Below are 57,671 nucleotides of genomic sequence, written 5' to 3' on the forward strand. Positions count from 1 at the left end.
AATCATGCAGCAAAATCACTTGAAAAGTAAAAACCTGGTGGTTGGTCAAACCCTGCAATTTGAGCAGCAAGAGAGTATGACCAGCGTTTCAGGCAAAAAGAGCTCTGGTGCACATATTACAAAAGCCAGTTACAAGAAGGCTTCATCCGGCAGTAGCCATCGCTCTAAAAAATCGACCTCTTCGAATAAATCGTCCTCTTCATCGAAGAAGTCCTCAACATCCTCTACAAAAAAGAGCAAAACCAGTCATAAATAACAGAATTTGTATATGATGTGTGTTCTGCCTGACTATAAACTTGCCTAACACACAATATTGCACATGGCTCACCGTTATTTCCTGATTATTTCTTTGTGTGGCTTGTTGGCAGCCTGCAGCGCAGACGTTTCCGAGCAAAATAACGCTCCGTACAATCAATCCTTTCCCAGTCAATCTGGCGGTACATTCATTGATGCTATGCCATCAGACCCCAGCAGCCTGATTTTCATGGTGGCGGGAGAATCCGCTTCCAGCGCGATTACTGCCAATATATTCAACACATTGCTGAGATATAACAAGGATCTTGATCTGGCTGGTGAATTGGCTCAGTCATGGCAAGTAGCTGCTGACCAGAAAACGATTACCTTTCATCTGAAACCTGGTTTAGTTTGGGCGGACGGTCGTCCGCTCACCAGTGAAGATGTGTATTTCACCTGGCAATTGATTATTGATGAAAAAACCCGCAGCCCTTATGCATCCGATTTTCAGCTAGTCACCAAAGCCGAAACACCGGATAAACTGACTTTTGTAGTGCATTACGACCAGGCTTTTTCGCCTGCGCTGGATAGCTGGGCTGGCTTGCAAATTCTGCCCAAGCACAAACTAGCCGGGCAGGATATTCACACCACCAGCTTCACGCAAAAACCGTTGGGGAGCCATTATTACCAATTAAAAGAATGGCGGCATGGCGAATATCTGAAATTAGAACGTAACCCGAAGGCTGTTTTAGGACAAGCGCAAATCAACACTTTGATAGAGCGGATCATTCCGGATCCAGGCGCACAATTCCTGGAGTTGATGGCGGATCATATCGACAGCATGAATATGGACCCTATTACCTATGCCCGTATTATTCCATCGCGTCCTGAGTTACAAGCCAGGTTAAATCAATATAAAGCGCTAGGTAACAGTTATACCTATCTAGGCTTTAACCTGAAACGCCAACCGTTTAATGATGTGCGCATTCGCAAAGCAATTAATTACGCGATTGATAAGCAGGAAATCATCGATGGCGTTTATTTGGGATTGGGTGAACAGATTGCTTCGCCATATAAACCTGGCACGCGCTGGAGCAACCCTCAATTAAAACCCTATGCTTTTGATCCGCAAAAGGCACGCACTTTATTGGCTGAAGCTGGCTACAAGGATACTGATGGTGATGGCATTCTCGAACGTGACGGCAAAAAACTGTCATTCGAAGTCTTAACCAACCATGGCAATAAGGAACGCGAAAAAACTGTTGTCATTATTCAGCGCCGCTTAAAAGAAGTTGGTATTGATATTCGTATACGCTCTATTGAATGGGCGAGTTTTATTACCCGCTTTATCAAAACCGGTGATTTTGATGCAGTGGTGCTGGGCTGGCAATTAGGGCTTGAGCCGGACCAATATGGCATCTGGCATTCCAGCCAGCAAAAGCCAGGCCAGTTTAATTTTATTGGCTACAATAACCCTAAAGTCGATAAGCTGCTTGAGCAAGGACGTAGTGAATTCGACCCAGACAAGCGTATGCACGTTTACCACCAGTTTGCGGAAGCTTTGTACGAAGACAGCCCCATCGTTTACTTATCGGCAGGTTACGGCCTGACAGCTATCCATAAACGCGTGCAAGGCATTATGAATCCGGTGCCACCAGCCGGCGTTGGTTACGACTCTCAAAAATGGTATATCCCACTGCCCCTGAGACGAACACAGATACAGGCTGAATAACATGCTTAGTTACTTGATAAGACGATTGCTTTGGATGGTGCCGATGCTGATTGGCATCAGTCTGATTTCTTTTTTTATTATGCATTTGGCCCCTGGCGACATCACCAGCACCGAGACTGCTTTTGACCCAAAGTCATCTGAAGAATCCAGGCAAAAATTACGTGCTTTATATAATCTGGACAAGCCAGTCATCGTGCAATACGGCCTATGGATGGAACGTATGGTACGCCTGGACTTTGGCCATTCATTTGCCAGCCATCAGAAGCCGGTGTTCTGGTCGGAAAAAGACAAAGACGGCAATGTGACGCCAGGCATGATTGAGGAAGCCCTGCCTATCACCTTGCTCATGAATATTGCAGGTTTGTTAATTACCCTGTCGCTTGGCGTGCCTTTAGGTGTGTGGGCTGCCAAACGATATGGGCAATGGCCTGACAGGTCAATTACCCTATTCAACTTTATCGGTTTTTCTATTCCCGGTTTCTGGCTTTCTTTGCTATTGATGTACTGGCTGGGCGTGATCCATCCCTGGTTCCCCATTTCAGGAATGCACAGCTTGAATTACGATCAACTGGATTTCTGGCAAAAAAGCCAGGATTTGTTTATGCATTTGTTCCTGCCGGTGGTGATTCCCTCTATTACCGGCCTGGCAGGCATTACTTTATTCGTTAAAAATGGCATGCTGGATGTCCTCAGTCAGGATTATGTCACTACCGCACGTGCCAAAGGCCTAAGTGATCATACGATCACTTATCGGCATGCGCTGCGTAATGCGCTTTTACCGCTGATTACCCTTATTGGCCTATCTTTGCCTGGGTTGATTGGTGGATCGGTGATTGCCGAAACCATCTTTGCCATCCCGGGCATGGGCAAATTATTTTATGAGGCGGTAATGATGCGTGATTTCCCGGTGGTCATGGGCATATTGACCATAGGTTCCGCACTGACATTGCTGGGTAACTTACTGGCAGACCTTGCTTATGCCTGGGCGGACCCACGTTTGCGCAAAGGTGTGATGCCTGCCCGGTAATCGACAAGTCAATCATGAAAAAAATATTGCATAATCCATTGGCGCTTACCGGTCTATTACTGATCAGCATCATTCTATTGCTCGCCCTGCTCGCTCCCTGGCTGGCACCATATGACCCAGACGATATACACGTGAAGCAAATTCTGCTGGCGCCTTCTATGCAGCACTGGATGGGTACGGATGGTTTAGGGCGCGATGTATGGAGCCGCATGTTGTACGGTGGCAGGGTTTCGCTACTGGTTGGTCTTGTTGCAGTAGGTATTTCGACAGCGATTGGTGTGTTTCTGGGCGCCATTGCTGGCTATTATCGTGGCTGGGTTGATACTATCATCATGCGACTGGTCGATATCATGCTTTCCATCCCCAGCTTCTTCCTCATTCTTGCCGTGATCGCTTTCTTAAGTCCCTCAATCACCAATGTCATGATTGTGATTGGCCTGACTTCATGGATGAGTGTCACACGGCTGGTGCGGGCAGAGTTCCTCAGCCTCACCCAGCGTGAATTTGTGACTGCTTCGACTGCACTGGGTGCGCAAGATTGGCGCGTGATATTTAAGCATTGCCTGCCTAACAGCCTGACGCCAGTCTTGGTCAGCGTGGTATTGGGTATCGCCAGTGCGGTGCTGCTTGAATCCGGCCTCAGTTTTCTCGGGCTTGGAGTGCAAGCACCGCAAGCTTCCTGGGGCAATATCCTGACTGATGGCAAAGAGTATATCCAGTTTGCTTGGTGGTTATCGCTATATCCCGGGCTTGCGATCTTAATTACCGTGTTAGGGTATAATCTGCTTGGTGAAGGTTTGCGGGATGTGTTTGACCCAAGGTCACACACCGCACGCTAACCGTTAACCCTTAAAATCAATAAACAGGATCAAGCATGGCATTTCTTGCTGGAAAAAAAATTCTGATCGCCGGTTTGCTTAGCAACCGATCAATCGCATATGGCATCGCAGCGGCCATGAAACGTCAAGGCGCCGAACTGGCCTTTACTTATCAAGTGGATAAACACGAAACGCGCGTTCGTGATCTCGCAGCTGACTTTGAATCAACTTTGGTATTACCCTGTGATGTGGCTGAAGATGCCCAAATCGACAATTTATTTGTCGAGTTGGCAAAAGTATGGGATGGCTTGGACGGTTTAGTACACTCCATCGCTTTCGTTCCAAAAGTCGCACTGGCTGGTGATTATTTGGACAATATCAGCCGCGAATACTTCCATATTGCGCACGACATCAGCTCTTACAGTTTCTCGGCAATGGCCAAAGCAGCCTATCCGATGATGCAAGGCCGCAATGGCAGCTTGCTCACACTAAGTTATTTGGGCGCTGAACGTACTATGCCTAATTACAACGTGATGGGCGTAGCCAAAGCCAGCCTGGAAGCCAATGTACGTTACCTGGCACAAAGTCTTGGCCCACGCGGCATCCGCGTGAATGCGATTTCTGCTGGCCCCATCAAGACATTGGCAGCTTCAGGGATTGCTGATTTCGACAAAATGATTGGCTTTAATGAGAAACATGCGGCCTTACGCCGAAATGTGACGATTGAAGAAGTAGGTAATGTTGCCGCCTTCCTTTCCAGCGATCTGGCTTCAGGGGTGACTGGCGAAATCACCTATGTTGATGGTGGTATGAATATCACTGCTGCCGGTCAAATCGACTAAGGCTTTCAATAGTTAGCAAAAAACGCCTGCACTTTAAATGTCAGGCGTTTTTTTGTTGCAAAAGTTAAAGAATTTACTTTTGAATTAAAACATTATTAACACTAAAATAGTACTAATAAAACTATTAATTCTTGTTTAATTAGGTGTACTAAATAAAATCAAATATCTAATTTTTATTTATAAATAAAAATATTAAATAAATATATTACTCACTCAATAATAAATATTAAAAGTTCAATTTTCAGTTTACCGGGTCCTTGCGTGGGTTAAATTATGAGAAATGAAAAAATAGATATACTTAGATTTATCGGTCTATTCATGATTATTTTCGCTCATGTAGATCCGCCAGGAATTCTCTTTCAACTGCGAAACTTTGACGTCCCCTTAATGATATTAGTCTCAGCAATGTCATTTAGCCTGAGTTATAAAACCAATGAGCCATACCAGTCTTATGTATGGAAAAGAATTAAAAGACTGGTTTTCCCAGTCTGGATATTTTTAAGTTTTTATTTTCTGGCCTTAATGGTATTTGATCCTGGTAACCAAGAGCTTGAAACGCATACCATAGTCACCTCTTACGCGCTGCTCGAAGGCATAGGATATGTCTGGGTAATCAGGGTATTTTTATTGGTTGCACTGATCTCGCCTGTGATATATGCCTGGCATCAAAACACAGCGAGCAATAGCACATACTATGGCATGCTGGCAGCCACCCTTTTACTTTATGAATTGGTACGTTACTTTGCCATGCCATACATCTGGCAAGGTCCAGCAGAAATAGCGTCGGCCATCTTATTGTATGTTATTCCCTACGGGATTCTGTTCGCGATTGGCTTACGCATGGCTAATGCCGCCAAGCCTCAACTTTACGTAATTACTGGTATTAGTTTGGGGATATTTGCCATTGCGGGAATGGGACTATTTCTTTTCAATGGCGAGTTTATTCCAACCCAATCACTGAAATACCCTCCCTCGATTTACTATTTTTCATATGCGGTTTTTGTTTCAAGCTTGCTGTGGATTTACAGCGATAAGATTGAGTATTTTTTTGAGAAGATTAATATAAAAAATGTTGTGCTGTTTATTGCCAGTAATTCTATTTGGATTTACTTATGGCATATTCCCTTGATTAAGAATATCCATACACAATACGTGCTCAAATTTTTCATTGTTTTCTTCACAGCTGTTGTGATCACTTATTTACAAACTTTGCTGATAAGCCATTTGCTTGAGCGTATCGATCGTGTCGAGCTAAAGAAAAACATCAAAATTTTATTTACTGGCTAAATTCGGCTAGACACAGTATTTTGGATATTGTTAATTAAACGAAGAGTAATGCATCACTGCGGATTAAACCCAGTGATTAAAAATAAACGGTTTGAACTAGCCAATTAACAATCCACGCCTATTGTTTCATTACCATTTCTTATCTGCATTTTCAGCTTTTTTTTCAAAGAGCTCCCTGGTTATTATTTTTGCAGCTAGCTTTAAGCATAATCGCCTTCGTTAGCCATTAAACTCTATTGATTGTCACGCAACTGCGGAAATAAAACCTTTTATTAAAAGCTCTGATCAAGAGTACTTAAGATCAGACAAGAAGTCGAAAACAAAAAAGGAGGGCAACTGCCCTCCTTCTTCACTGGTATCCAATTAATTAATTGTTACTGTTAGACAACAATACTTTCGTGTTGTACTGAATATCTTTTTTAGCTTTCAGCGATGACACATAAGCATATGACATTTCAGACCCAAGTGCCGCTTGATACGCTTTATAAGCCTTGTCAGCGACCTCCGGGCTGTCTTTAAGCTTCTGGTTCACGGCGATCACTTTAATCACGGTATAACCCTTATTAGGCTCGTTAAAACCATAATAGGCTGGCAGAGTATGAGTATTCACTTTGAATACATTTCTCATCACTGCATCAGTTAAGCCCTGCGCATTTCTACGGTCAATGGTAACAGGCGGAATCCAGTCGGCATTCACTGCTTTGCCAGCTTTTAACTCGGCAAGAAGCGCCTCGCCTTTTTGCTTGGCCAATTTAGTCGCAGCTTCAGCTTTCAGTAAAGACTCAATACCGCTTTTGACTTCATCAAAAGTACGCGGTGCTTCTGGTGTGTACTCAACTGCCCTCGCGGCAACCAAGTTGTTTGGAGAAATTTCTACAGCTTCAGTATTACGTTTTTCTTTTAACACTTCGTCAGAAAACACCATAGAGGCCAGACGGTCACTCTTAAAGAATTTGGCAATTTCATCTTTAGTCATTGCCGGTGAAGTTTGTACTTGCAAATTAAACTTCTTGGCGACTGGCTCTAAACTGCCTGATTGCTCGTAAACAGTATTGCCGAAGTCATCTGCTAGTTCAGCATATTTAGCCTGTGCTTTCTGGAACAGTAATTCGGCTTTGATTTTGAGCTTCATAGAATCAAAATCTGAAGACTGGCCAGTAATACCGGTCAATTTGATAATGTGATAACCAAACTCTGATTCCACCAGGTCACTAATCTCGCCAACTTTCATTGAAAATGCAGCATTTTCAAATGGCTTCACCATGGCACCACGTCCAAAACTGCCCAGATCGCCGCCTTTACTGGCAGAACCCGTGTCTTGCGAAAATTCAATTGCCAGCTTCTCGAAGTTTTTAGGATTTTCTTTTACCTGCTTAAGAATGGACTCAGCTTTTTGCTTAGCGGCCGCTTTTTCTTCAGCGCTAGCTGTACTGTTAAACCCAATCAGGATATGGCTGGCCTGGCGCTGCTCATCCCCTTGGTATTTAGCAGCATTTTCTTCGTAATCTTGCTTTACTTCTTCATCACTAACGCTGGCATCACCAACTAAGCCGGCAGCAGATAACAACGTGAATTGCAGCTTCACCTTGGCTGGCGCGATAAATTTAGTTTTATGTTGATTGTAGTACGCTTGTACTTGTTCAGGCGTGACGGTCACTTGATTAATAAAATCAACGACCTTGATGTCTGCAACAGACACTTCACGCTGTTCGAACTCAGACATCAATGACTGCTCTGCAACTTTTTGCGGCATAAATACCAAGTTGGTTAAGCCATCACGCACTTGCTGTACGGTTAAGTCCTTGCGGATATTCTGCTCGAACTTTGCGGGAGTTAATTTATTCTGCGATAACAGTTGGTTATAAGTATCTTCAGAAAACTTACCATTGCTTTGAAATTCAGGCATACCCACCACATGCTGGCTCAATTGGTCATCACTGATTTTAAAACGGTAATCCTGAATGGCGCCCTCGACTAAACGGCGAGTAATAATGCTATCCAGTACGGATTGTTTAAACGCTGGGCTTTCCAACAAAGCAGCATCTACTTTTTGCCCTTGAGATTGCAGGTAATTACGCGCATTCTCCACAGCGTTTGAATACTCTTGCAGTGATATTTTCTGGCCATCTACTTTCGCAACCGCGACCTGGCCGCCTGCGTTGTTTAAATATGAATCAATACCGAACAATGCAAATGGTACAACAATCAGTGCCAAAATGATTTTTGCCATCCACCCTTGTGTATGTTTTCTTAATGCTTCTAACATTTTTTAATTTCCATTACCTGATTTTTTTGCAACAGCAAACTATACCATAAACCGATACAAATCGCCCCAATCCAGCAGTTGCAATCGCTTTAAAAGCATATGGTTAAGAAGCTTGCGGAGCCTAAACTAATGACGAAAGTATCGAACGTGAAATCACTCGCTAATACTTGAACACGGGCACAGAAAATAGATTAGCAAATGCCATGGAGCATTTGTTGTTGAGAACATGTTTGGTGGGAAACGCATGATGCTTATGAAAAAGATTTCTAAACACAGATCATGATTAAAATTTTGCAGACTCAAGCTCAATTGACTAACTTATACATTAAAAGTTAAGCAATAGATCAACACAACATAAAAAAAAATGTTTACAAAAGACGAAAAAAAACGAGTTAGGGATTAACCTAACTCGTTTTAATATTGGCGGAGCGGACGGGGCTCGAACCCGCGACCCCCGGCGTGACAGGCCGGTATTCTAACCAACTGAACTACCGCTCCAGTACTCGTCAAAAATGAAATTATAGCACGATATTTTTTATAATTTCAACAACTATTTTATAACTATTTACCGCCACTTATTGCTACTTATTAAAGTAACTTATTAAGTGTGGCAAGACTCAAAAAATTAAGAGCGCAGACATCGCACTCTTGATTTTTAAATTGTCTGGTGGGTGCTAACGGGGTCGAACCGCTGACATTCGCCTTGTAAGGGCGACGCTCTACCAACTGAGCTAAGCACCCGTAACAACCCAAGTGTTGCTACAGTTGGCCGAGCATGTTAGCGCTCAACCAAAGCACGCTAGTTTACAGCATCTTTCAGACCTTTACCAGCCCTAAATTTAGGAGATTTAGCAGCCTTGATGTTGATTGTCGCACCAGTACGAGGATTGCGGCCGGAACGGGCTGAACGCTCACCTACATAGAATGTACCAAAACCAATTAATGTTACCAAATCACCTTTTTTCAGTGCACCAGAGATTGCCTCTGTTGTTGCATCCAGAGCACGAGCGGCTGCGGCTTTAGAAATACCGGCTGCATTAGCAATATGATCTATCAATTCTGATTTATTCACGTGTTTCCCCTATCTAGTTAAAAAAACAGGTACATCCTGTATTGCCTTTATATCAAGCCGCAAAACGAGCTGTCAAGCGCTAATCCCGCGTTTTGACAATAATTCGCATCAATTTGCCTAATGCGTGACTGCTTGTTCTGGATTTGCGTCTCCAGCAGCAACAATTTCAACGGCTTCAGTATTTACCGCAAGTGGTTTTGGCGCGCTTTCCAATGCCAAATCCAGCACCTGATCTATCCATTTTACCGGGTGAATTTCCAGGTCTTTTTTGATATTTCCAGGAATATCTACCAGATCTTTTTCATTCGCTGAAGGAATCAATACGGTTTTAATACCACCACGATGCGCTGCCAATAATTTCTCTTTTAACCCACCAATCGGCAATACTTCACCGCGCAGGGTAATTTCACCAGTCATTGCCACATCAGCACGCGCAGGAATGCCCGTCAGAACCGATACAAGCGCAGTTGTTAATGCAATACCTGCACTTGGACCATCTTTTGGCGTAGCGCCCTCAGGAAGGTGGATATGAATGTCCTTTTTCTCATAGAAATCAGGACTGATGCCCAGTCCTTCGGCACGGCTACGCACGACGCTCATTGCAGCAGCTACAGACTCTTGCATCACATCGCCCAATTTACCGGTCGTAATGGTTTTACCTTTGCCTAGCAAGGTTACAGCTTCAATCGTCAGCAATTCACCGCCCACTGAGGTCCACGCAAGACCAGTCACCTGCCCTACCTGGTTATCCTTGGCGGCAACACCGAAGTCATATCGTTTCACACCAAGATATTGCTCAAGGTTTTTGCTGGTGACGTTAATTTTTTTAACAGTTTTAGTTTTACCTTTAGCCAGCAACTGCTCTTTAACCGCTTTGCGGCAAATTTTGGCGACTTCCTGCTCAAGGCGACGCACCCCGGCTTCACGCGTGTAGTAACGTACGATATCGCGTAAAACACTTTCTGCAACGGATATATCCGTGGTTTTCAATGCGTGTGCTTTAAGCTGTTTAGGCAACAGGTAGCGCTGGGCAATATTGATTTTTTCATCTTCGGTATAACCTGAAAGACGAATAATCTCCATACGGTCCAATAATGGCTCCGGAATGTTCATGCTGTTCGCGGTGGCAACAAACATTACATCGCTTAAATCATAGTCAACTTCGACATAGTGATCAGCAAATGTATGATTTTGCTCAGGATCAAGCACCTCTAGCAAGGCAGAGGACGGATCTCCACGCATGTCTTGCCCCATCTTGTCGACTTCATCGAGCAAGAATAACGGGTTTTTCACGCCAACCTTAGTCATGCTTTGGAGTACTTTTCCTGGCATGGAGCCAATATAAGTACGGCGGTGACCGCGAATCTCCGCTTCATCACGCACACCACCCAAGGCCATGCGCACAAACTTGCGATTGACTGCTTTGGCAATACTTTGTCCAAGCGATGTCTTACCGACACCTGGAGGGCCTACCAGGCATAAAATTGGGGCTTTTAACTTACCAACACGTTGCTGCACGGCAAGATATTCAACAATGCGCTCTTTAACCTTATCCAGGCCATAGTGATCGGCATCCAGGATATCTTCGGCTATTTGCAGATCCTTGCTGATCTTGGTTTTTTTCTTCCAAGGCAAATTGAGCAAAGTATCTATGTAGTTACGGACAACAGAAGCTTCTGCCGACATAGGTGACATCAATTTAAGCTTTTTGAATTCTGCTGTGACTTTGGTTAAAGCTTCTTTCGGCATGGCAGCGTTTTTAATACGCTGCTCAAGCTCATCCATCTCGGCATTTTCATCTTGTTCGCCGAGTTCTTTCTGAATAGCTTTAACTTGTTCGTTCAAATAGTATTCGCGCTGGCTTTTTTCCATTTGCCGCTTCACACGGCCACGAATGCGTTTTTCAACTTGCAGGATATCAATCTCTGATTCCATCAGGTATAGCAAATGCTCCAGGCGTTCAATCACGCTGAGCATTTCCAGCACTTTTTGCTTCTCTTCCAGTTTCAATGTCAGGTGGGCAGAAATAGTATCCGCCAGGCGACCTGGTTCATTAATTGTTGAAAGTGACGTGAGGATTTCAGGAGGAATCTTTTTGTTCAATTTGACGTATTGATCAAATTGGGTCATGACTGTACGCATCAAAGCTTCCGCTTCTTTATCGCTTTGGTCAGTTTGCTCGACTTCTTCGCCCAATGCCATAAAGCATTCGTCGGTTTCTGTGAAATCAGTCACACGCACACGATGCAAGCCTTCCACCAGCACTTTTACCGTGCCATCGGGCAGCTTGAGCATTTGTAATACCGTAGCCAAAGTACCAATTTCATAGAGGTCTTCAGCCACAGGATCGTCTTTATTTGCAGACTTTTGCGCAACCAGTAAGATTTTTTTATCACCTTCGGAAGCACGCTCCAAGGCTTTAACTGATTTGGCACGGCCAACAAACAGAGGGATGACTAAATGGGGATATACCACGACATCGCGTAAGGGCAGCAATGGGATTAAGGTGGCTTCTTCTGGAGTCTCAACGTCAAACAAAGTGTGTTCAGTCATAGCTTCTTTCAAAAAGTGTCAAAGGCTTGTGCCTTTGCATTTAGATGGGAACGTACTTTGAAAAATCAAGAGAACGGATTCTCTTGTGACATAGATGGTATCTTGCAATAGCCCGAAGGCTATTGCAAGCATGATTTAACTTGCGTTTTCAACGCGTTTTTGGGCATCCTGATAAATCAAGATGGGTTCAGAGGTATGCTCGATCACACCTGCATCGACAATGACTTTGGACAAATCTTTGAGCGATGGCAGTTCATACATCAGGTCAAGCAATGAATGCTCCAGGATAGAACGCAGGCCTCGGGCACCGGTTTTTCTTTCCAATGCTTTTTTGGCGATCAACCGCAGTGCAGAGTCCTCAAACTCAAGCTCAACGCCTTCCATCTTGAACAATTTCATATATTGCTTGGTCAGCGCATTTCTTGGCTCAACCAGAATTGTCATCAATGCGGCTTCATCCAGCGATTCAAGCGTCGCCACGACTGGCAACCGACCAATGAACTCCGGAATCAAACCAAATTTGATTAAATCTTCTGGTTCCACATCACGCAATACTTCACCTACAGCGCGGATATCTTCTTTGCTTTTTACTTCAGCACCGAACCCAATACCACCTTTTTCTGAACGGTGGCGAATGACTTTATCCAGCCCGTCAAATGCACCACCGCAAATAAACAGAATATTGGTGGTATCTAACTGCACGAACTCTTGATTCGGATGTTTACGCCCACCTTGTGGTGGCACTGAGGCAATCGTGCCCTCAATCAGTTTAAGCAAAGCTTGTTGTACACCCTCACCCGATACATCGCGAGTTATGGAGGGATTGTCAGATTTACGGGAAATCTTGTCGACTTCATCAATATAAACAATCCCGCGCTGCGCTTTTTCAACATCGTAATCACACTTTTGCAGCAATTTCTGCATGATGTTTTCTACGTCTTCACCCACATAGCCTGCTTCAGTCAAGGTAGTGGCATCAGCCATGACAAACGGCACATCCAGCATTCTTGCCAGAGACTGTGCTAGCAGTGTTTTACCTGAACCTGTAGGCCCGATCAGTAGAATATTACTTTTCTGGACTTCTACATCATCTTTATTGTTTTGACCACCGTCAGAAAGCGGGTTGTAACCCAAACGCTTATAGTGGTTGTAAACCGCTACAGACAAATTCTTTTTAGCTTGCACCTGACCGATGACGTACTGATCAAGAATGGCGCAAATTTCTTGTGGTGTAGGCAGCTTTTTATCTGCTGACTTGATCTCGTTCAGACTTTGAATTTCTTCACGAATAATGTCATTGCATAAATCTACGCATTCATCACAAATAAATACAGAAGGGCCTGCGATCAGCTTTTTAACTTCATGCTGACTTTTGCCACAAAACGAGCAATATAAAAGCTTTTCGCTATCTGACTTATTGGCCATATTTATTCCCCTGCTGGTCGTCCTGCACTGATATTAAACAGTACGTGCGGCAATTACCTGATCTACCAATCCATAATCTTTGGCAGCATCAGCACTCATAAAGTTATCACGGTCTGTATCGGCAGCAATCCTGTCGACCGGCTGGCCGGTATGATGCGCCATGATGCCATTCAACTTGTCTTTTAAATACAGAATTTCTTTAGCATGAATGGCAATATCTGAGGCCTGGCCCTGGAAACCACCCAATGGCTGGTGAATCATTACACGTGAGTTTGGCAGGCAAAAACGTTTACCTTTTGAGCCAGCTGTCAACAGGAAGGCGCCCATACTAGCGGCCTGACCAATACATAAAGTACTTACATCAGGCTTGATAAACTGCATGGTGTCATAAATAGACATACCAGCAGTGACCGAACCGCCTGGTGAGTTAATGTACAAAGAAATATCCTTGTCAGGATTTTCAGCTTCCAGAAACAGCAACTGCGCTACAACGAGGTTGGCGGTCATATCATTCACCGGGCCAATCAGGAAAATAACGCGCTCTTTAAGCAAACGTGAGTAGATGTCATATGAACGCTCACCTCTACCACTTTGCTCAATGACCATTGGGATATACCCAAGACCTTGCGGCTCCATTCTTTCTTGCATCATGCCATCATGTGCGTTCATATAATTCATGGTTTAAGCACCCATCATCAATTCATCAAATTTAATTTTTTTGTTGGAGACTTTTGCTTTTTCAAGCACCCAAGCCACTACATTTTCTTCAGTCGCCAACGCTGCTGGCTCATCCAGACGTTTAACATCCGCGTAATACCAGGTCACCAATTCAGCCGGTTTCTCAAAGCTCAATGCAAAAGTATCTACCATTGCACGCACTTGATCCGCATTGGCTTGCAAATTATGGCTATTCACCACTTCAGTCAAAATCAGGCGCAGTTTAGCATTGCGTTGCGCTTGGGCTTCAAATAGTGAAGGATCCATGGGCACTGTTTGCGGGTCGACACCACGCTCACGCAAGTTTTGTGCTGCAACCTGCATCAATCGGTTGGTTTCAGCTGCAATGATAGATTTTGGCAGCTCAAAAGTAGTTTCGTTCACCAGCGCTTCAAATACGCTCTCTTTTAAACGTGCTGCTATGCGTTTGGCTACTTCTTGTTCCAGGCTTTGTTTGATTTCAGACTTCATCGTTTCCAGATTGCCATCTTCAACACCCAGGTTTTTAGCAAATTCCGCATCCACCGCAGGGTAAACCGGCTGCGAAACTGAAATGAACTTCACAGCATAACTTACTGTTTTACCAGCCAGTTGCGCTGGATTATGGTCAGCAGGATAAGTGATATCGAATGTTTTTTCAGTACCGGCTTTACCACCCACCAAAGCATCATCAAACTCGCTGACACGGCCAGGCTCACCAATCACCAGGTCAATACCACGGTCGCCAGTGCTCTCAACCTGCTCGCCATCGATGGAAGCGCTCAATGTAATGTTAATACGGTCAGCTTTTTTGGACGCGCGTTTTACAGGCTCGTAAGTAACACGCTGCTTAACCAATACATCCAGTGTTTTTTCAACATCGGCGTCAGTAACTTCTAACGTTGGGCGTTCGATTTTGACTTTGCTCAAATCGCCTACGGTGACTTCAGGAAAAATCTCAAAAGTCGCTACATACTCTAATTCTTCAGCCGCTTCTTTAAATGGAAGATGCTCAATGTTCGGGAAGCCGGCAACACGCAGTTTGTTTTGCTCGACAGCATCACCAAAGCTGGTTTCAACCGCTTTGGAATAGACTTCATCACGCACCTGGTTACCGTAGTGCTGATTTACCAGACCAACCGGCGCTTTGCCTGGACGGAAACCTGAAAATTTGGCGGTGCGCGAAATTTGTTGCAAACGTTGTCTGATTTGCCCTTCCAGCGGAGCTAAAGGGACTTTAATTGTCATGCGACGTTCCAAGTTGCTGACTGTTTCAACAGATACTGCTGCCATGCTGCACTTCCTGTAAAAATCGTTTGATAACGATGGGTTATGTGAATGGGCGCGCCATTGCGCGTCTCAATGAATGTTTAGCATAACCTGACCATACTCTATAAGCTTTACAAAGTGATCAAATCATGAAAAAAGAGCATAAAAATATAACACAAGTCTCAATTGAAATAAACTTCAAAACAGCACTCAACCCAGATGCAGGTTGCAGAGGCGATGTTGCGCGTTTCGATTAGATAAAACAATAGACCCGCAAGGATTTGAAGAGTCTTAGCCTTTAAATCTCGCCTAATGCCACAATGGCTTCAATTTCAACCAGTACATCGCGCGGCAATTTAGCCACTTGTACAGTAGAACGTGCCGGAGTATGGGTGCCAAAGGCCTCGCCATACACCTGGTTCATCGCCACAAAATCATCCAGGTTTTTCAAAAAAACAGTGGTTTTAACCACTTGATGCAAATTACCACCTGCTGCTTCAATAATCGCCTGCAGATTTGCCAGCACTTGCTGGGTTTGCGCCACCACATCGCCGTCATTCAAGCTGCCATCAGGGCGCAAAGCGATTTGTCCTGAGGTATACAGCGTGTTACCGACGATTACGCCTTGCGCATAAGGACCTATTGCTGCCGGTGCATTTGGAGTTTGTACGATTTTCATGATTTATTCCATTATGATTAAGTCAACAACCAATTAAGGCAGTGCCCAAACAATAAAGGCCTCCTAGGAAGGAAGCCTGATTGATCGTAATACAATTTAAATTTGATAAATTTTAAAATGCCGCCTTAAAACTTATGCCATACTTTTTTTTCATATGGCTTTAAATGTATGGTGCGAAAGGAGAGACTCGAACTCTCACGCCTCGCGGCGCTGGAACCTAAATCCAGTGCGTCTACCAATTCCGCCACTTTCGCATTGCCAGTCATACATGCAAGCATTCATGCGTGTACTACCGACTTCGCCATTATAGCGCATTCCAACTGCGCTCACAATCTACCTGACATCACATTGACAAGCCGAGCATTCAACTGCAAGATGCGGAATTGATTATCGTAAATAGTTAGTGTCAGGACAGGATATGCATTCAGCCGAAGAAAATATGCTCAGAGCAGAACTTGAGCTTTTAATGAGAGAACGTGAAGTGTTGCTCAAAATTGCAGGCGTTGCTGCAGGATTGATTGCAGAATTAAATTCGGCAGACCTTCCTATCCGTACTGTAGAGGCCGCTGATTTGCTGGCAACCAGCATTAACCAGTTACCAGAAGACCTGCTCCAGGATGCACTGGATGCTGTCAACGCGACTATCGTCGAATAAATTGTTGAATAGTGCTTCAACGTTGAGCATTTCGATCAGCCGGCTAGATTTCACCGCCAATACGCGCGCTATTTTTAAATACTGTTGACAATATGCGTTACCTAGCCTGCTTTTGCCCGCTATTACTCGCAGCATGCGGCATTGCATACCAGGCCCAACCAATACAACAGCAGCAAAATATTGAAAACATTCAGCAAGCCTCGCCTACACAGGAAGGTTTCAAAGAGTTTGTCCGCACACAATACCCGCAAACTGTTTGGCCGATTACTTCATGGGATATAGACAGGCTGACATTATCAGCCCTCTACTTCCACCCTGCCCTTAAAGTAGCCAAGTCTGATTATGCCGTTGCACTCGCAGGCATTACCAGCGCGGGCCTGCGCCCAATGGTCGGTTTGAATGGCCAGCTTTCGCATAGTAACCAGGCCAACGGCGATATCAATCCGTGGGCTTATGGCTTGCAAGTCGATATTCCATTTATCACTGCCAATAAACGCCAGATCAATATTGACATTGCGCAGTACCAGGCAGATATTGCCAAAATATTTATTTCAGAGAGTGCCTGGATGCTCAGGCAGCAACTGAGTCTGGATTTGATCACGCTGGCAGAACAGCAGGCCTTGCATTCCAGCCTGACGAAACTGCAAAAGTCGCAGGCGGATTTATTGAATGCCTATCAAAAAAGGCTGGACCTTGGTGTGGCGGGTAAGTCTGATGTGCTGCCGATACGCCTGCAGCATGATCAAGCGGCCTGGCAGCTACAACAGCTGACATTGCAGATCAAGCAAACCCAGCAAAAAATCATGCATGATGCAGGCCTGACCGACCAGCAAAATGTATCCCTGAATATTGCACAGCTGAACATTTCTCAAATTCTTAAGGCCAGATTTGACCAACCGCAAACCTATCAGGACGCAAAAACAATCCAGCATTACGCATTAACCAACCGCATGGATATTCAGCGCGGGCTGGCACAATATGCCAAGGCAGAATCACAACTGAGGTTGGAAATGGCAAAACGCTACCCTGATATCTCATTAAGCCCGGGTATCTTGTATGAATATGGTGACAGGATCTGGGCGCTGGGTATTGGCGGCATGCTGAATCTGCTAAATAAATCATCAGACCTGTGGGCATATGCCGAGCAGGTGCGGCAGAACGAGGCGACACGCTTTTATGCCCTGCAACACCACATTATCCAGTTATCTGAACAAACCTATTTAAAATATCGTGATACAGCCAATCTGCTGATTACAATGACGCAGGAATACACCCAGCAATCCAGCCGCAAGCAGCAGTTGGAAAGCCAGTGGCGTAAAGGTCTGATTGATAAAACGGAATACCTGCAAACTGAAATCCAGTTTTATGCCGCACAGCAACGACTGGTCATACAACAGGCCAATGTGCTGCGCGCACTGCAGGAAATTGAGAATGTCATGCAAAAACCATTGCTTTTATCAGAGCAATCGATGACATTTGCCATAAAGACACAAGAGGCGCCATTAAAATGAATAAAAAAGCACTCTGGATTATCGGGGCTCAGATTGCACTTATTATCCTGCTGATTTGGGCGGTTGTCCTGGTTGGCCGCGATGAATACGAGACCATGCAGGATGACAATGAAGAAGAAATTGAAGGCCCATTGCATGTAGTCGAGCAACACGGACTGCAGCTCGTGCAGTTAAACCTGGCCACCCAGCAAAATAGTGGCATCCATGCAGAACCGCTGCAACCTTATGACTATCATGGCAATATCAAGGTTCTTGGCACTGTGGTGTCCATTCAGACACTGGTGGATTACAACAGCCAGTATCAGCAGTTAAAAACCCAATTAGCCATTGCCGAAAGCATATTGCCTAACCACCAATTGCAATATCAGCGTTATAAACAATTAAATGAAGACGATAAAAACGTCTCTGACAAAGCGGTTCAAGAGGCGCAGGCACTGGTGATTAATGACCAGACCCAAATCAAGTCTGCGCAGGCACAATTAAAAGCGTTGACGGATACCATAGTCGCACAATGGGGTAAACCGTTGGCGACATTGATTACACAGCATCCTGCAACTGGCTCGCTGCATGATTTACTGACGCAAAAAAAAGTACTGGTACAAGTCAGCTTCCCGCTTAATTTCAAAGAGCCTGAAGCAAACTCGACTATTTTTATTTCGCCAATCCAGGATGAAATCAAACCTGTGCGTGCCGACTATGTTTCCCAGTCTATCCAGACTGATATCAGCAATATCGGTAAAACCTACTTCTATAGTGCGCCGGCAGAGTTCCTGCGCGTAGGAATGCGCGTCAATGTGGTGCCTGCCCAGTCGGCATCCTCTATGCTGAAAGGCGTGATTGTGCCCAACCAAGCCATTGTATGGCATGGCGGTATGGCCTGGATTTATGTCAAAACCAAAGCAGATACGTTTTTGCGTAAACCAGTGGCTTCTGATGTAGAGCTTGACAATGGCTGGTTTGATAATAGCCTGCGCCCGGGTACTGAAGTCGTCACCCATGGGGCGCAATTGCTGCTCTCGGAAGAATTTAAATTCCAGATTAAAAATGAGAATGACGATTAAGCCGCGCCAACTTAAGAGCCGGAAAGAGCCACAGGCATGATGTCAGCACTGGTCAGATTCGCGATTCGATTTTATGGCGTGATTATCGGCCTCGCACTGCTGGTGTTGGGTTATGGTACTTATAGCCTGACTCAAAGTGATTTAAACGTCTTCCCTGAGTTCGCCCCTACCCAAATCGTTATCCAGACTGAATCTCCTGGCCTGTCAGCCAGCCTGGTAGAAAAACTGGTCACCCAACCGATTGAAAATATCATCGCCGGTGCCATTGGCATTAAAAGCCTGCGTTCACAGTCCATTCCGGGATTGTCTGTCATCACGGTTATTTTTCAGGATAAATCGGATATCTACCGAAACCGGCAAATCATCGCCGAACATCTGAATATGCTTGGCAACCAGCTACCGCCAGGCATCACCCCCAATATTACCCCGCTCACTTCTTCTGCCAGTACGGTGCTGGGTCTAGGCGTCACCTCGGACAAACTCACCCTGATGCAGTTGCGTACCTTGGTTGATTGGCACCTGACGCCACATCTTATGGCGATTCCAGGCGTCGCGGATATCAATGTCTTCGGTGGCGAAGTCCGCCAGTTCCAGATAAAAATTGATCCGCGCAAGCTGATGCTATACCAGTTGAATGTACAGGATGTGGTGAATGCCGCAAGCCGCGCCACCGGAGTGCGCGGAGCCGGTTACATCCAAAATGATAACCAGCGCATTATTTTGAATAGCCAAGGCCAAACTACTACGCCGCAGCAGTTAGGTAATATCACGTTAATACGCAAGCTGGGGCGCACTATCCGCATCAACGACGTGGCAGAAGTTGCTGAAGGTGCAGCACCATCGATCAGCGCTGCCGCCATTAACGGTAAACCTGCGGTGTATCTGTCTGTGCAGGGCCAGCTGGGTGCCAACACCTATGCGCTTACCAAATTACTGGAAACCAAGCTGCGGGATATCAAGCCCAGTCTGACAAGTCAGCAAGTCACTTTGCATGAAGGGCTGTTCCGTCCGGCAAACTTTATTGAAACCGCGATTCAAAGCTTGCGCTCCGATATCCTGATTGGCTCAACGCTGGTCATAGCCGTGCTATTCCTGTTTTTGTTTAATGTCCGCACGGCAGTGATTTCTGCCACGGCCATCCCGCTTTCACTGCTTTCTGCCATTGTTGTGCTGCATCAATATGGCGTGGGCCTTAATATCATGGTGTTGGGTGGACTGGCGATTGCATTGGGCGAAGTGGTTGATGATGCCATTATCGATACGGAAAATATTTTTCGGCGCTTGCGCGAAAACCGTCAACTTGCGCAGCCTTTGCCGATTCCACAAGTGGTTTTCCAGGCCTCCATGGAAGTGCGCGGCTCTGTTGTCTATGCCACCATTATTGTCGCACTGGTATTTTTACCACTAATCACACTGACTGGTGTAGCAGGTAAATTGTTTGCACCTCTTGCCTATGCTTATATTTCAGCCATCATGGCCTCACTCGCGGTCGCACTTACTTTGACGCCAGCGCTATGTTACGCCCTTCTCGGCAACGCGCGGCTGGACAATCAGGAATCACCGTTACTGCGCTGGTTGAAGCAAAAATATGTGAAAGTGTTGCACCACATAGAACATCGTTATCAGCTGATCCTGGTCACCAGCTTTGTCTGTATTGCTATTGGGCTGGTGTTATTGCCGCTGTTCAGGAGCCAGTTTATTCCGGCCTTGCATGAGGGCCACTACATCCTGCATATGACAACCGTGCCGGGCACTTCAGAAGTGCAGTCCCTGAAACTTGGCAACCAGGTGACCAAGGTGTTACTGGAAATCCCGGGCGTAAAAAGCGTTGCCCAGTGGGTTGGTCGTGCGCCTAATGCTGCCGATACTTTCGGCACACATTACAGCGAGTTTGAGGTTGAAATCGGCACCGTTTCAGGTGCCGATCAGGAACGTATCTATCGCGCTATCCGAGAAGAACTCTCGGGAGAAACTGAAGATGACGATGACGACGGCAAAATAGAATTAGGGTTTCTAGGCGCAAACTTTGCAATTAATACTTTTTTAAGCGAGCGTATTGAAGAAACCATTTCAGGCTATGCTGCTGGCTTGGTGATTAATATCTATGGACTTGACCTGGATGCACTCGACCGCGATGCGCAAAGAGTAGCGAATGTTCTAGGCAGCATACGCGGTGTGCGCGATGTGATGGTGCAATCGCCACCGGAAACGCCCGAAATTGCGATAAGGCTCAAGCAGGAAAAACTTTCATTATGGGGTTTGCAGTCTGTGGATGTACTGGACACGGTTAAAGCAAGTTATGAAGGTGTGCCGGTCAATCACGTGTTCATGGGTAACCGTTCTATTGGCGTCAGCGTATTGCTAAACGACGCCAACCGGGATGATATTGCTGATATGCGCAACATCCCGATTTTTAATGCTGAAGGTCAAATGCTGAAACTGTCCGATGTGGCTTATATCGCACAGGAAGGTGGCCGCTCCAAAATTTTACACTCTGGAGCAAAACGTATTCAAACCATTACTGCCAATATTGCAGGCCGCGACCAGGAGGTTGTGCTCAGTGAAATACAGAAAGCCTTACACCAGAAAGTGACCCTCCATACCGGAAATTATATGGAATTTTCAGGCGAAGCTGAGGCCAATGCCGAGTCCCGTCGCGATTTAATCGTCCATTCAATGGTAGCCGGCGTCGCTATTTTCCTCATGCTTTATATCGCTTTTGGCAGTTTGCGTAACCTGTTATTGACTTTCGCCAACCTGCCCTTCGCGTTGATCGGCGGCATCGTGGCAACATTCTTTGCGGGTGGGTGGATTTCAGTCGGCACGCTGGTTGGCTTTGTAACGCTGTTTGGTATCACACTGCGCAATTCGATTATGATGGTTTCGCATTTCCAGCATCTGGTCGATAAGGAAGGTTGCGAATGGAACATGGAAACCTGCATCCGTGGTGCGACTGAACGCTTGCCATCAGTTTTAATGACTGCCTTGGTGACAGCACTTGGTTTATTGCCGCTGGCGATTGGTAGCGGCGAACCGGGACGTGAGATTGAAGGTCCGATGGCGACCATTATTGTGGGCGGTCTGATTTCTTCCACCATCCTCAATTTGCTGATCTTGCCGACCATCATGCTGCATTTTGGCAGGTTTGAGAAAACAAGCCAGTTTGAGACTACAGAATCAGGCGCCCGTTAAGCACTTTGGTATCCAGCCCTTGCTGAAACAAATCAAATTCGCTTTGATGCACTATCCAGGATTTGAATGCTGATTGCGGCAGGATTTTAGATAATCCGGCATCCACAATGCCCATGGCTTGCAAATCAGCCAGCGCAAAAGAAGTTTCTGGCTGCTGCACCCTGTCATCCGATTTAACTAGCAGTAAATGGCTGGCTTCAAGCTGGCAGGCCAGCCAGGCAGCCAAGCTGTCGGAAGTCGTTTCCCAGTTTTCCGGTAACGCTGTGTCACCCCATAGTTCCGGGTTCAATGCCATTTCACTAGGCAACCAGACCAGCCCCCGGTGCTGCCAGCCGCGCTCAGCGATTTCAAGTGGATTTCTAGCCAAAGCAAGTTCCGGCAGCATGGCTACCAGGCTGCGCGCCATTTGGTCCATGGCATAAATAGCCAGCGCATGCGCATGCAAGTCACTGATATGGCCATCGGGCAGCTCGGCACGTATTTGCTGAAATTGACGCACCGCATCGGCATACACACCGCCGCCCGGCACAATAATGATTTTCCCATCGCCCCAACGGACAACCAGCTCCAGCCATTTGAGCAGACTGTCATGGTGTGTCACGCTTCCTCCAAGCTTGATCACCCACATGATGTTTTCCCGAAAAAATTAAGAATGTGTTTTAAATTGCGCCACCAGTTTAAGAAACTGCGAAGCTTTATCCAGTGTTTCCTGGTATTCCTTATCGCAATCAGAGTCAGCAACTACTCCACCACCGGCATAAAACGTCATGGTCTGGTTGCAGATAACCGCTGTGCGTATGGATATATTGGTGTCCATACTACCATCAAATCCAACATAACCGATGCTGCCACAATAAATGCCGCGCCGGTGCGGTTCCAGCTCTTCTATAATTTCCATCGCCCGCAATTTGGGGGCGCCGGTAATGGAACCACCGGGGAAACAGCCGCGTAGCAAATCCATTGCATGATAGCCACTGGCAAGCACACCGCGCACAATGCTGACTAGATGATGCACATTGGTAAAACGCTGCAAACGAAACAGAGCATCTACCTTGACCGAGCCAATTTCGCATACCTTGCCGATATCATTGCGCAATAAATCGACAATCATCAGGTTTTCGGCTCTGTCCTTGATACTGCCAGCCAGCGACTCTGCTTCCTGCTTATCCATTGCTGCATCTGCATGCCGGGGGCGCGTGCCTTTTATCGGACGTGTTTCCACTTTATTATCAGTCACTTGCAAAAAACGCTCCGGCGACATAGAAAGCACTTCAAACGGCATCCCCTGCCCGTCATCCACCTGCAAATAAGCCATAAACGGTGCTTTGCTCAATTGGCGGAACTGGTCATACGCTTGCCACGCATCGCCTTGCACTTTGACAGCCAGCCGTTGTGCCAGGTTAATCTGGTAGCAATCTCCCGCCAGAATATAGTCTTTTACTTTCCGGAAAGCTTTTGCATAAGTAGGCTTGTCCATATTATGCGCAATGTCGCCCACTACGCTGAATGCCTGTTTCTCAGGCTGCTCTTTGGGCTGCAATAGGCTAAGCTGCAATGCATGGAGTGAGTCAGTAGTGTTAAAGCGGGCATGTGAAACCAGTTGGCAACAGCGTTTATGATGATCGACCACAATCGCCCAGTCATATATGCCGACCAGCAACTCAGGCAAAGGCATATCCTGTGCGGCCAGTTCAGGCATAGGTTCGATGCTGCGCCCCAGGTCATAAGAAAAATAACCTAGCGCGCCACCGGCAAAAGGTATATCGGTCACCCGGTCAACCTTGTGTGGTGCCAAGAAACGCTTGATGACTGCAAAAGGATCTTCTTCATACTGTTGCAGTGCATGTTTAACATGCACCTCTGTGACCGGGCGACGATGAATAATTCTGGCAACCGGTTCAGCAACCACGATATCAAACCTGGCGCCGAGGCTGATCTCTTCATCGACTGAAAACTGCTTTTCAACGGCATCAACACGCCCACTTTCCAGCAACATGGGCCACACCAAATGTCTGACCTGTGTTAGCCAATAAGCACCTTCGTGATAAGGTAATTCCAGCTGAATCAATGCCATGCCTGCCATAACCTCGCAACGGCATACGCCGGAAAACACACTTCTGCGTCGTTCTTTAATTGAGGATCATCAGCCAATATTGATGCCGATGCCGGTTTGTAAATCATGCCTAAGCGATGCGCAATCTCAGGCAACAAGAAACTGCCTGCTCCTAGCCCTGTTAAGGTTTGCGGTTGCATGGCTGACTTTTTTGTACAAGATTGAATCGCATTGACCAGTATGTTCAATTGTTTATCCCTGAATGCTTGCGCCAGCGAGCGCCAATGGATTGTATCGCCATCTTCCAGGTCATGACCTACCATGCGTGCCAGGCGCCGCGTGCTAGCATACAAAGAGCGATCCTGACCATCTGCTGTATCCGCCAGATCATGCTTAGAAGGTAATTCTTGCAGCACGCGGTAAACATCGGCAGTGGTAGCAAAATACTCGGCGGCAATATGACGCGCCTGTTGCTGCCACTCGATATAAGGTCCTAATGCCATCAAAGGGGTACGGACCACACCAGTGTAGAGCAAACCCTGGCTGGCCATGCGTTCGGCGTCTGTCCAGCCATTAGCCAGCACCTGCTGTGCATTGCAAACCGTAATATCGCAGGTGGTACTACCGATATCTACAATCAGCATACTTAAATCTGCATATATTTCTGCGAGGCATTGCGCTGAAGCATGCCAGTTCATAGAGGCGATACCAGATTCCTTGCCATCAACTAAAGCAACAAACGCAGATTTATCAGCTTGTGAAGCCATATAGAACATGGCTTGGGGCAAGTATTTTTTCACAGTGTCTGCAATAGCGCGTACGCCTTGAGCACGGTTCTCGAATAAATCCACCAGTTCGCCAGTCATGGTCACCACATGCATGGATTGATTTGGTTCCAAAGACCATAAATCCAGCACTTTTTGCAATGAGTCTTCGAGCCGGTCCAGACCCTTCCATAAAGCACACGCCTGCTGTGATACTCGCAAGACGCGCCCTTGCGCATCCAGCATCACCGCTTTCACATGCGCGCCGCCTATATCCCAACCAATGACCACATTACTCATACAGTAAAACTTTCATTCGACACAGCCTTGTACTCTGTATCAAACTCCACTGCAACAGACGGCAGTTCCAGCGAAACCGACGATTGCGCTACACACTCTGACAGCCTGTTATGTAAAACCGCATCCAGTATGCATTTGGCTGGATTCTCAGTAACTAACTTGGAGAGTTCAATATAGGGAGTTGTCAATCGAGGATTAATCTCAACCAAGGTTAACGCATTGCTATCAGTCAATATCATGTCCGCACCCCAATAACCAATCAATCCCGGAATAGCTTTTTTAATGCGTTCAGCCAGCGCTTGCATCAAAGGTAAATACTGCGCTGCCTGATTCACACCCGCACCCTCAAAGCTGAATTTTCCCTGGTTAATAGTGATCCTTTGCTGATGACCTGCAATTACTTTTACCTGGTCCTTGGTTGATAAAACAGACATGCTTAAAGCTTGACCGGCGATATAAGGTTGTAACAGTAATTTATCATAAGGTAATGAAGAATTATTTTTTATATTATTATTAAATTCAGTGACTTCTGAATCATTTTTAAAGTGAAAAGTATGTTCGCAACCAGCCCCATCATCGGGTTTAATTACCCAACCAGCCATGGTATTTTCATACCAGGTCAAGGATTGTAATGGTATTGACTCTTTTAAATAGCGACCAGGAATAACTGAAATCCCTGACTGATCGCAAATGTCGGTCATTAACGATTTGGAAGTTGTTTTCCGGATGGCATCTGCGCTACACCCAATCCAGCATTTTCCTGCCTCTTGCACCAACTGATACATGCGTTCAAGGATGCAATCCGTCTCTGGCGCGATTACCCAGCAGGCATCTACATCGTTGGTAGCCAATTGTTTACGCCAGAGTGCAAAAATATCATCTGCAGGCTGTATAGCCACGCTAGATACGCTGACTGGAGGCATCACCCTGACATCATGGCTGGTGATACAATTCACATCCAGCTCAGACAAGTCAGCCAGCAGAGCGTCGCGCATCAGCAGACCTTCCTGTAGCAGGCTGGCTGGCATTGATTCAGATGCCAGGCCACCGGCACTGACATACTCACAAACCCAGATGTTCAAACGAGATTTATTTTGCATATTATTCCCGTCATCGATTTGATGCATGGCCAGGTAGTACAAGCCATTCAGGGGCAACGCCAATCTTACCGTCCCATACAATCAAAATTGACAGACAGTCACGCCCTGCTCGATGTCGTGAATGCTATTTTACAAGTTTATGCATTTGACTGTGTGTATATTGCCGATTTAAATGCCATTACCGGTGATACCACATTGCCAAACCATAGAGACTACATTGCCGAAGCCATGCAGGTATTCCCACAGATTCAGTGGTGGGTGGATGCCGGCTTTAAAAGCACTGCAAACCTTGTACCCTGGCTAAATAACGCTATCAGGCCGGTACTCGCTAGTGAATCTCTATCGGATATTCACACTTATGAAAAGCTGCGTGAAATGGCAGAAAACAGTGTGCTGTCACTGGATTACTTCCAGGATGGTTTTCATGGTCCGGAGATACTTGAAAAAGATCACGCATATTGGTCGCAACCGACTATTGTGATGAGCTTGCCAAAAGTCGGTGCCAATCAGGGCCCGGATCTGGAAAAACTACACGCAATCAAACAGCCTACGCATACAGGGTTATATGCGGCAGGTGGTGTGAGAAATATGCACGATATCTACGCGCTGGAAAGCACTGGTGCGGAGGGAGTACTGATCGCCAGCGCCTTGCACCAGAAAAAAATCACGGCGGTAGACTTAAAGGGTTAGGTCAATAAAAAACCGGCCAAGGCCGGTTTTTTTACTGCGGGAATAAGCTTTATTCCAGGTTTGCGTGCAATGCGCGCATACCTTCTTCAGTCAGGCCTTTAGCGTGAATCAACTCTGAGATTGCGCCTTCCAGGAATACCAGGGTAGACAATTCAAATTGACCGCCCATTGGCATCCCTTTGACCAATGGGAAGCTGTCGTCCTGACCGATTTGAACAACCAGGTCAGCCACATCTGCCATGGCAGAAGATTTCTTCATGGAAATAACCACTAGTTTAGCGCCAACTTCTTTGGCTTTTTTCACGAATGGCAACAGGGTTGCAGTACCGCCAGAACCTGAAACCAGAATCAGCAGGTCGCCTTTTTTGATGGCAGGAGTCACTACTTCGCCAATCATGAAAACGCTGTAGCCAGAATGTACCAAACGCATTGCAAAGAAACGTGAGACCAACAGCGAGCGACCTGCGCCACCGATAAATGTTGAGCCTGCTTCTTCAACTAATTTGAGTAATTCAGCCGCTTTTGACTTGTCAGTCACGTCTAAAATACGTTTTAAATTGTCCAAAATAAACTGTTGATGATCCATGTTTTTGTCCTGTTGTAGTCAAAATATCAAATAAAAAACCCGACACATTGCTGAGTCGGGTTTTTATAATCGCTGATCAATAATTACTTATTGATAGTTAAAAAATTAACCGTGAGCGATAGCAGTGATTTCAGCAGCAGAAGCAGCTGGATCAGCAGCGCCGTAGATAGCAGCACCAGCAACGATGATAGTCGCGCCAGCGTCACGTACTTGAGCAGCTGTAGCAGCTTTAACGCCACCAGCAACAGAGATGTCAACACCCAGGTTCAAACCTGCGATCGCTGCCAAGTCAGCGAAAGGAGTTTGACCAGCAGCTTGTTGGTCCAAACCAGTGTGGATACCGATGATGTGAGCACCAGCAGCAACAACTTCTTTAGTTGTAGCAACTTTGTCTTCAACGCTGATCAGGTCAACTTGAGCTTTTTTGCCGTATTTGTTAGCAGCTTTGATTACGCCTTTGATTGTACCGATGTCAGATACGCCCAAAACTACGCAGATGTCAGCACCAGCTTTGTAGAATGGCTCAGATTCGTACTCACCAGCATCCATAGTTTTCAAGTCAACCAGGATTTTGTTGTTTGGGAATTTAGCGCGCAGAGTTTCCAGCAATTTGATACCGTTGTGCTTGATGCATGGTGTACCGATTTCCAGAATATCAACGTGCGGAGCAACTTTTTCTGCCAAAGCGATAGTTGCGTCAAAATCCAATGAGTCTAATGCCATTTGAGTTAATGCCATGTTTTTCTCCAAATATTTAAAGTTTCTAAATGCTATTTCTAGCGTACTACCAATTCAAGCTGGTCGCTAATAGTAAGCCGGCAGCCAAAATAAGTCAATGTTACAGGCCAATTTATGCCTGAGTGTAAAAATCAAAAACGGGCAGGTCCTGCCCGTTTTCTTATGTTCTCACACAGATATTACAGTTTTGCGGCTAATGCTGTTTCCAGTTTGTTCTGGTCAGCTACGAAACCACGGATACCTTCAGCCAGCTTCTCGGTCGCCATTGGATCCTGGTTCAATTCAAAACGGAACTGTTCCTCTGTCAATTTTGCAGGAGCTTCTTTGGTTTTGCCGCCATCTTTCAGCACTTGTACCAATGTACCTTCAGTTGCTGCCAGATCTTGCAACAGGTTAGGAGAAACAGTCAGGCGGTCACAACCGGCCAATGCAATCAGCTCGCCGGTATTACGGAAGGAAGCACCCATCACTACTGTTTTGTAACCATGTTCTTTGTAGTACTGGTAGATAGCACGCACAGAAACCACACCCGGGTCAGTTTCCTGTGTGTACTCGGTACCTGGGTTTTTCGCTTTGTACCAGTCAAGGATACGGCCAACGAATGGGGAAATCAGGAATACGCCAGCTTCAGCACAAGCACGTGCCTGGCCAAAACCGAACAACAATGTCAGGTTACACTGAATGCCTTCTTTTTCCAGTTGCTCACCGGCTTTGATGCCTTCCCAGGTAGAAGCCAGTTTGATCAGTACGCGATCTTTGGAAATGCCTGAATCTTCGTACAGTTTGATCAGTTTGCGGCCTTTGGCAATCATCGCATCAATGTTGAAAGACAAACGTGCATCTACTTCAGTAGAAATACGGCCTGGAACCACTTTAGTGATTTCAGCGCCAATCAACACAGCCAGTTTGTCAGCTGCATTTTCAATTTGTTGTTCCTTTGAACCACCTTGTGCTTTTGCATAGGCAATTGCTGTCTCGATCAGAGGTGCGTATTCAGGAATCTGACTCGCTTTCAATACCAGTGACGGGTTGGTAGTTGCGTCTACCGGTTTAACGCTTTTAATCGCTTCAACATCACCTGTGTCAGCCACAATAGTGGTGATTGCTTTCAACTGATCTAATAAATTTGCCATTCGCTTGCTCCTAAAATGCAATTATCGTTACGTATAGTTATACATAGAAACCTCTAATATTATAACTGAATTTAATTGAGATAGTTAAGGGCTGTTACAATAACTGCTTGTGTACGTGTTGCTCAAAACAGGCACATTAACCACTGCTGCCATCAATTAACCACTGCATATAACCATAGGCATCACTCCGGCCTTGGCTTTTCATCCAGCCCCTTTTCGGGCACAATTATTGTTTTTTGCAAGTGTTCATTCAGTTTGGAATATGGGTTCTGTCACCTCTTTAAATAAAGAACAAAACAAGACTCGCTTCGCACAATTACCTGTTGACTGGTATCTCAATCCGGAAATTTATGCATTAGAGCAAGCACACTTGTTCTCGCTACATCCTCAATACATCGGTCACGCATGCATGACACCAAAAGCGGGTGATTACCGTACGCTGGATTGGATGCATAATGCGATGGCGCTGGTAAATAACCAGGGCGAGCAGCAATTGGTGAGCAATATCTGCCGTCACCGCCAGGCAGTCATGCTGTCCGGCCAGGGAAACACCCAGCATATCGTATGCCCGCTCCATCGCTGGACTTATGACTTGAATGGCCAGCTACTTGGTGCCCCCCACTTCGAGAAAAATCCTTGTTTGCATCTTGAGAACCAGCCACTGAGTAACTGGCAAGGTTTGTTATTTAAAGCCACCCAGCCCGCAACTAAAAGCAAATCATTACAGATTGCTGACACGCTTAAAAAATTAGGCTGCAAGCAGGACTTTGATTTCACCGGCTACTACTTTGACCAGGCGGTCGTTGATCACTATGACTTCAACTGGAAAACCTTTATTGAAGTTTATCTTGAAGATTATCACGTAGGCCCGTTCCACCCCGGCCTGAATCAATTCGTTGATTGCGGTGAGCTGAACTGGGAGTTTGGCGAACACTACAGCGTACAAACCGTCGGTTACAAACCATTGCCGGATTATAGCTTGTCTCCGACTTACAAAGCCTGGCAACAAGCAGTTACCGATTACCAGTCAGGTAAAAATCCGAAATATGGTGCGATCTGGTTTGTACTTTATCCATTCCTGATGATCGAGTGGTACCCCAATGTACTAGTAGTGTCGCATATCATCCCGACCGGCGTCGACTCATGTAAAAACGTAGTTGAATTTTATTATCCGGAAGATATTGCCTTGTTTGAGCGGGAATATATAAAAGCGCAACAAGCTGCCTATTTCGAAACTGCAATCGAAGACAACGAAATCTGCCAACGCATGCACGATGGCCGCAAAGCGCTTTACCTGACCGGAAAAGATGAGCGCGGTCCTTATCAACATCCGATGGAAACGGGCCTGGAACATTTTCATCACTGGTATCGCAAACAAATAGAGCCGCACCTACCAGCGCAAGCAGTAAGCTAGACTCACATTTTGCCAACCTTTTCACACCCCAGACATTGGAAATTAGGCAGCCTCTGGATGCTGGTCGCCGGATTAGGCTTTGCCATCATGGGCGCATTTGTAAAAACCGGCGCCGAACGCTTCAGCAGTACAGAGTTAGTGTTTTACCGGTCTGTATTTAGCTTTATTACGATTGCCTGCATGGTTTACTGGCAAGGTAAACCGCTGAAAAGTCCTATGCTGCGCAAGCAGATGAGCCGCGCTTTGATTGGCTTTACTGCCCTGTTACTGTTTTTTTATGCGATCGCGCATTTGCCGCTGGCAACGGCCATTACCCTTAACTACACCTCTCCCATGTTTCTGGCATTGTTTTCACCGTGGTTGCTTAACGCAGAGCAACCGTTGTCACGCTGGCAGCAAAACACGTTGAATTTTTGTGTGATTGGCGGATTTGTAGGTGTGACATTGTTGCTGCAACCAAGATGGGAACCTGACCTTTGGCTGACTGCCGGTGTAGGCTTGCTGTCCGGAATAGGTGCTGCCCTGGCATATGTGCACGTCAAACAATTGGGCGTCAGTGGCGAACCGGACTGGCGCACGGTGTTTTATTTCACGCTGGTGTGTAGTGTTGCCAGTGGTGCTCTGATGTTGAATACCAAGATCACGACTTTACACTGGCAGGATATACCGTTGTTACTTGGGTTAGGCATCTCGGCAACTATCAGCCAGCTCGCCCTGACACGGGCTTACCGTACAGGCCATACATTGACTGTGGCAAGCCTGGCCTACAGCACAGTGGTATTCGCGACCTTGATCGGCGTGTTCTGGTGGGGCGAGCATTTATCCTGGCTTGAATATGCCGGTATGCTGCTGATTATGCTGAGCGGGGTTATCAGCTCCCGCGCCAGTAGCCCCAGACCATCAGCTTAAGGCTCAAGCAGGCCACAACGCATGGCAATCAGCGCAATTTCTGCTGAATTCTGTGCGTTCAGTTTCTGCTTGATGTTGTATAAATGCGTCCCCACCGTGCGCGGACTCAGAAATAATGTTTCCGCAATTTCATTAGTGGATTTACCGCGCGCCAGCGACATAAACACCTCAAACTCACGTTCACTCAATACATCGACCGGGTTCTGTTCACCTGACAATTGCTGAATTGCCATCTGTTGTGCCACGCTGGCTTCAATATATTTTTTACCATTAGCCACACTGCGGATCGCTTTAATCAACTCTTCCGCCGCGCTGCGTTTGGTGACATAGCCCATCGCGCCAGCATTTAGCACGCGTTTGGGATGTACCGAATCTTCATGCGCTGACAACACCAGAATACGCGCATGATTGTCCTTGGCAAGAATACGCTCAATCGCTTCCATGCCGCCAATACCGGGCATTGTGATGTCCATCACCACCACTTGCGGATGATGTTCAACATAGGCACGAATGGCCGCTTCACCACTTTCGGCCTCGGCAATGACCTTGATATCCTGATCGGATTCAAGCAGCATTTTAAAACCCATCCTCACAACTGCATGGTCATCTACCAGCATCACGCTAATCATACTTAGTCTTCCCTCTTGTTTTAGGCCGATTGTATAGGCAATCGGATTTCTAGTGCAGTTCCAGCACCGGCTTCTGTTTCGGAAACGATTTTAAACTGGCCATGCAAGGCTTGCACCCGCTCACGCATGCCTAGCAGGCCAAAATGGCGGGTTTGGTCGATGGCTTCTAGCGGCATACCGACGCCATCATCATTAATCGTCAGTAACAGGTCATCTTCACTGGAAACGATGTGCACATTGATCGACTGGGCGTGCGCATGCTTAATTGCATTGTTAACCGCTTCTTGCACTATCCGGTAAATATTGATATTCACATTTTCGCCCATAGGCTGGAATCGACCAGAAACATGTAACTGGATATTCAACCCCGCATGTTGCGCCTGGTAGCCAGCCACCATATCGCGCAAAGTTTCTATCAGCCCCATGTTATCCATCGCCGCGGGGCGCAACTGGCGGATGATATTGTGCATGCCGTCGTAGATGTGATTGGCGGCTGCCACGATGGTTTGCGCGCTGGCAGCGATATCCGGAGTTTTATCCTTGGTTTTGTTTACAATGGCCACTGCAAAGGTCTTAATTGCCGTTACGTACTGGCCCAATTCATCGTGCAGTTCACGGGCTAAACTGCGTCGCTCATCTTCAATATGCTGCTGAATCAGCTGTGTCAGTTGACGGTTCTGTTCCAATTGCCGCTCGGCATCCAGTGAAACCGCCATTTGATTCAGGCTGGCGCCTATACGATCAAACTCTGGCAGTGAAAAGCGTGGCAACCTGGTGGTCAAATCCCCCTGCTCTATCTGGTTGATGCCGCGCAAAATATGATGTACCGGGCGCAAAGCATGACTTAACAAGCCGTAAACCAGCAAATTTAGCAGCACAAAAAAACCGGTTCCCATGACAATCAGTTGCAGAAAACCTGACCAAGCTTCACGAATCGAACCTTCCGCACTTGAAGTGATGATCAGGATGCCATAGCGCACACGGCGTGTAACCGTTTCTACTTTGGGTGAAACCAGCTTCACAAACCATTGCGGCGGATCAATTTCGGTTTTAAAGGTGGAGTCAGGGGAAATATACAGCGGCGTATTTGAATAATCGTAGAGCTCGATCCGGCTGCTGCGCACATAGCCCAAAGACTTAAGAAAGTCCTGTAGAACATAATGGGTGGGACCCAGGCTGGGGTTCATGGCAGAGCTGACAATGACGGTATCCAGCAATTGCACTGTTACCCGCATGGCCGCTTCGACACGTTCGCGTATGCTGTCTCGCGTATCCCGCACCAATACCACACCGGCAGCCACCAAAAAGGCCAATGAGAGCATGGTTACCAGGAGATTTAATCGAAAACGTAAACTCATTTTTAAGCTAGCTAGTGTTAGGCGCTATTTAACCGTGATTAGCTGATTTAGGACAGCGTAAAATCATTAAATCCTACCTCAGTCTTCAATCACTAACTTATTCCACTCCTTGGGTTTTTCAGGATACGCCAAGGGCAAATCTTCCAGCGCCTGCAACAAAATCCGCGATATCAACAAATTTCGGTTGGTTTTTGAATCTGCCGGAATGACATACCATGGTGCATGTTCGGTAGATGTTTCCTGCAGCGCGATCTCATAGGCTTTCATATATTTATCCCATAACGCCCGCTCATTAAGATCGTTGGGATTAAATTTCCAGCCTTTGGTCGGATCATCCAGCCGCTCCTGCAAACGCTCTTTTTGCTCTTCTTTGGAAATATGAAGGAAACACTTAATGATGGTTGTGCCTGTTTCGGTTAACATTCGCTCGAAATCATTGATCTGCTGATAGCGACGTTTGGCTTCCGCGTCATTAATCCAGTCATGCACTTTGACGATCAACACATCTTCATAGTGGCTACGGTTGAAAATCACCAACTCGCCTTTACGTGGCACTTGCGCATGCACACGCCACAAATAGTCATGCGCCAGCTCGTCCTCACTAGGCCCTTTGAAACTGGCCAGTCGTATGCCTAACGGGTCGCAGGCACTAAATACCTGCTTGACTGTGCCATCCTTGCCACTGGTGTCCATGCCTTGAAGAATGAGTAACACCTTATGCTCACCTTGCGCATGCAGAATATCCTGCCGCTCGTTAATGGCTTCAGTCAGCTGCATTAATATCGCTGCATCTTCGGCTTTGTCGCCTGACCTGGCGGATTTATCGTCCGCTTTAATCTGTTTAAGGGAGAATTTTTTAGGGTTAACGCGATAGCTGCTTAATTTATCCATGCAATATATACCAACTCATTATCAGAAAATATCAAAGAGTGTATCGCAGTTTATTCAGCCAGGCATGCCTTCAGGCAAAAGAACCTCTGTCTAGACAAAACTAAGGCTGACTATTAAATACTTCATCAGCTAGAACCAGCAATAAAAAAGCCGGCATAGCCGGCAATTTTATTTAAAGTATTACTTGGAAGACCGTTTACGCTCATGCTCAAGCAAGAAGCGCTTGCGCAGGCGAATGGTTTTAGGTGTGATTTCGACCAACTCGTCGTCATCAATAAATTCCACAGCACTTTCCAGGCTGATAGAGATAGGCGGCACCAAACGCACAGCTTCATCAGTACCGGATGCACGTACGTTGGTCAACTGCTTGCCTTTGATCGGGTTAACCACCAGGTCATTATCACGGCTATGGATACCGATAATCATGCCTTCGTATAATCTGTCGCCTGGGCTGGAGAACATTTTGCCGCGGTCTTGCAGTTTCCATAAAGCGTAAGCCACCGCTTCGCCTTGTTCAGCAGAGATCAGCACGCCATTACGGCGGCCTGGCATATCTGCTTTCAATGGCGCATATTCGTCAAAAATGTGTGCCATCAAACCGGTACCACGGGTCAGTGTTAAAAACTCACCCTGGAAGCCAATCAGGCCACGGGCTGGAATGCGGTATTCCAGGCGTGTACGGCCATTACCGTCAGACTCCATATTGCTCATTTCACCACGGCGACGACCCAATTCCTCCATCACCGCACCCTGGTGCTCGTCTTCCAGATCGACGGTAAGTATCTCGTATGGCTCACATTTTTCACCATTGATTTCCCGGAAAACTACGCGTGGTTTACCCACTGCAATTTCAAAACCTTCGCGGCGCATGTTTTCCAGCAAAATAGTCAGGTGCAACTCGCCACGACCAGATACGCGGAACACATCGGTGTCTTCAGTATCTTCAACACGCAAAGCCACGTTAACCAGCAATTCTTTGGTTAAACGGTCACGGATCTGGCGGGAAGTAATGAATTTACCTTCAGTACCTGCCAATGGTGAAGTGTTCACCATAAAGTCCATGGTTAGTGTTGGTTCATCTACGCCAAGATGCGGTAAACCTACTGGCTTGTCACGGTCACAGATGGTGAAGCCGATACCGATTTCTTCGATACCTGAAATAATCACGATGTCACCTGCCTCAGCTTCATCAACCGGTACGCGCTCGAGGCCTTTAAAGCCAAGCACCTGGTTAATACGGCCTTGTGCTACTTGTTCATCTTCACGCATCACTGCTACAACCTGACCTGGTTTGATACGGCCATTAGTCACACGGCCAACTCCCAAGCGACCAGTATATGTAGAGTAATCCAATGCTGAAATCTGCAACTGCAATGGTGCATTGCTATCACCTTTAGGGGCTTCAACATGGCTTAAAATCGTTTCAAACAAGGCACGCATATTGTCTGAAGGTACCTTCATGTCCAGCGTTGCGAAGCCGTTTAAAGCAGAAGCGTAAACCACCGGGAAATCCAGTTGCTCATCGGTAGCGCCCAGGTTTGCAAACAAATCAAACGTATGATTGATCACCCAGTCAGGGCGCGCGCTTGGGCGGTCAACTTTGTTGATGACGACGATTGGCTTTAATCCCAGCGCCAATGCTTTTTTGGTTACGAAACGTGTTTGCGGCATTGGGCCATCAACAGCATCTACTAACAGTAAAACGCCATCCACCATACCCAATACACGCTCTACCTCACCACCAAAGTCAGCATGGCCCGGTGTGTCGACGATATTAATATGTGTGCCTTCATAAGTTAAGGCTGTATTTTTTGCCAGAATAGTAATGCCACGTTCTTTTTCCAGATCGTTACTATCCATCACACGTTCAGTCACTGCCTGGTGTGAGGCAAAAGTACCTGACTGTTGAAGTAACTTATCAACCATGGTGGTTTTACCGTGGTCAACGTGGGCGATAATTGCGATATTTCTAAGGTTGCGTGCCATGTGAACTGCCATCTGTTTTGGAAAGGGCGCGATTTTAGCATAAATCACGTTAAATATTTGACTTTTAAAATAAAATGGCTATACTGCGCTCAACTTAAAACGCACTGGGTTGAAATTAATGCCCGACTGTTTTAAATTCATCGCCCTGACCCATCGATAACTCGTGAAATTTTGAGGCTATCATCTTTAGAAGTTGTTTTCATGACAACCTCTTCTTTTATCGGTTAGTGGCTATGCCTAGCGCCGGTAAAAGCGATTCATCTCCATATTTGCTTTGGCTTACTTTAATGATTTAGCACACGACTTTTCTTTGTGCTGACATTGGTTAGCTTTGCTTTTTTGCTTTGCTTTAATTTGCTTTACTTGCGCCCTTTTTAATTGTTTATGAAAGGGACATTCCTTGTCTTTTGCAGATTTAAATCTAGACCCATCCATTTTGCGTGCATTGACCGATGCAGGCTATGAGAATCCAACACCTATCCAGGCTCAATCTATTCCTGAAGCCTTGCAAGGCCGTGACATTATGGCCTCTGCCCAAACCGGTACCGGTAAAACAGCAGCTTTTACATTGCCAGCATTAAATTTATTAGCAACCCAACATCCGGTTCGCAGCCGTGGCCCACGCATTCTGGTCTTAACTCCTACCCGCGAATTAGCTGCGCAAGTAAACGAAGCAGCCCGTAAATACGGTAAATTCCTGCGCGCACGTTGCGTCAGTATCGTCGGTGGCATGCCTTATCCATTGCAAAACAAATTGCTGTCACAACCATTAGATATTCTTGTGGCAACGCCTGGCCGTTTTATTGACCACCTTGAGCGTGGCCGTATTGATTTGAGCCGTTTGCAAATGCTGGTACTGGACGAAGCAGACCGAATGCTGGACATGGGTTTTATGCCTGATGTTGAGAAAATTTGTGCCGCTTTGCCTGCCGAGCGTCAAACTTTGCTGTTCTCTGCCACCTTAGATGGTATTAAGGATATCGGCAAACGCTTCCTGAACAATCCACTGACGATTCAAGTGGCTGGTCAAAGAGAACAACATGCCAATATCGAACAGCGTCTGCATTTTGTAGATGACATGAACCACAAAAACAAACTGCTCGAGCATTTGCTGATTGCTCCAGATGTAAACCAGGCGATTATTTTCACCAGCACCAAACGTCATGCCGATTTACTGGCGGAAGATTTATATGCAGCTGGTCACAGCACCGCGGCATTACATGGTGATATGACCCAAGGTGCACGTAACCGTACCCTCACTAAACTGCGTCATGGCGATGTCAAAGTACTGGTCGCCACCGACGTAGCAGCGCGTGGTATTGATGTGCATGGCATAACACACGTCATTAACTATGACCTGCCAAAATTCGCTGAAGATTACGTACACCGCATTGGTCGTACCGGCCGTGCCAACAACTCCGGCATTGCGATTTCTTTTGCTTCTAACACTGATCGTCACCTGTTGCGTAAAATTGAGCAATACACTGGTCATAAATTCCAGCCAGCAGTCATTGCCGGTTTCGAGCCTAAACGCGCTATCCGCATGGATGATGGTGGTGGTGAAAAACGCGGTAATGGTGGTAAACGTCCTGGTAGCAGCAATGGTCGCCCGCAAAATAAAGGTGGCTTTCGTGGTAACAGCCGTGATGGCGGTGGACGCGAAAACCGCGAATTCCGTGGCAACCGTGAAAACAGCTCTTTTGGTGACCGTGTGATGCGTGATGGCCAGCCAAGCAAACCACGTGAGCAACGTGCAACTACCGGCGTAAGCGAACCACGTCATGCTGAACAAAGAACAGACCGCGAAGTAAATGGCAACAGCAAAAGCTACACCAAAGATACTGATTTTCAGTTCGCCCGTGCATTGACCGAAGAGTTTGGTCAACGCCGCCCACGTTCAACTTCGGGCAGCCCATCTGCAAAGCCGCAAGAGCGCTTCGGCAATCCTAACGGTGGCAATCGTGGTGCAAACAAACCACGCACTGGTGGTAGCAAACCATTTGGTGAAGCTGGTGGTATCAAACGTCCCCGTTCATTTGCATAAGCAGACATATGTCAGAGCAAAATACTGTAGATTTAAGTGCACCTTCAGATGCTCCGCCATCCTTAGATTTTAGGTCTTTGGGCTTGGCTGAGCCGTTGTTAAAAGCCATTGAAGAATCAGGCTACACAACGCCAACGCCAATCCAGGCCCAGGCTATTCCTTTAGCGCTTGAGCGCAAAGACTTGATGGCAGGTGCACAAACTGGTACAGGGAAAACGGCAGCATTTTCGTTACCGATTTTGCATACATTGCTTCCTCATGCGAGTACCAGCACCTCCCCGGCAAAACATCCGATCCGGGCACTGGTGCTGGCACCTACGCGTGAGCTGGCAATCCAGGTGTATGACAACATTAAAACTTACGCCAAACATACCTCCTTGCGTAGCCTGGTGGTATACGGCGGTGTAGATATCAAGACACAGACACCGATACTCAAAACCGGTGTCGAAATTCTGGTCGCTACGCCTGGTCGCCTGTTGGACCACGTTGAGCAAAAAACACTGTCTTTAAGCCAGGTGCAATTTCTGGTGCTGGATGAAGCCGACCGTATGCTGGATATGGGCTTTATGCCTGACCTCAAGCGTATATTGGCGTTACTCCCAAAACAGCGCCAGAACCTGATGTTCTCAGCCACGTTTTCGGATGAGATTAAAAGATTGGCCGATGCCTTCTTGAACCAGCCAACATTGATCGAAGTGGCACGCAGCAATGCCACCAATGACAATGTGGAGCAAAAAGCCTTTCTGGTGAATACAGATAAAAAAGAACGTTTCCTGGTGCAGCTACTGAAACAATATGCCAGCCAGCAAGTGATTATTTTTACCAAGACCAAATTGTCTGCCAGCAAACTGGCACGTGCTTTGGAACGCGCTGAAGTTCCTTGTAGCGCGATTCACGGTGATAAGTCGCAGAAAGAACGTATTGAAGCACTGGATGCATTCAAGGCAGGTAGTATTCATGCCCTGGTAGCCACCGATGTAGCTGCGCGTGGCCTGGACATCAGTGACTTACCATTGGTAATCAATTACGAAATTTCTACTTCACCTGAAGACTATGTGCACAGGATTGGCCGTACAGGCCGCGCTGGAGCCAAAGGTATCGCTATCTCGTTGATAGATGAGGAAGAAACCAAGTACTTTGATGACATTGAAAAGCTGATTAAAAAACAGATTCCGAAAGAGAAAGCGGTAACCAGCACGCCTGATTACAAGTCTAGTCAATCATCGAGTCCACGTACACCTGGTTCACGCGCAACTGGCCAACGATCATCTAAAGCCAAAACAGCTGATGACGCCTGGTTTTACCAGCCTTATGAATCGACTGGTTTTGTTGAATCTACCAAACCAACGGTGGCGCCAACTACCAAACCATCATCAGCCAAACGTAAAGTGGTTGCTGCGCTATTAGGTGGCTTTGGTTTCAAGGCAACGCCAAAAGCTAAAGCACGCCCTGCCGAAAATAAACGGCAGAATACAAGCAAAGCCCGTCAGAAAGAGGGCTTAGAGCAACCGGCATCCCCAGAAGTAGAAGTCGAAAGCTCGCAATCATAATAAAAAGCCCCGTTTCAACGGGGCTTTTTATGTATTTTTAAATCAGTTGGACTTTAACCTTCGCGATTCCGCATAAAGTCAGCCACTCCATATAACTGATTAGCCATATGCCGGATAAGGCTCTCCTCAAACTGGCATTGGTGCATGGCTTTGATCATGCAATACATCCACTGATCCCGCTCGGATTCACCAATCGTGAACGGCATATGACGGGCGCGCAAGCGCGGATGACCATATCGCTCAATATAAAGCTGGGGTCCCCCGGTCCAGCCCATAAAAAACATGAATAACTTTTCACGGGTTTCAGTCAGATCTTGCGGATGTAGAGCAAGTAAACCTGATGCTTTGGGATCAGTTTCCATGATGTCATAGAAAGTCTCGACCAGCAGCCGAATATTCTCTGTGCCCTTCTCCGCACCGCCCAGCCACTCATACAAAGATTGCTTTGCTGAATTTGACTCTTGAATATCAGTGAATGCCATGTTTATTAATCAGCTACTTTTGGTGTGACAAGTGCTGCTGCCTGTTTGGCATGTTCACGCGCTAATTCAGTATTCTCTGCGGTAGCCAATGCCACGCCCATGCGACGTCGGACAAAAGATTCTGGCTTGCCAAATAAACGAATTTCGCTATTAGCCACTGACATTGCTGCTTCCAGCCCATGAAACTCAAGAATACTAGCATCTGCGCCACCATAAATCACGGCACTGGCGCCCGCTTCCCGTTGTGCGACATCGACTGGCAGGCCCAGGATTGCTCTTGCATGCAGCTCAAACTCATTCAAACGCTGGGTGCACATGGTAACCATGCCGGTATCATGCGGGCGCGGGCTAACTTCAGAAAACCATACCTGCTCGCCTTTGACAAATAGCTCAACCCCAAACAAACCCTGGCCACCCAAAGCATCGGTGACTTTCCTAGCAACTTCCTGCGCGTTTTCCAGCGCTTTAGGATGCATGGCTTGAGGTTGCCAGCTTTCCACATAATCACCCTGCTTCTGCACATGCCCGATTGGGGCACAGAAATAGGTTTTAACCTGCCCTGCTACATCTTTTGCACGCACGGTAAGCAAGGTAATTTCATAATCAAAATCAATCTGGCCTTCTACAATCACAACCCCTTGGTTGACACGCCCGCCGCTGGCAGCATATTCCCAGGCAGTTTTGACTTCACTGGCCTGGGTAATGCGTGATTGACCCTTCCCTGAAGAAGACATGGTAGGTTTTATAAAACAAGGATAACCAATACCTGCATCAATAGCCGCCTGCAACTCTGCCTCGGAACGCGCGAACGCATACGGAGAAGTTGGCAAACCTAATTCTTCAGCGGCCAGGCGACGGATGCCTTCGCGGTTCATGGTCAGTTGTACTGCGCGTACTGTTGGTACGACGGTCACACCAGAAGCTTCAATTTCTGCCAGCGCGTCTGTATTCAATGCTTCAATCTCAGGCACGATAAAATGTGGTTTTACTTTATTGACAAGCGCTTTTAACGCGTCTGCATCTGTCATATCAATCGTATAAGCATGATGCGCCACCTGATGACCAGGCGCATGCTCATAACGATCTACAGCGATCACTTCTACCCCTAAACGCTGCAAGGCAATCACGACCTCTTTACCCAGCTCGCCGCTGCCTAACAGCATGACTTTGGTCGCGTTTGCGCTTAATGGGGTCCCGATCATTGTTGCACTCCGATATAAAAGTGCAATTCTACCATGTGCGATTTACATGACAGCTTATCGGCATTGATTTAACGCAAAAGCCACGTGGTATTTTAAAAGATGTTAAATAAAAAAAGACCTCGCTTTCGCAAGGTCTTAAAACTGTAGTGACTTTGGATAAAGTCTCAAAAAATTTAAGAAGATCTAGCAATGCATCAAACAGAAATCCCGTGCTTATCCATACGGTAACGCATAGTCATACGGGTGATGCCCAATATACGGGCAGCTTTGGAGACGTTATTGCGTGCTTGCTCCAGTGCATTTAACAACATAGCTTTTTCAGCATCGTCCAGCGTTAACTGCGCTTCATTGCTAGCTGATGGACTCACTGATTGATGACCGATCTGGGGTAGTCCCAAATCATGCTCCGAAATTACCGGTTGCGTGCACATCAGAACTGCACGGCTGATCTGGTGGCGCATTTCGCGCACATTTCCTGGCCAGCGGTATTGCTGAATGGCAATTAATGCGGTCGAACTAAACTCATGGTAAGGCAATGCATAGCGCTTTTCGGTCATTTGTCTGAAATAGTTGGCTAGCAGCATCACGTCCTGGCCCCGGTCTCGTAACGGCGGCATCTGCATGGTGATCACATTCAGCCGGTAGTAAAGGTCTGAACGGAAACGGCCTTCGTTAGACATCTGGTATAAATCGCGATTGGTCGCTGCGATAATACGTGCATGTACCGGCCGTTCTTTGTTTGAACCAAGACGGCGGACCATGCGCCTTTCAAGTACATTAAGCAGCTTGGCCTGTAAGCCTAGTGGCAACTCACCGATTTCATCCAGAAACAAGGTGCCATCTTCGGCAGATTCAATCAGGCCCGGGCGGGAAGTCACCGCATTGGTAAATGCGCCCTTTTCATTACCGAACAACTCGCTTTCAATCAGCTCTGCCGGTAACGAAGCGCAATCCACATGCACGAAAGGTTTGTCATGGTTCACGCAACTCGCATGCAGATAACGCGCCACCACATCTTTACCAGTGCCGGTTTCACCAGTGATTAACACGGTCGGTTGCACGGCATCGCTTAGCGAGCTCAGTTGGGCAATGCGTGTGATTTGCTGGCGCACGCTTTGCATAGCAGCACTCTCGCCAATCAGCTGCACTGATTCATTGGCAATCGTGTCACGTTGACGTGAATAATCAAGGCTGGTCTGCAAGTCAGTTGTTTTCTCATTCTTTTGAATGATTAACAGCAACTCTTCAAGATCAATTGGTTTTTTCAGGTAATCAATCGCGCCTAATTTAATGGCATTCACTGCATCCGTCACATCACCGAACGCAGTCATCACGATGGTATTGATATTTTTTGCTACGAAGTCAGACAATAAATCCAGGCCATTGCCATCTGGCAATCGCATATCAAGCAATACGATATCCGGCTCAAACTGCTTAACAAGCAACCTGGCATCATGCAGGGATTCTGCATGCTCACACTCAAACCCGGCTTTTTGCAAACGCTTGACTACCGCGCGTGCAAAAAGCACTTCATCTTCCACCAACAAAATTTTCTTTTTGAAAGGTAAAAGTATCGATTTATCCGTAGATGATGAAATTTGTGAAAGCACGCATCCTCCTTTTTATTTTATTTTTAGTCTTTATCGTAACTTGCCAAAGATTGCTTAGGTTTGAACTCATAGCGCAAACCAATCCAGCCAGCACGTGGTGCACCTGGTAACAAACTCAACGTTTTGCTTTCAGCCCCAAAAGTACCACTAGCGTCAAACAAGCTTTCAGCTAAGCGGCCGGCAAGGTTATATTCCTTGTCAAAAATATTGGTAGCTTTAGCGAATAATTTCCAGCCATTGCCAAAGTTATACTGGCTATCCAGATTTACAATAAAGTAACCGCCAATTTTGCCACGGCCTGTGGCGCAGTCATCGCCATTACTACAAATCGCGGCATTTGATTGATGACTATTATTCTCGTTACCATAAACATACTGGTTAGAGTATCCAATTACGTTGGTACCCACATTCCAGCTAGGTGTGACTGAGTATTGCCCACGTAACTTCAACTGATGCTGTGGAATGGCTGGAATTCTGTCGCCAGACCGCGCCGTGTAAATTCCGTCATTGGTTTCACCTGAAGAGTTAGACCCGTTCACAAATTCAACATCAGTATCGTAGGTTGCATGAACGAAGCTGTAAGACGCGCTCCATTTAAACTTCTCAATAAAACCGTTAACACCCATATCGATACCCTGGCGTTTTGTTCTGCCGATGTTTTTGAAGTAACCGGCACCTGTTTGAGTGTTTGCAGCGGTAAACTGAATGTCATCATGGTTGATGGCATGATAAATGCCGGCGTTCCAGAACATATTGTCTGTCAGTTGACCACGGCCACCAAACTCATAAGTCTTGGCAACTACCTGATTTAAAGGTGGGTCATCCGCCAATGCCGCAGGCAGTAAGCAAGGTGCAGCTGGGTTAGAACAACCCAGTTCAATCGCTGTCGGTGCACGGCTGGACTCGCTGTAAGACGTATAAACGGTCAGCGCTTTAGTAGGTGTGTAAGTTAAACCTACAGTTGGATTCAAACGTGTGTAGCTGTCTTTTGCCGTTAAGCTATTGAAGTTATTGGCAGCTGAAGCCGGGCCACGCAATGTGTCAGTGTTATCTACACGCGTGAAATTCCAGCTGGCACCTGCATTCAAATGCCAAAACTCGTTGAGTGACAAAGTATCAGTGGCGAATAAACGGGCTGTGTATTGCTTGCCTGTTAGGCCTACAGTCTGACGCTGACCCAATGCACCGTCGCCGGAGGTCACAGGTGCCCTGCTTGGATCAAATACTGTACCGCTACCTGGGGTACCAGTAATGTCACCATCATCTATCGACTCACTCAAAGAAGACAAATTTATTTCTTCGTTTTGTTTAAAACGAATCAAGCTGTAGTCATATCCTGCACCCACTACAAACTGATTTTCCTTACCCATAAAATCTTGATTGAAAGTAGCCTGTCCTGTAGCACCATAAGTATTTTGGCTGGTATGCGTTCTATTAAACACAGAACCAATCACTTCACAGTCATCCGCAGGATTTGCGCATGTAATTCCTGGATAGCCAGTAAGGAAACTGCCGCCCAAACCATCATCAGTAAATGAACCTTCGTAGCCGTCGCCATTTAAGGTGCTACGGTTGGATTTTTTGTAATAAACGTTTCCTGACAGCAGAGTGTCATTACTTAACCAATGACTACCATTCAGGGCCAAGAAGTGTGAGTAATTATTCGTCGCGTCAGGACGCGTATGGATCTGGTCGCGATCTCCGCTCAGAAGAAATTCTGGCGTTAAACCATTACCAATTAATTTGTTATCTGCACCGATGTAAGTCAACTCAAGCTTGCTAGTTTCACTTTGCCAACCTGTTTTAGCAAATAGCTGGTTTACATGTGACGGCGAGTATTTTCTCCAGCCATCTTCAGTAGTGTGCTGAAACCCTATCAAGAAATCGACTGAGCCATCTTTAGAAACGCCACCATATTCAGCTAAGGTGCGTTGACGTCCCCATGAGCCCGCTTCGTATTCAATAGCAGCGCCTTGGTTATCGCGTCCGTTTTTAGTTTGCACGGCAATCGCACCGCCTAATGTGTTCAAGCCATACAAAGGATTTGAACCCGGGACAAGTTGCATATCACCGATAGCGAAATTTGGAATCTTGTCCCATGAAGTCACATCACCAAACGGTTCATTGACGCGCACGCCATCGACATAAGTGGATAAGCCTTGTGGGTTGCCTAGCAATGAAGAAGCAGAATAACCCCTGAAATTAATTTCCGGCTGCCATGGGTTACCACCCAGTTCTGTCACCGTCACGCCTTGCATATTACTGTTCATGTAATCTGCAATCGATACACCAGTCTGATTGTTTAAAGCAGCTGGATTTGCCATCTGGATATTGGCTGGCACTTTGTGCAGAGGCAAACCAATGCCTTTTAGCGGCGTGGCACTGAACACTTCAACGTTTTGAAGATTGAATGATTCATCCGCTTTCACGATGGTGGTTTGTGCTGCATATGCAGACACTATGGCAAGCAATAGCGGCTTGACAGTAGTTTTATTCATAAAGGTATCCTTTTCCCGAGAATATTAATTTTTAACTTTTATAAAAAAGCATATTCCCAAATGCAATTACTGTTCCGCAATTGCAGTAAAGAAAAAGACGTTTAAAATCAATAGAGTTAAAATCAGATGGTGTATAACAACCATTAAATTGGCTGTAGATAACCAATTTTATGGTTGTTGTTGGTTGCAAGCAACCATTTTTTATCAGGTAGGTAGTGGTTGCAGTGTGATTTCCAGGCCATAAGCATTGCGGCCAGGTTGCCAGGCGGCATCGACTGCGAGCGAGGTGAGTGAAACAAGGGTTGGGGAATCTGATTCTGACGAACTGACATGAACGACTGGATAAAATGCACGTTGCCATGGCGGAATTGCCAGCATTTGGAAAATAACTTTTAATTCCCTGCGTGGTCGCTTGGCGTCCGGCTGTAAAGTCTCACCGCCAGATCTGGGCAGCAACATTAATTCAAGTTTTTCAAACTTAGGTAACACTTGCCCATAGCGCCGGTGCAACGTGATAGCTGCAGGATTTACGCCCAAACGTGCAAGGGCAATTCCCCGCCCTTTACTGACTTTGAAATGCACTTGCCAGTCACCCCAAATTTGATTTTTGCCACCCTGCCACACCAATGGCGTTTTAGGTAATGCGCTAGGCTTGCCAACACAATAAAGGCGCTGCTGATAATGATGCAAATAGGCCAGGCCTCTACCGGCTTGCCCGTGTAAAGGCAGATGCAGATAGCGATGCGGTTTTACCGTAGATAGTTGTTGCCAGTAATCCTGCAATTGTTCGGTATTAGGCATGCGCAAATCAAACTGCTGAAACCAGTACCGCAACATGTTTTTTGCACGCACATCGCCCAACAACCGCAGGCGCTGGATATCTACAGACTGACCTAACCACTCCTCCCGCACATCGCATGCAGAAATATCCTGACTGGCTAACGTATCGAGCAAGATTTGCGCCTCAGCCATATGATGAGCACTACGTGACAAAGCGCTATCTAACTGTGGATAACGTTCGCGCAGAACAGGCATTGCTGTTTGACGCATAAAATTACGGTCATAACTGGTGTCTGTGTTACTTTCGTCCTCTACCCACTGGCACTGTAACTTATGCGCGAGCTCTAAGATATCTGCCTTTTTAACTTGTAATAATGGTCTTAACAGATGGCGATCCGCATCCCACTCACTCATGGCTGAAAGCCCCTTGACGCCGGCGCCACGCACAAGTTGTAAAAGCAAGGTTTCGCTTTGATCGTGCAAATGATGCGCAGTGACTATGGCATGCGCGGCAAGCTTTTGCCGCTGCTGCTCAAGCGCCTCATAACGCGCCTCGCGTGCGGTAGCTTCGACGCCTAGCCCACTGCGAGAATCGACATGTACTTTCTCAGCATAAAACGGTACACCTATTTCTCTACACACGCGTTCACACAAGCTTAGCCAATCATCTGCATGTGGGCTCAACCCGTGATGAATATGCATGGCAGAAAGCGTAAATGGCAACTCGGCAGAAAGCTTTGCCAGCCTATGCAGTAAAACAATAGAGTCGACACCGCCACTTAGCGCAAGAAGCAGGTGCGAAGGTGATGTGAGGTTTTTTTGTGCAGCCAGAAAAGAGGCAATGCTCTTTTCCAGCTTTGCAGATACAACGGATGCAGCGTTATTTGTCACTGTTATTTGTCAGTGGCAGCTTTAAACTTACCGTAGCTCATCAAACGCTGGTAACGAGTTTCCAGCAGCTGCGGTATTTTTTTGGATTGCAAGGTTTTAAGTTGCTGGGCGATAGTCTGGCCAATACGCTCCATCACCTCTTCATAGTTGCGATGCGCGCCGCCTAATGGTTCACTCACAATCGTATCAATCAAACCGAGTGACTTCAGGCGGTCAGCGGTAATACCTAATGTTTCGGCTGCGTCTGAAGCTTTGCTGGCACTTTTCCAAAGTATTGAAGCACAACCTTCAGGTGAAATGACTGAGTAAGTTGAATACTGCAACATATTTAAGTGATCGACTACGCCTAAGGCCAGCGCACCACCAGAACCACCCTCGCCGATCACAATGCCGATAATTGGGGTTTTGAGTTCTGCCATCACATACAAGTTACGCGCAATCGCTTCGGATTGACCACGCTCTTCTGCGCCTATACCCGGGTAAGCCCCTGGAGTATCTATTAGCGTGATGATAGGCATATGAAATTTTTCGGCTAAGCGGAACAAGCGCAAGGCCTTACGGTAACCTTCTGGACGCGGCATACCAAAATTACGGTATTGGCGCTCTTTAATATCGCGGCCTTTTTGATGACCGATCACCATCACCGGGATACCTTTAAAGCGGGCGATGCCACCGACGATTGCCGGGTCATCGGCAAAGGCGCGATCACCATGTAACTCCTGGAAATCAGTGAACAGGGCGTTGATATAATCCATGGTATAAGGTCGCTGGGGATGGCGGGCGACCTGTGAAATTTGCCATGCAGTTAAATTCTGGTAGGTGTCCTGCAGCAGCTTGTTATTTTTCTTTTGCAACAGATCCAGCTCTTTGGAAATATCCAGCGAATCATGCTCGTCATGAGATGACTGCAGCGCTTCAATGCGCTTTTCAAGTCCGGCAATGGGTTGCTCGAAATCAAGATAAGTCAGTTTACTAGGCGTCAAACGTTTGGCACTCATTATGAATTCTTTAGTTAAAAAGTTCAGGCATTATAAAGGATTTTGACATTTTCTTTTGACAACCAGCCCTGTAAATTCAGTAGCAGGTCATCGTGTAACACCACTTGCCAGTCATCGCCCAGCATCAGGCTAACCTGGGCTGACTGGTTATGGTAATCCACTTTGATCGGACAGCGTTTTTGCTCTTCATTGGCATAGCGATAAGGCGTCAGCACTGTCATCAATCGTTGCAGGTCGGATTGGCCGTTGCAACTCAGGGTTAACATCTGCGCAAAGCGGTTGCGCACGGCAGCAAGATCATATAATTTTCTGGCACTGACGCGAATACCGCCGGAAAACTCGTCATTGGAAATACGCCCCTCGACAATCAATAACTGGTCTTCCTTGATCCACTGTGCGTGTTGCATCAGCAATTCAGAGCCCACAACCACATCTGCTCTACCGACCGCATCATCCAGGGTGACGATGGCCATTTTGCCACGCTGGGTCATGCGTACCCGCACGCCCATCACCACACCCGCGAGCAGCTTAGGCTCATTTTGCGGTGCGAGCTCTCCCAGGTTGCCTTTGATAAACGGCCCCAACTGTGATTTATAGCTCAGGTAAGGATGCCCGCTGAGGTAGAAACCCAGCGCTGCCTTTTCTTCCTGTAACGCCTGCTCAGGGCTCCAGGGCGTGACTTCAGGCAGTTGATGCTGTGTCTCTACCACACCGCCAAACAGGCAATCTTGCCCGGCATGCGCGGCTCTTTGCTCAGCCGCACTGATAGCCCCATCCAAACCTGCCAGCAACGCAGCACGATTTGGCTCAAGCTTATCAAAAGCACCCGCCCTAATCAGTGATTCCATCACACGCCGGTTCACTTTGCGCAAATCCAGGCGCTGGCAAAAATCAAAGATATCCTTGAATGGTCCGTCGGCTTCGCGCGCAGCGACGATCAAATCAATCGCCGCGCCGCCTGTTCCCTTGATTGCACCCAAACCATACAAAATCTGCTGGGCACTCATAGGCTTGAATTGATAAATGCTGGCGTTCACATCCGGTGGCAATACTTCCACATGGTTGCCGGCACAATCATCAAAAAACGTATGCACGTTATCGGTGTTATTCATGTCCGCAGACATGGTCGCGGCAAGAAATGCGGCCGGATAATGTGCTTTCAGGTAAGCGGTATGGTAAGCCACCAACGCGTAAGCCGCGGCGTGCGACTTGTTAAAGCCGTAACCGGCAAACTTTTCCAGCAAGTCAAACAGGTCGTTCGATTGCTGCAAGGTCAATCCATTTTTAAGCGCGCCTTCATTAAAAATTTCACGCTGTATAACCATCTCTTCAGGTTTTTTCTTACCCATGGCGCGTCGCAACAAGTCAGCACCGCCGAGACTAAACCCAGCCACTACCTGCGCAATTTGCATCACCTGTTCTTGGTAAACGGCAATACCATAGGTTTCTTTCAGGATAGATTCTGTAGATGCATGCGGATACTCAACTCGCTGAGTACCATGTTTACGACGGCAGAAGTCTGGAATGAGGTCCATAGGGCCAGGTCGATACAGCGCTACCAGCGCGATAATATCTTCAAACAGGTCTGGCTTGGCCTGCTTCAACATATCCTTCATGCCGCGCGATTCCAGCTGGAATACCGCAGTGGTATTGGCTGTTTTCAGCAGATGGTAACTGCGCTTGTCATCCAGCGGAATGGTTTCAAAGCTTAATGGCGGTAACTGCTCTTGCGCGCGCTGCGCATTGGCATTTTCTAAAGCCATATTGAGGATAGTCAGTGTGCGTAAACCTAAAAAGTCGAACTTGACCAGACCGACTGCTTCGACGTCATCTTTATCGTACTGGCTAACCAGGCTGTCGCCATTAGGCTGGCAATAAACCGGGGAAAAGTCTGAAATCTTGCCTGGCGCAATTAGCACGCCACCGGCATGCATACCGATATTTCTTACCAAACCCTCCAACCGCAAAGCCAAAGAAAGTAATTCTGCGACCTCTTCTTCTTTTTCGCGGCGTTCCTGAAGTTGCGGTTCTTTTTCAAGTGCGGATTCAAGAGTAATGCCCAGCTCAAGCGGAATAAGTTTGGCGATGCCGTCTACAAAATTAAATGGCAGATCCAGTACGCGGCCAACGTCGCGGATCACCGCCTTGGCGGCCATGGTACCGAAGGTGGCGATTTGGGATACCGATGCCAGGCCATATTTGTTTTTAACGTAATCGATGACGCGATCACGCCCTTCCTGGCAGAAGTCAATGTCGAAGTCCGGCATCGAAACCCGCTCAGGATTGAGGAAACGCTCAAACAGCAGGTTATATTTCAGAGGATCAAGGTCAGTAATACCAAGGCTGTAGGCGACTAAAGAGCCTGCACCAGAACCCCGGCCAGGCCCCACCGGCACGCCATTATTTTTAGACCAATTGATAAAATCGGCCACGATAAGGAAGTAGCCAGGGAAACCCATCTGGATGATAATGCCGCACTCAAACTGCAGGCGCTCTTCATATTCAGTGCGCTTCTGCTCGCGTTTTTCCTCATCGGGGTACAGGTAAAGCAGCCTCTTTTCCAATCCCTGTTTTGACTGGTCAATTAAGAAAGCTTCCAGACTTTCACCGTTCGGTGTGGGGAAGTCAGGCAAATAACTCTTGCCCAAAGTCAGTGCCAAGTTGCAGCGTTTGGCAATTTCCACTGCGTTTTGCAGAACAATCGGCATGTCTGCAAACAAGGCCTGCATCTCTTCCTGGGTTTTGACATATTGGGATGCGACGAAGCGCTTGGGCCTGCGCTTGTCTGCCAGCACATACCCTTCAGCAATACAGGTACGCGCTTCGTGCGCCATAAAATCATCAGGTGTTTGAAACTGGATCGGATGTGTCGCCACCAAAGGTAAATCGAGTTGCTGGGCAATGAAGGCTGTTTGCTGTATTAATTGCTCCTGGGCACGCGACTCGGGGCTCCCGGCATCGTGCACACGTTGCACTTCCAGATAATACCGCCCCTGGAACACTTCTGCCCAATGCTGCGCGGATTGCAATGCCAGTGCCTGGTTACCAGCTTGTAAAAGCTGGCCGATATCCCCGGCATTAAAGCCTGACAACATCAACAGGCCGGCATTTTTCTCTTCCAGCCACTCTGGTTTTAATTCTGCCCGTTCACGGTATTGGTTTTCAAGATAAGCGCGGCTCAACAGCTCACATAAATTGCGATAACCCTGCTGGTTTTGCACCAGCAATAACATGCGGTGTGGCTGGTCGCGCTGTATGGTGTTTTCTACCCAAACATCGCAACCCACTATTGGTTTCAGGCCTTTGCCACGTGCAGAATTATAGAATTTGACCGCGCCAAAAAGGTTGGCAAGATCGGTCAAAGCAAGCGCCGGCATGCCATCCTGCTTGGCCGCTTTGACGTAATCGCCAATGCGCACGGTGCCGTCCACAATGGAATATTCACTGTGACAACGCAGGTGAATAAATGCGGGTGATAACGGTGGAGTTTGTGGCGATTCCATAGGGTTATTTTACCCGCCATCGACTTTTTTGTACCCATCCGAAATATAAATAATCTGGTTGACAGCGCTGAATCGCCGCCCAATCAAGGCTTAATCCATGGTCTTAACATATGCAAAAAGGACTTAAGTCCATCATGAATATGCACTATGATGTCAGGCTTGTTGATAATTAGGCTTGTTTGATATGTCGCACGCTATTTCATTACTTGATGAGCCTATTCTGATAGAAGACAATTTGCCGAGTGTGGGCGATATTTTGCCGTTCTTCCAGCTCGTGAATCACTTACTGGAAGACATTACCCTGGAATCCTTTCAGGGCAAACGCAAGATCCTGCATTTCTTCCCTGGTATTGATATCCCAACCAGCGCGCACAGCGTGCGTACATTGGATAAGCTTGGGAAAAGCTTATCCAATACAGTGATCCTGAATATTTCACCAGATCTGCCATTTACAATGACACGCTTTGCCGAAGCCGAAAATTTAACGCATAGCATCAACCTGTCTACCCTGCGTGGACGCGATATGTTTAAAAACTATGGTGTACTGATTATGTCCAGCAAACTGGCGGGCTTACCGGCGCGGGCACTGATGGTGGCGGATGAGAATGACAAGATCTTGCATGTGGAATTAGTAAATGACTTGACCACTGAGCCAGACTTTGGCGCTGCCCTTAACCTGCTTGCGCGTTGATTACCTTATTTTTTATAAGGTTGATTGCCACCGCATGAAGCGCTACAGTAGCTACTTTTAACACTTAACCCGTTTTGGAGAACACTATGGCAAGCGTAACGCTTAAAGGTAACCCGGTCGCTGTTGGCGGAAAATTTCTGGCAGTAGGTGATACCGCACCTGACTTTCAATTGGCGGATGCTAAGCGCAACCTGGTAGGCCTGGATGCCTATGCTGGTAAACGTAAAGTGCTGAATATTTTCCCTAGCATTGATACGCCGACTTGTGCTACTTCTGTGCGCACCTTCAATAAAGAAGCCAGTAAAGCCAGCAATACCGCCGTATTGTGCATTTCTGCAGATTTGCCATTTGCACAAAGCCGTTTCTGCGGCGCAGAAGGTTTGGAAAATGTAGTGACTTTGTCGACTTTCCGTGACACAGAAAAATTTGCCACCGACTATGGTGTTTTTATCACTGACAGTAGTCTGGCTGGCTTAACAGCCCGTGCTGTGGTTGTGCTGGATGAAAACAATAAAGTACTTCATAGCGAGTTAGTAAGCGAAATCGCTAACGAGCCTAATTATGAGGCTGCCTTGGCCGTTCTGTAACTGTTAAATTATTTAGTAGGCCGGCTTTCATAGCCGCCTGCTGGGGACTGAAATTCGCTTAGTTTCAACAAATAAAAAAGCCAGCAATAGCTGGCTTTTTTATTTGTTGATATCAGGTGAATTTAAACACGCTTAAACAACAAGCTACCATTAGTTCCACCAAAGCCAAAGTTGTTTTTCAAGGCATATTCAATCTTCAAATCACGTGCTGTGTTGGCACAATAATCCAGATCACATTCGGGATCCTGATTGAAAATGTTAATGGTTGGTGGCGATACCTGATGGTAGATTGATAACACCGTAAATACCGACTCCAAGCCACCTGCACCACCCAGTAAGTGACCAGTCATTGATTTAGTAGAGTTAACGACCAAATTATAAGCATGGTCGCCAAAAGTAGCTTTAATCGCATTGGTTTCGTTGGCATCACCCAAAGGTGTTGAAGTGCCATGCGCATTCATGAACTGTACCTGGTCAGGGCTCACGCCTGCATTTTTCAGTGCATTGACCATGGAGCGGCGTGGGCCGTCCATATTGGGTGCAGTCATGTGATATGCATCGGCACTCAAACCATAGCCTGACACTTCAGCATAAATTCTTGCGCCACGTGCTTTGGCATGCTCGTACTCTTCCAGCACCAATACTCCAGCGCCTTCCCCTATGACAAAGCCGTCACGGTCTTTATCCCAGGGACGACTTGCCGTCGCCGGATCATCATTGCGGCCAGATAAGGCGCGCGCAGAGGCAAAGCCCCCTACGCTCAGCTCTGTAATGGCTGCTTCTGCACCGCCAGCAACCATGACATCCGCATCACCATATTCAATCATACGTGCTGCTTCACCAATGCTATGCGTGCCAGTTGTACAGGCAGTCACAATCGCAATATTTGGCCCTTTCAGGCCCAACATGATCGACAGGTTACCGGAAATCATATTGATAATAGTGCCAGGAATGAAGAATGGCGAGATTTTGCGCGGGCCACCATCGTCGTAATTGTCGTTGGTTGACTCGATCAAACCCAAGCCACCAATACCCGAACCAATGGTGACACCGATGCGCTCGGCATTGGCTTCTGTCACTTCAAGACCGGAATCCTTGAAAGCTTCCAGGCCAGCTGCCAGGCCATACTGGATAAATGTATCCATGCGGCGGGCATCTTTGGCCGGGATAAAGTCTTCAGCATTAAAGCCTTTGACTTCACCGGCAATTTGCGATGCAAATGGCGTTGGATCAAATTTGGTTATACGGGCAATGCCTGATTGACCAGCGATAAGATTGTCCCAGGCGTTCTGGTAACCAATCCCTACTGGAGACACCACGCCTAAGCCAGTTACTACTACTCTGCGTTTGGTCATAATAGAAATCAGCCCTCTTGCGAGGGCTGATTAAAGAATTAAGTCAAAGAATTACTTAAGGTTGGCGCTGACGTAGTCAATCGCTTGCTGAACGGTTGTGATTTTTTCAGCTTCTTCGTCAGGAATTTCGCAATCGAACTCTTCTTCCAAAGCCATTACCAATTCTACCGTGTCCAGAGAATCTGCACCCAGATCATCCACGAAAGATGATGTGTTTTTAACGTCAGCTTCGTTTGCACCTAATTGTTCACAAACGATTTTCTTTACGCGTTGTTCGATGTCGGACATCTAAAATACCCCTTATTGATAAGTGTCGTGTTCAGTAAACCGGTATTCTAACAAATGTTGCCTAGAATACCAAAAAACTATTGTTAAAAAGATATGGCAATAGACTTACCATATCAAACTATGCGCAGTACATGCCGCCATTTACATGTATGGTTTCACCGGTAATGTAAGCAGCAGCTGGTGAAGCCAGAAAAGCCACGGTCGCTGCAATTTCATAAACCTGCCCCAGACGGCCAGCGGCGATACGCTCAAGCATTTTTGTCTTGATGTCATCTGACAACTCGGCGGTCATATCGGTTTCAATAAAACCAGGCGCCACACAGTTTACAGTAATGTTGCGGCTACCTACCTCTTGCGCCAATGACTTGGTAAAGCCGGTCATGCCTGCTTTAGCCGCAGCATAATTGGTTTGGCCCGCATTACCCATGTGCCCGACCACGCTTGAAATATTAATGATGCGGCCCTGACGTGCTTTCATCATCGGGCGCAACACTGCCTGACTCATACGGAATACTGATTTCAGGTTGGTGTTCAGCACAGCATCCCAATCATCATCTTTCATACGCATCAATAATGTATCTTTGGTAATGCCTGCATTGTTTACTAGGATAGTCACATCACCATAGAGCTCGGCAATTTTCTTAAGCACAGCATCGATCTGTTCCGGCTGCGTCACATCCAGCGCCATGCCTATACCATTTACGCCCGCAGCTTTGAGGGAGGTGGTAATCGCATCTGCGCCACTGGCGGATGTGGCCGTTCCAACGACGATTGCACCCTGCTTACCTAACTCTTGCGCAATGGCAGCGCCAATGCCGCGACTAGCGCCGGTCACTAAAACTACTTGTTGATTCAGCATCATTACTCCTTCACACAGCGTTTTTTTATTATTGGTTTATAAAGGTTTGTATGGACTCTTCGTTCACCAAAGCCACACAACTCATTTCAGCCACTATACGTTTTGCAAGACCGGTCAACACTTTGCCGGGACCAGCTTCAGCACTGCTTAAAACTTGTTGCGCAGCCAGTTGCTGCACTGTCTCTACCCAACGTACTGGGCTATATAACTGGCGCACCAAAGCATCTTTGATCTGTGCTGCATCGCTGTAAGCCGCGACATCCGCATTGTGCAAAACCGTCACTTGCGGTGACTGCACAGCGACATTCTGTAAATAATCATGTAATTTTTCAGCGGCAGGCTTCATTAATTCGCAGTGTGACGGCACGCTGACTGGCAATGGCAGTGCACGTTTGGCACCCTTGGCTTTAGCCAGCTCCATTCCACGTTCAACCGCCGCTTTATCCCCTGCAATAACCACTTGCCCAGGAGAATTAAAGTTTACAGCCTGCACTACCTGGCCTTGCGCAGCTTCGCTACAGACCGCACGCACAGTCTCATCGTCCAAACCTAAGATAGCTGCCATGGCGCCCTGCCCTTCAGGCACGGCTTGCTGCATGACTTCTGCACGGAATTTAACCAAAGGCAATGCCTCCGCAAAGCTTAGCGCGCCAGCGGCGACTAAAGCTGTGTATTCGCCTAAACTGTGTCCAGCCATCGCTACCGGTTGCTTGCCACCAAGGCTTTGATAGACTCGCCAGGTTGCAATACCCGCAGTCAGCATGATTGGCTGCGTATTCTGGGTCAGGTTGATTTCATCATTGGCTTCAGTCGCCATTTTCCAGAAATCTACCCCTAATACCGAGGAAGCCTCTTCAAATGTTTGCTTAACAATAGCATGAGACTCAAGCCCTTGCATCATGCCCACAGATTGTGAGCCCTGGCCTGGAAAGAAAAAAGCAAATGTAGACATAAGAGTAAGAATATTAAATTAATTATTTAAAAACAGATAGTTGGCTAAGAGTTAAGTTTTAGTGAACAACTTCCATCTTCACTTAAAATTTAACGAGTGCAGAGCCCCAGGTAAATCCACCACCAAATGCTTCCATTAACAGAATATGCCCGCGCTGGATACGGCCATCCCGGACGGCGGTATCTAATGCGAGTGGGATGGAAGCTGCAGAAGTGTTGCCATGGCGATCAACCGTTACGATCACTTTGTCCATGGACATATCGAGTTTTTTGGCAGTGGCTTGCAGAATACGGATATTGGCCTGGTGCGGAACCAGCCAATCAATATCGGATTTCTGCATGTCATTCGCTTTGAGCGTTTCGTCGACAATCTGGTCTAGTGTGTTGACTGCAATTTTGAATACCGCATTGCCTTCCATGACGACCGTATCTGGCCCATCTGGATTTCGTGGCACATGTAGCTGGTTTTCGTAACTGCCATCGGCGTGAATATGGGTAGACAACACGCCAGG

The 57,671-nt window shown here is 46.9% G+C and carries 47 protein-coding genes and 3 tRNA genes (2 of these 50 cut by a window edge); 17 read left to right on the plus strand and 33 right to left on the minus strand.

All coding sequences use genetic code 11. The features are described from left to right. The 6 genes from ASG34_RS00265 to ASG34_RS00290 all read left to right on the plus strand — a co-directional run. Window positions 1-256, plus strand: the final stretch of a protein-coding gene (locus ASG34_RS00265; RefSeq protein WP_055825055.1) for a transglycosylase SLT domain-containing protein. The gene continues 1,316 nt to the left of window position 1, outside the view; only the last 256 of its 1,572 coding nucleotides appear in the window; its start codon lies off the left edge, out of view; the stop codon is at window positions 254-256. Between the two features lie 63 nt (window positions 257-319). After that, on the plus strand, window positions 320-1,966 hold the full coding sequence (locus ASG34_RS00270) for a peptide-binding protein (RefSeq protein WP_055825058.1): 1,647 nt from the start codon (window positions 320-322) through the stop codon (window positions 1,964-1,966). A 1-nt stretch (window position 1,967) separates the two neighbouring features. Then, window positions 1,968-2,993, plus strand: coding sequence for an ABC transporter permease (locus ASG34_RS00275; protein ID WP_055825062.1), 1,026 nt, complete (start codon window positions 1,968-1,970; stop codon window positions 2,991-2,993). Between the two features lie 14 nt (window positions 2,994-3,007). Then, window positions 3,008-3,832: an ABC transporter permease gene (locus ASG34_RS00280; RefSeq protein ID WP_055825065.1), complete on the plus strand. Its 825-nt coding sequence runs from the start codon at window positions 3,008-3,010 to the stop codon at window positions 3,830-3,832. Between the two features lie 35 nt (window positions 3,833-3,867). Next, window positions 3,868-4,653 (plus strand): enoyl-ACP reductase FabI, encoded by a 786-nt coding sequence (locus ASG34_RS00285; protein ID WP_055825068.1) that lies wholly within the window; start codon window positions 3,868-3,870, stop codon window positions 4,651-4,653. A 273-nt stretch (window positions 4,654-4,926) separates the two neighbouring features. Next, window positions 4,927-5,940 carry an acyltransferase family protein gene (locus ASG34_RS00290; protein ID WP_055825071.1) on the plus strand — a complete coding sequence of 338 codons (1,014 nt, stop codon included), beginning with the start codon at window positions 4,927-4,929 and terminating at the stop codon, window positions 5,938-5,940. 367 nt (window positions 5,941-6,307) lie between these two features. On the opposite strand, the gene ASG34_RS00295 is transcribed toward ASG34_RS00290, so the two are convergent. The 10 genes from ASG34_RS00295 to ASG34_RS00340 all read right to left on the minus strand — a co-directional run bounded on the left by ASG34_RS00295 (window position 6,308) and on the right by ASG34_RS00340 (window position 16,154). Then, entirely contained in the window at window positions 6,308-8,206 is a 1,899-nt protein-coding gene (locus ASG34_RS00295) for a SurA N-terminal domain-containing protein (protein ID WP_055825074.1), read from the minus strand. Between the two features lie 421 nt (window positions 8,207-8,627). After that, a tRNA-Asp gene (locus tag ASG34_RS00300) sits at window positions 8,628-8,704 on the minus strand. A gap of 167 nt (window positions 8,705-8,871) precedes the next feature. After that, a tRNA-Val gene (locus ASG34_RS00305) sits at window positions 8,872-8,947 on the minus strand. Window positions 8,948-9,005: 58 nt separating this feature from the next. After that, window positions 9,006-9,278, minus strand: coding sequence for an HU family DNA-binding protein (locus tag ASG34_RS00310; RefSeq protein WP_055825077.1), 273 nt, complete (start codon window positions 9,276-9,278; stop codon window positions 9,006-9,008). A 117-nt stretch (window positions 9,279-9,395) separates the two neighbouring features. Next, complete coding sequence (gene lon / locus ASG34_RS00315; protein ID WP_055825080.1) at window positions 9,396-11,831, minus strand: endopeptidase La; 2,436 nt, start codon at window positions 11,829-11,831, stop codon at window positions 9,396-9,398. 135 nt (window positions 11,832-11,966) lie between these two features. Beyond that, window positions 11,967-13,256 carry an ATP-dependent Clp protease ATP-binding subunit ClpX gene (gene clpX / locus ASG34_RS00320; protein ID WP_055825082.1) on the minus strand — a complete coding sequence of 430 codons (1,290 nt, stop codon included), beginning with the start codon at window positions 13,254-13,256 and terminating at the stop codon, window positions 11,967-11,969. Between the two features lie 33 nt (window positions 13,257-13,289). Further along, a complete protein-coding gene (clpP, locus tag ASG34_RS00325; RefSeq protein WP_055825085.1) occupies window positions 13,290-13,934 on the minus strand; it encodes an ATP-dependent Clp endopeptidase proteolytic subunit ClpP in 645 nt (214 codons plus the stop codon). 3 nt (window positions 13,935-13,937) lie between these two features. Further along, complete coding sequence (tig, locus tag ASG34_RS00330) at window positions 13,938-15,245, minus strand: trigger factor (protein ID WP_055825088.1); 1,308 nt, start codon at window positions 15,243-15,245, stop codon at window positions 13,938-13,940. Window positions 15,246-15,519: 274 nt separating this feature from the next. Then, a complete protein-coding gene (locus ASG34_RS00335; protein ID WP_055825091.1) occupies window positions 15,520-15,900 on the minus strand; it encodes a RidA family protein in 381 nt (126 codons plus the stop codon). Window positions 15,901-16,069: 169 nt separating this feature from the next. Continuing rightward, window positions 16,070-16,154: transfer RNA gene (locus ASG34_RS00340), tRNA-Leu, on the minus strand. Between the two features lie 164 nt (window positions 16,155-16,318). Here ASG34_RS00340 and ASG34_RS00345 point away from each other — a divergent pair. The 4 genes from ASG34_RS00345 to ASG34_RS00360 all read left to right on the plus strand — a co-directional run bounded on the left by ASG34_RS00345 (window position 16,319) and on the right by ASG34_RS00360 (window position 22,319). Next, a complete protein-coding gene (locus ASG34_RS00345) occupies window positions 16,319-16,555 on the plus strand; it encodes a hypothetical protein (RefSeq protein WP_055825094.1) in 237 nt (78 codons plus the stop codon). Between the two features lie 92 nt (window positions 16,556-16,647). Continuing rightward, window positions 16,648-18,066, plus strand: a complete 1,419-nt coding sequence (locus ASG34_RS00350) for a TolC family protein (RefSeq protein ID WP_055825097.1) — start codon at window positions 16,648-16,650, stop codon at window positions 18,064-18,066. Next, window positions 18,063-19,127, plus strand: coding sequence for an efflux RND transporter periplasmic adaptor subunit (locus tag ASG34_RS00355; RefSeq protein WP_055825099.1), 1,065 nt, complete (start codon window positions 18,063-18,065; stop codon window positions 19,125-19,127). The genes ASG34_RS00350 and ASG34_RS00355 overlap by 4 nt, the downstream gene beginning before the upstream one ends. A 36-nt stretch (window positions 19,128-19,163) precedes the next feature. Next, window positions 19,164-22,319 carry an efflux RND transporter permease subunit gene (locus ASG34_RS00360; RefSeq protein ID WP_055825102.1) on the plus strand — a complete coding sequence of 1,052 codons (3,156 nt, stop codon included), beginning with the start codon at window positions 19,164-19,166 and terminating at the stop codon, window positions 22,317-22,319. Here the strand turns inward: ASG34_RS00360 and ASG34_RS00365 are convergent. Genes ASG34_RS00365 through ASG34_RS00380 form a run of 4 tightly spaced genes read right to left on the minus strand, consistent with a single transcriptional unit; the run spans window position 22,297 to window position 26,536 of the window. After that, window positions 22,297-22,947, minus strand: a complete 651-nt coding sequence (locus ASG34_RS00365) for an amino acid kinase family protein (protein WP_055825107.1) — start codon at window positions 22,945-22,947, stop codon at window positions 22,297-22,299. The two genes, ASG34_RS00360 and ASG34_RS00365, sit on opposite strands and share 23 nt — an antisense overlap. A gap of 18 nt (window positions 22,948-22,965) precedes the next feature. After that, window positions 22,966-24,393, minus strand: a complete 1,428-nt coding sequence (gene pabB / locus ASG34_RS00370) for an aminodeoxychorismate synthase component I (protein ID WP_055827170.1) — start codon at window positions 24,391-24,393, stop codon at window positions 22,966-22,968. After that, entirely contained in the window at window positions 24,384-25,436 is a 1,053-nt protein-coding gene (locus ASG34_RS00375) for a hydantoinase/oxoprolinase family protein (RefSeq protein ID WP_055825110.1), read from the minus strand. The genes pabB and ASG34_RS00375 overlap by 10 nt, the downstream gene beginning before the upstream one ends. Continuing rightward, window positions 25,433-26,536, minus strand: a complete 1,104-nt coding sequence (locus ASG34_RS00380; RefSeq protein ID WP_055825113.1) for an ATP-grasp domain-containing protein — start codon at window positions 26,534-26,536, stop codon at window positions 25,433-25,435. The genes ASG34_RS00375 and ASG34_RS00380 overlap by 4 nt, the downstream gene beginning before the upstream one ends. On the opposite strand from ASG34_RS00380, the gene ASG34_RS00385 reads away from it, so the two are divergent. Further along, window positions 26,531-27,226, plus strand: a complete 696-nt coding sequence (locus ASG34_RS00385; RefSeq protein ID WP_055825116.1) for a HisA/HisF-related TIM barrel protein — start codon at window positions 26,531-26,533, stop codon at window positions 27,224-27,226. The genes ASG34_RS00380 and ASG34_RS00385 overlap by 6 nt on opposite strands. A 49-nt stretch (window positions 27,227-27,275) precedes the next feature. Here the strand turns inward: ASG34_RS00385 and hxlB are convergent, their stop codons facing one another. The 3 genes from hxlB to tal form a co-directional block, all read right to left on the minus strand. Beyond that, window positions 27,276-27,812, minus strand: coding sequence for a 6-phospho-3-hexuloisomerase (hxlB, locus tag ASG34_RS00390; protein ID WP_055825121.1), 537 nt, complete (start codon window positions 27,810-27,812; stop codon window positions 27,276-27,278). A gap of 105 nt (window positions 27,813-27,917) precedes the next feature. Beyond that, window positions 27,918-28,550 (minus strand): 3-hexulose-6-phosphate synthase, encoded by a 633-nt coding sequence (gene hxlA, locus ASG34_RS00395; RefSeq protein WP_055825124.1) that lies wholly within the window; start codon window positions 28,548-28,550, stop codon window positions 27,918-27,920. Window positions 28,551-28,729: 179 nt separating this feature from the next. Next, the gene (gene tal / locus ASG34_RS00400; RefSeq protein WP_055825127.1) at window positions 28,730-29,683 is read right to left on the minus strand and encodes a transaldolase; all 954 of its coding nucleotides are present in this window, start codon (window positions 29,681-29,683) and stop codon (window positions 28,730-28,732) included. 262 nt (window positions 29,684-29,945) lie between these two features. Here tal and ASG34_RS00405 point away from each other — a divergent pair, with 262 nt between their 5' ends. Both ASG34_RS00405 and ASG34_RS00410 read left to right on the plus strand, forming a co-directional pair. Further along, a complete protein-coding gene (locus ASG34_RS00405) occupies window positions 29,946-31,097 on the plus strand; it encodes an aromatic ring-hydroxylating oxygenase subunit alpha (RefSeq protein ID WP_055825130.1) in 1,152 nt (383 codons plus the stop codon). Between the two features lie 9 nt (window positions 31,098-31,106). Further along, on the plus strand, window positions 31,107-32,006 hold the full coding sequence (locus ASG34_RS00410) for a DMT family transporter (RefSeq protein WP_255352307.1): 900 nt from the start codon (window positions 31,107-31,109) through the stop codon (window positions 32,004-32,006). Here ASG34_RS00410 and ASG34_RS00415 read toward each other — a convergent pair. From ASG34_RS00415 to typA, 4 genes are all read right to left on the minus strand, one after another. Next, on the minus strand, window positions 32,003-32,635 hold the full coding sequence (locus tag ASG34_RS00415) for a response regulator (RefSeq protein ID WP_442922428.1): 633 nt from the start codon (window positions 32,633-32,635) through the stop codon (window positions 32,003-32,005). The two genes, ASG34_RS00410 and ASG34_RS00415, sit on opposite strands and share 4 nt — an antisense overlap. A gap of 20 nt (window positions 32,636-32,655) precedes the next feature. Beyond that, window positions 32,656-33,957 carry an ATP-binding protein gene (locus ASG34_RS00420; RefSeq protein WP_055825136.1) on the minus strand — a complete coding sequence of 434 codons (1,302 nt, stop codon included), beginning with the start codon at window positions 33,955-33,957 and terminating at the stop codon, window positions 32,656-32,658. Window positions 33,958-34,071: 114 nt separating this feature from the next. Then, complete coding sequence (locus ASG34_RS00425) at window positions 34,072-34,884, minus strand: polyphosphate kinase 2 family protein (RefSeq protein ID WP_055825139.1); 813 nt, start codon at window positions 34,882-34,884, stop codon at window positions 34,072-34,074. A 180-nt stretch (window positions 34,885-35,064) separates the two neighbouring features. Then, window positions 35,065-36,870: a translational GTPase TypA gene (gene typA / locus ASG34_RS00430; RefSeq protein WP_055825142.1), complete on the minus strand. Its 1,806-nt coding sequence runs from the start codon at window positions 36,868-36,870 to the stop codon at window positions 35,065-35,067. 400 nt (window positions 36,871-37,270) lie between these two features. Here typA and ASG34_RS00435 point away from each other — a divergent pair, with 400 nt between their 5' ends. Together ASG34_RS00435 and ASG34_RS00440 are read left to right on the plus strand one after the other, a co-directional pair. After that, window positions 37,271-38,914: a DEAD/DEAH box helicase gene (locus tag ASG34_RS00435; RefSeq protein ID WP_055825144.1), complete on the plus strand. Its 1,644-nt coding sequence runs from the start codon at window positions 37,271-37,273 to the stop codon at window positions 38,912-38,914. Between the two features lie 8 nt (window positions 38,915-38,922). Beyond that, window positions 38,923-40,464, plus strand: a complete 1,542-nt coding sequence (locus tag ASG34_RS00440) for a DEAD/DEAH box helicase (RefSeq protein ID WP_055825147.1) — start codon at window positions 38,923-38,925, stop codon at window positions 40,462-40,464. 53 nt (window positions 40,465-40,517) lie between these two features. Here ASG34_RS00440 and ASG34_RS00445 read toward each other — a convergent pair whose 3' ends face one another. The 7 genes from ASG34_RS00445 to dnaE all read right to left on the minus strand — a co-directional run bounded on the left by ASG34_RS00445 (window position 40,518) and on the right by dnaE (window position 52,428). Beyond that, window positions 40,518-40,946: a group II truncated hemoglobin gene (locus ASG34_RS00445; RefSeq protein WP_055825150.1), complete on the minus strand. Its 429-nt coding sequence runs from the start codon at window positions 40,944-40,946 to the stop codon at window positions 40,518-40,520. Between the two features lie 5 nt (window positions 40,947-40,951). Continuing rightward, window positions 40,952-42,148 carry a formate-dependent phosphoribosylglycinamide formyltransferase gene (purT, locus tag ASG34_RS00450; protein WP_055825152.1) on the minus strand — a complete coding sequence of 399 codons (1,197 nt, stop codon included), beginning with the start codon at window positions 42,146-42,148 and terminating at the stop codon, window positions 40,952-40,954. 194 nt (window positions 42,149-42,342) lie between these two features. Then, the gene (locus ASG34_RS00455) at window positions 42,343-43,758 is read right to left on the minus strand and encodes a sigma-54-dependent transcriptional regulator (RefSeq protein ID WP_055825154.1); all 1,416 of its coding nucleotides are present in this window, start codon (window positions 43,756-43,758) and stop codon (window positions 42,343-42,345) included. 23 nt (window positions 43,759-43,781) lie between these two features. Next, window positions 43,782-46,256, minus strand: a complete 2,475-nt coding sequence (locus ASG34_RS00460) for a TonB-dependent receptor (protein WP_055825156.1) — start codon at window positions 46,254-46,256, stop codon at window positions 43,782-43,784. Between the two features lie 204 nt (window positions 46,257-46,460). Beyond that, window positions 46,461-47,927: a tRNA lysidine(34) synthetase TilS gene (gene tilS, locus ASG34_RS00465; protein ID WP_055825159.1), complete on the minus strand. Its 1,467-nt coding sequence runs from the start codon at window positions 47,925-47,927 to the stop codon at window positions 46,461-46,463. A 2-nt stretch (window positions 47,928-47,929) separates the two neighbouring features. Continuing rightward, window positions 47,930-48,925 carry an acetyl-CoA carboxylase carboxyltransferase subunit alpha gene (locus tag ASG34_RS00470; RefSeq protein WP_055825162.1) on the minus strand — a complete coding sequence of 332 codons (996 nt, stop codon included), beginning with the start codon at window positions 48,923-48,925 and terminating at the stop codon, window positions 47,930-47,932. Between the two features lie 23 nt (window positions 48,926-48,948). Further along, on the minus strand, window positions 48,949-52,428 hold the full coding sequence (gene dnaE, locus ASG34_RS00475; RefSeq protein WP_055825165.1) for a DNA polymerase III subunit alpha: 3,480 nt from the start codon (window positions 52,426-52,428) through the stop codon (window positions 48,949-48,951). 184 nt (window positions 52,429-52,612) lie between these two features. Here dnaE and tpx (ASG34_RS00480) point away from each other — a divergent pair, with 184 nt between their 5' ends. Both tpx (ASG34_RS00480) and tpx (ASG34_RS00485) read left to right on the plus strand, forming a co-directional pair. Further along, window positions 52,613-53,119 (plus strand): thiol peroxidase, encoded by a 507-nt coding sequence (tpx, locus tag ASG34_RS00480; protein ID WP_055825168.1) that lies wholly within the window; start codon window positions 52,613-52,615, stop codon window positions 53,117-53,119. 86 nt (window positions 53,120-53,205) lie between these two features. After that, window positions 53,206-53,706, plus strand: a complete 501-nt coding sequence (gene tpx / locus ASG34_RS00485; protein ID WP_055825171.1) for a thiol peroxidase — start codon at window positions 53,206-53,208, stop codon at window positions 53,704-53,706. 122 nt (window positions 53,707-53,828) lie between these two features. On the opposite strand, the gene fabF is transcribed toward tpx (ASG34_RS00485), so the two are convergent. The 5 genes from fabF to ASG34_RS00510 all read right to left on the minus strand — a co-directional run. Then, window positions 53,829-55,061, minus strand: a complete 1,233-nt coding sequence (gene fabF / locus ASG34_RS00490) for a beta-ketoacyl-ACP synthase II (protein WP_055825174.1) — start codon at window positions 55,059-55,061, stop codon at window positions 53,829-53,831. A gap of 51 nt (window positions 55,062-55,112) precedes the next feature. Continuing rightward, window positions 55,113-55,349, minus strand: coding sequence for an acyl carrier protein (gene acpP / locus ASG34_RS00495; protein ID WP_055825178.1), 237 nt, complete (start codon window positions 55,347-55,349; stop codon window positions 55,113-55,115). A 118-nt stretch (window positions 55,350-55,467) separates the two neighbouring features. Further along, a complete protein-coding gene (gene fabG, locus ASG34_RS00500; RefSeq protein WP_055825180.1) occupies window positions 55,468-56,208 on the minus strand; it encodes a 3-oxoacyl-ACP reductase FabG in 741 nt (246 codons plus the stop codon). A 28-nt stretch (window positions 56,209-56,236) separates the two neighbouring features. Next, on the minus strand, window positions 56,237-57,160 hold the full coding sequence (gene fabD, locus ASG34_RS00505; RefSeq protein ID WP_055825182.1) for an ACP S-malonyltransferase: 924 nt from the start codon (window positions 57,158-57,160) through the stop codon (window positions 56,237-56,239). A gap of 82 nt (window positions 57,161-57,242) precedes the next feature. After that, window positions 57,243-57,671 carry the 3' end of a beta-ketoacyl-ACP synthase III gene (locus tag ASG34_RS00510; RefSeq protein ID WP_055825184.1) on the minus strand. 513 nt of this gene lie beyond the right edge of the window, so 429 of the gene's 942 nt are visible here — the last part of the coding sequence; its start codon lies off the right edge, out of view; its stop codon occupies window positions 57,243-57,245.

Source organism: Methylophilus sp. Leaf416 (assembly GCF_001424665.1).
In the GTDB taxonomy this organism is placed as follows: domain Bacteria; phylum Pseudomonadota; class Gammaproteobacteria; order Burkholderiales; family Methylophilaceae; genus Methylophilus.

What these genes read in the sequence shown, in the direction of transcription:
- ASG34_RS00270 (WP_055825058.1), top strand. Translation starts at nt 320, where the DNA reads ATGGCTCACCGTTATTTCCTGATTATTTCTTTGTGTGGCTTGTTGGCA.
- acpP (WP_055825178.1), bottom strand. Translation starts at nt 55,349, where the DNA reads ATGTCCGACATCGAACAACGCGTAAAGAAAATCGTTTGTGAACAATTA.
- tig (WP_055825088.1), bottom strand. Translation starts at nt 15,245, where the DNA reads ATGGCAGCAGTATCTGTTGAAACAGTCAGCAACTTGGAACGTCGCATG.
- fabD (WP_055825182.1), bottom strand. Translation starts at nt 57,160, where the DNA reads ATGTCTACATTTGCTTTTTTCTTTCCAGGCCAGGGCTCACAATCTGTG.
- dnaE (WP_055825165.1), bottom strand. Translation starts at nt 52,428, where the DNA reads ATGGAATCGCCACAAACTCCACCGTTATCACCCGCATTTATTCACCTG.
- ASG34_RS00425 (WP_055825139.1), bottom strand. Translation starts at nt 34,884, where the DNA reads ATGGATAAATTAAGCAGCTATCGCGTTAACCCTAAAAAATTCTCCCTT.
- lon (WP_055825080.1), bottom strand. Translation starts at nt 11,831, where the DNA reads ATGACTGAACACACTTTGTTTGACGTTGAGACTCCAGAAGAAGCCACC.
- fabF (WP_055825174.1), bottom strand. Translation starts at nt 55,061, where the DNA reads ATGACCAAACGCAGAGTAGTAGTAACTGGCTTAGGCGTGGTGTCTCCA.
- ASG34_RS00470 (WP_055825162.1), bottom strand. Translation starts at nt 48,925, where the DNA reads ATGAGTGCCAAACGTTTGACGCCTAGTAAACTGACTTATCTTGATTTC.
- ASG34_RS00335 (WP_055825091.1), bottom strand. Translation starts at nt 15,900, where the DNA reads ATGAAAATCGTACAAACTCCAAATGCACCGGCAGCAATAGGTCCTTAT.
- ASG34_RS00460 (WP_055825156.1), bottom strand. Translation starts at nt 46,256, where the DNA reads ATGAATAAAACTACTGTCAAGCCGCTATTGCTTGCCATAGTGTCTGCA.
- ASG34_RS00280 (WP_055825065.1), top strand. Translation starts at nt 3,008, where the DNA reads ATGAAAAAAATATTGCATAATCCATTGGCGCTTACCGGTCTATTACTG.
- pabB (WP_055827170.1), bottom strand. Translation starts at nt 24,393, where the DNA reads ATGGCATTGATTCAGCTGGAATTACCTTATCACGAAGGTGCTTATTGG.
- ASG34_RS00365 (WP_055825107.1), bottom strand. Translation starts at nt 22,947, where the DNA reads ATGTGGGTGATCAAGCTTGGAGGAAGCGTGACACACCATGACAGTCTG.
- tal (WP_055825127.1), bottom strand. Translation starts at nt 29,683, where the DNA reads ATGGCAAATTTATTAGATCAGTTGAAAGCAATCACCACTATTGTGGCT.
- ASG34_RS00350 (WP_055825097.1), top strand. Translation starts at nt 16,648, where the DNA reads ATGCGTTACCTAGCCTGCTTTTGCCCGCTATTACTCGCAGCATGCGGC.
- purT (WP_055825152.1), bottom strand. Translation starts at nt 42,148, where the DNA reads ATGATCGGGACCCCATTAAGCGCAAACGCGACCAAAGTCATGCTGTTA.
- tpx (WP_055825171.1), top strand. Translation starts at nt 53,206, where the DNA reads ATGGCAAGCGTAACGCTTAAAGGTAACCCGGTCGCTGTTGGCGGAAAA.
- ASG34_RS00285 (WP_055825068.1), top strand. Translation starts at nt 3,868, where the DNA reads ATGGCATTTCTTGCTGGAAAAAAAATTCTGATCGCCGGTTTGCTTAGC.
- ASG34_RS00380 (WP_055825113.1), bottom strand. Translation starts at nt 26,536, where the DNA reads ATGCAAAATAAATCTCGTTTGAACATCTGGGTTTGTGAGTATGTCAGT.
- ASG34_RS00445 (WP_055825150.1), bottom strand. Translation starts at nt 40,946, where the DNA reads ATGGCATTCACTGATATTCAAGAGTCAAATTCAGCAAAGCAATCTTTG.
- ASG34_RS00360 (WP_055825102.1), top strand. Translation starts at nt 19,164, where the DNA reads ATGATGTCAGCACTGGTCAGATTCGCGATTCGATTTTATGGCGTGATT.
- hxlB (WP_055825121.1), bottom strand. Translation starts at nt 27,812, where the DNA reads ATGGATCATCAACAGTTTATTTTGGACAATTTAAAACGTATTTTAGAC.
- ASG34_RS00345 (WP_055825094.1), top strand. Translation starts at nt 16,319, where the DNA reads ATGCATTCAGCCGAAGAAAATATGCTCAGAGCAGAACTTGAGCTTTTA.
- ASG34_RS00355 (WP_055825099.1), top strand. Translation starts at nt 18,063, where the DNA reads ATGAATAAAAAAGCACTCTGGATTATCGGGGCTCAGATTGCACTTATT.
- ASG34_RS00275 (WP_055825062.1), top strand. Translation starts at nt 1,968, where the DNA reads ATGCTTAGTTACTTGATAAGACGATTGCTTTGGATGGTGCCGATGCTG.
- ASG34_RS00420 (WP_055825136.1), bottom strand. Translation starts at nt 33,957, where the DNA reads ATGCTCTCATTGGCCTTTTTGGTGGCTGCCGGTGTGGTATTGGTGCGG.
- ASG34_RS00295 (WP_055825074.1), bottom strand. Translation starts at nt 8,206, where the DNA reads ATGTTAGAAGCATTAAGAAAACATACACAAGGGTGGATGGCAAAAATC.
- ASG34_RS00375 (WP_055825110.1), bottom strand. Translation starts at nt 25,436, where the DNA reads ATGAGTAATGTGGTCATTGGTTGGGATATAGGCGGCGCGCATGTGAAA.
- ASG34_RS00440 (WP_055825147.1), top strand. Translation starts at nt 38,923, where the DNA reads ATGTCAGAGCAAAATACTGTAGATTTAAGTGCACCTTCAGATGCTCCG.
- ASG34_RS00405 (WP_055825130.1), top strand. Translation starts at nt 29,946, where the DNA reads ATGGGTTCTGTCACCTCTTTAAATAAAGAACAAAACAAGACTCGCTTC.
- clpP (WP_055825085.1), bottom strand. Translation starts at nt 13,934, where the DNA reads ATGAATTATATGAACGCACATGATGGCATGATGCAAGAAAGAATGGAG.
- typA (WP_055825142.1), bottom strand. Translation starts at nt 36,870, where the DNA reads ATGGCACGCAACCTTAGAAATATCGCAATTATCGCCCACGTTGACCAC.
- ASG34_RS00290 (WP_055825071.1), top strand. Translation starts at nt 4,927, where the DNA reads ATGAGAAATGAAAAAATAGATATACTTAGATTTATCGGTCTATTCATG.
- clpX (WP_055825082.1), bottom strand. Translation starts at nt 13,256, where the DNA reads ATGGCCAATAAGTCAGATAGCGAAAAGCTTTTATATTGCTCGTTTTGT.
- tpx (WP_055825168.1), top strand. Translation starts at nt 52,613, where the DNA reads ATGTCGCACGCTATTTCATTACTTGATGAGCCTATTCTGATAGAAGAC.
- hxlA (WP_055825124.1), bottom strand. Translation starts at nt 28,550, where the DNA reads ATGGCATTAACTCAAATGGCATTAGACTCATTGGATTTTGACGCAACT.
- fabG (WP_055825180.1), bottom strand. Translation starts at nt 56,208, where the DNA reads ATGCTGAATCAACAAGTAGTTTTAGTGACCGGCGCTAGTCGCGGCATT.
- ASG34_RS00415 (WP_442922428.1), bottom strand. Translation starts at nt 32,635, where the DNA reads ATGATTAGCGTGATGCTGGTAGATGACCATGCAGTTGTGAGGATGGGT.